Source organism: Paenibacillus sp. lzh-N1 (assembly GCF_002872435.1).
GTDB classification, from domain to species: Bacteria; Bacillota; Bacilli; order Paenibacillales; family Paenibacillaceae; genus Paenibacillus; species Paenibacillus polymyxa_C.
In genome coordinates, this window is sequence record NZ_CP025696.1 from 3,461,028 (window position 1) to 3,518,698 (window position 57,671).

Consider the following 57,671-nt stretch of genomic DNA (forward strand, 5'->3'; position numbering starts at 1 on the left):
TAGAGATCATCAAGGATATATCGCCAGATTCATTTGAACGGCTATGCATGAGGTTACTTAGAGAGTCTGGGTTCAGTCATGTTATTGTTACAGGAAAAAGTGGAGATGGAGGGATAGACGGTAAAGGAATAATAAAAATTGGTGGATTGCTATCTTTCCATGTTGTTTTTCAATGTAAAAGATACAAAGATACGGTTAGTTCTTCCTTGATAAGAGACTTTAGAGGAGCTATGCAAGGGAGAACTGAAAAAGGTCTTATTCTAACCACTGGGACTTTCACTAAAGATGCAAAGCAAGAAGCACAGAGAGATGGAGCACCTCAAATCGATTTGATAGATGGAGAATCTTTAGTTGAAAAACTAAAAGAGTTGAAATTAGGAATAGAAGTAAAGGAACGAATTGTAGAAGAAGTGAACATCAAGGAAGAGTGGTTCAATAATTTGTAGGTAGCACTAGATGTTTGTCACTTTCATATAACATAATATTCGCGCTGCGACAATTGTCCTTGATCCGGTAGGAGCCAGACACCTCAGCATTTGCTGGGGTCGTGAAATACAGGAACGTTATGTGAAATCACATAAGATTTTAAAGGATGGATGATTCAATTGGATAATTTAGCGCTAGAGAGCTGGATTGATACACATAAAATTATGGATAGGACCTTAGAAGGTTTTTGGGTAACATTCAATAACTACATGAAAGAATGTCCAGAAGAAATTAGTTTGTTTTTTGATGAATTGAATCTAGAAGATATTAAGCCTTCAATAGATACAATTGAGTATAAAACTATTTTTCATTCCGATTATCAGATTGTAGACAGTCACTATTCCCAGCAGGTTATATCTACGTTAGACATTTACTACAAAAAAAAGAGAATAGGTTATTATAGAATGTTCTTTTATACCGATGGCGAATGCTTTGACGATAGCCTAGTTACGGAATGGACAGGCTGGTATATAACATTGAAACTTGAAGCGTTAATTGAACTTCAACAAGAAATTAAAAATGAATTGGTAAAAAATAAGATCAAAGAAGATGAAATCGAAAAAATCTATAATTTAATAGATAAACAAATATCTAAAATCAAAGTTCAAATCCATAAATAATTGTAGGTAGAAAGTTCGAAGAAGATGTGGCATCACATAACATAATATTCAAGCAGCGGCTCCTTTGGAGCCTGGGTCTGTGAGAAGGGTGTCGGAGAAAAATTTTTGCAGACACCCCCTAACGGCTTCATAAATACAAGAACGTTATAGGAAATACTTGATAAAAGGAGAAAGCAAAATGTTTTAGAAATATCTGCGGTTGAAAGGGTATTAAAGATAGATGTTTCACCGAAAATGGCTTATGAATCCAAAGGAACATTTTATGAGTCCCATATTCAGAATTTAATGAAAAGTACCCACAAATTTATCATACAAACCTCTGTTGTAGTTTCAATGGAACAAATGGATATGGAATGTACATTGACGCAAGAGGTAGAAATCAATGAAAAGAAAAAAGGGGAGATTCTTGGTTTTGTTGGCTTGATACATTAGACGATGATTATGCAGTAATTAGTAAAAGGGCTGATAGAATTGTAAATGAAGATATAGCGGTTTACATGTCGCATTAGTCCGGCTGAAATGTCGCAAAAGTACATGGTAACGCGATGTGGAGATATATTATACTCGCCTTATATTTCGATAATGAAAATCATTATCATACATAAGGAGGATTCACCATGAATAAAGGAACAAAGAGGCAAGCTGCCGGAAGCATGGCACATGGTGACCATAAATCACGATTTTTAATGGGCTGGATGCTGGCCCTTGTTCTTGTGCTGACGGCTTGCGGTGCCGGAGCAGGTACAAATGGCGGCAATGAGTCTGCTACAACTCCAACGGACACGCCTTCGAATGGAGCGTCTCAGACTGCCGGAGCCTTCCCGGTTACGATCTCGCATATGAAGGGTCAGTATACGCTTAACGAGAAACCAAAGAAAATTGCTGTGCTTGATGTCAAATTTCTGGATCAATTGCTAGCCGTTGGCGAGCAGCCGGCAGGCAGTGTTATCGCTGAAGGCAATACCACATTTCCAGAATATTTAGGCGATAAGCCGGGTGACGTACAGGTTTTAGGTACAAGGGACAAGCCCAATCTGGAAGCGATTGTAGCATTGGACCCGGATCTTATTTTAATGACTGATTTTCAAGAGAAAGAGTATGAGAGAGTAAGCAAAATAGCGCCCACAATCGTACTTGACTTCTACGAGGACTGGCGAGATACGTTAGCTACGGTGGCTGCGATCACAGGTAAGCAGGCAGAGGCAGAAACTGTGCGTAAGGCTTATGAGGACAAAATTGCAGGACTGAAGGAGAAGCTGTCGGAGAAATTGGGAGAGGAAACGGTAGCACTTATTCGTCCGAGAAAAGAAGGCATTCGTGTTCATGGTCTTGAGCATCGAACAGGCGGCATTCTGTATGAGGATTTGGGCTTAAAAATGCCTGCATTAGTCCAGAAGATCAAAGATGATACCTCCGTTGAAATCTCGATGGAGAAAGTTCCTGAGATTGGTGCAGATCATTATTTTGTTCTGTCTGATGAGTTGTTTGCGGCAGAGGCAGAGGCTTTGGATAGCAGTTCAGTATGGAAATCCCTTGATGCAGTCAAAAATAACCGTGCATATGATGTTAATTCTACACTTTGGATCGCTTATTATGGCCCACTTGCAATTAATATTATTGTAGATCAGGCATCGGAAGCACTGTTGGGATCGAATTAAAATGGACCATTATCTATCGACTGACTTATGGCAGCAAACGGTGGAAGAACACTCGATTCGGCTTGGTGAGCCGTCTGAAGATAATGTCCGTATTATTGCTTTGAGTCAACTACATGAAGAAGCTGCATGCCGAGAGTATTTAAGCTGGCTTCAAGAGTATATTGGTGCGCCTGACATGAGGGTAGCTGCTTCGATGTTAGCTAAGCGAATCGGCTACCTGTGGATTGCTCCGTTGCTGACCGCGATGACCGTTCATCATCAGCATGTTTCTTTTCGGCTAGACAACAGCTTTCTCTATCATCCGACGCTCACAGCTAATGAGGGGGGGACGCATTTTCCTCTTCTAGCTATGAACGGGCTTCGGGCAGAAGCACTAACTGGAGACAGGGAAGTGTGGCGGGAAAAGGTGGTAAAGGAGATGTTTGCGTTACACCTTGCACCGCTGTTAAAGACGCTTGCTGCGATTGCTCCTCTTTCGATGAGTATCCTTTGGGAGAATATCATGATACGCATTGTCCCATTATATACTCCTGAAGTAGACAATGCTGAGCAAGAAAGTCAGCACATCCAGGCAGATTTTTCATATCTGACGCAAGAAGCGCCCGGGCATTTGTTCGGTGTAAAAAGAAATCCGTTCACCCGGTTCACAAAAAATAAGGACAGCATTCCAGCCGTGAAAAGCAAGCGTACCACCTGTTGTTTTTATTACCAGATGTCAGGGGAATATTGCAGAAAATGTCCGAAAATTGACAATGAGAATAAATCTCAATTAAAATGACAACAGCAACAATTTTACTTTGCTAACAGGCCTGGTTGTAGTTAATTGGTTAAGCCCAGTCATGCGAGTCACTCTAGCAAAGGATGCTATTGTCAGGAGATGAGAGAAATGCCGCTACAAGAACAGACAAGTCTATGGAGTGATACAACGATCAAGATGCTCGACGAGTATAGCGGTACTTTGCAGACAGGCAGTGTTCTTCGCGAAACGGAATTAACTTCGAATGTGTTGTTGCTGGCATATGGAGGGGAAGGGGAGCTTACAATGAATGGTGAGGTTTGCCACATTGGAGCTTCTTTTGCTGGTCATGTTGTTAAGGGGACATCCTTAACGCTGACGGCCAGATCAGACGACATTTATTATATCGTGATCATGTACAAGGCTTCTTCTATGGAGGGAGCCTCTCTTGTTTTGCCTTCATATCGCAAACACCCGTTACGCACTTCATTTGTGCAAAATTCGGTAACCCAAGCAGAATGGATCGAGAATGCAGAAAAAATCGTTGCCAAATGGCGTCGTGGCGAAGGGATGGAACGTTTTCATGCCAATGCGTTGCTTCAGGGTATGATCTACGAACTGATCATGGATTACGAACGTGGTCAGGGAGGAGAAGCGTCTGACATGGTGGATGTTGTCGCTTCATATATAGCGGCGCATTATCGCCGGAATCTGGAGCTTAAAGAGCTGGCAGCCCTTGCTGGATGCAGCTTAAGACAGCTGCAGCGACGATTTAAACAAGAGAAGCAGCTCGGACTGACTGAGTATGTCATTCAGTTGCGCATGGAGAGTGCATCGCGGATGCTGCGTCACACGGATGCTCCCATCGGTGAAATTGCTGACAGAATGGGCTATCGCGACATGTATTATTTCAGTAGGGCGTTTAAGAAATATTATGGCGTCCCTCCGCTGCGTTATAGGCTTGATGCCGCTTCGAAAACAGATATAGACTATGCCCATTCCTTGCAGCGGAACCGTACAGCTTCTTCATATGAGTCGGCCCAAGGCTCGGTGATATGCCATATGCGAGGGGAATACTATGTTATCGGATCTCCGAAGCGTATCGCTGTACTCGATGTGCAATATGCCGATCATTTGCTTGCGCTGGGGCTCTCTCCAGCAGGTAGTGTAGGACTAGGCAATGCAGTGTTACATTTCCCTCAAACGATCAGGGCAGGACTTCAGAATACTGAATTACTCGGAACATATGAGTACCCCGACCTGCTTGCAGTGGAACGACTGTCTCCGGATCTAATTATTTGCACCGAGGTGCATGAGCCGCACTATGAACAGTTAAGCCGGATCGCTCCAGTTCTCATGTTTAAGCGCAATGAAAACTGGCAGACTATTCTGACTCTGTTCGGTGAACTGACAGGCAAACGAGAAGAGGCAAAGCGTATTATAGCGGATTATCACCGACGAACCACATTGCTGTCCGAAGAACTTGCTCCCGTTCTGGCAGGCAAGAGCGTGGCACTGATCCGTCCGCTGGATTCTCTGGTTCGCGTGCATTCTGCCTCTCATCGTACAGGGGCTGTGCTGTACCATGATCTAGGTCTGCCTGTCCCGTCATTTGTGGCAGATACCTCCGACACGGCCTATCACATCTCAGTTGACAGACTACCGGCTGTACATGCTAGCCATTACTTCTTGCTTAGCCATGAACTCATGCAGGAGGGAATATCCGCAACAGAGCAACGTGTCTGGGGAATGCTTGATACCGTTGAGCGCCAGCACATACACTCGGTCGATGCCGCGACATGGATCGGCTGTTATGGACCCACAGGCATCAATGGCATTGTGGATCAGATCGCTCAGGCTTTGTTGGCTTGATGGGAGAAGAAGTTGCTACTTGTGCGCATAGAGATTTTAACACGAACTAAAGACAGTTCATCTTTGCCTTATGTCATAGAGGGAAAGTTGAACTGTTTTTTTATGGCCAATCCATCAGATAACATCATATCCACGCATCGGAGCCTGGCGGTTCCTCGGTCCGGCAAAGAGGATTGCCAGGGAGGGGCAGGCGGACACATACGCACGGCGGTCGCTCATTTCGTTCGCATAAGTCAGAGGGACATCGTGAACACAGAAGCGTTATATGCTAGAAATGATGGACAACAAATAGAATAAAAGAAAAATGCAAGAAAATAAATGAGAACGCTTGTTTGTGAAAGTGAACACAGGTAAAATATAGATACAATTGACTCTTGGGTGGGTATGGTTTTCCTTCGAAAAGTGAGACCATGGAAGTAAAAGATGCGATGACTCTAATGTTACTATTTTGGACATCTATTCTTGCATTTTTAACATGCATCAATAACGACAAGAGAAGGTAAAAAATCACCTAAAGGTTAAGAGCCGAAGGGGGGGATTACATGAGACTTAGAAGGGAATAAACCCTCCAAGCCAATTGTACTGACTAGATGTTGACCGTACTTGGTCTTTCATTAAGGGTGTACTAACAGATGAAAAAAGATGAATCAAAGAAAAAATTAGATAAGTGAAGTGAAAAGCAAGTTAGTAAGCAAACTCATATGCGAAATACTATGCAACAATTTTAAAAATCTATTAAAACAAAGATAAGAAAATGAGGGATATGCCCAATGACATTACAGGACTTATTTAATGAAAAACCAACTCAATTGTGGAACAAAAGAATGGTTGAATACGGAGATGACCTTTTTACGGAAGAGAGATTATTAATGTGTGATAAAGTCCTGGATAACTATCTAAACCAATTAATATTATTACAAGAAACTAAACATCCTGAAAGTATTATGAAGGCTGTAGAAGAAATTGTAATTACGTTTAATGAATTGAATGGAAAGAACGACTATTTTATTGAAACGATGGAGCGTGAAGAATTGGCTAAATTTATAGACAAGGCAGCAAGACTAGCTGGATTAGAAATTGAGGAAGATCAAGATATTACAGAAGAATGGAGAGAATGGTGATGGTGAATTATACAGGATTTCTAAGTAGATTCAATGAATTCATGGTACCTTTGTATAACATCACATCCAAGCATCGTCGCATTCGCTCCTCGGTTCGGCTGAAGGAATTCGGAAAAGGAGATAGCTGCAGGACACCTGAGCATTCGCTGGGATCGTGAATGTAGAATCGTTAGATGAAAGCCCCCGAATAAATAAAACCATCTAAAAAGGATGAAAAGGAAAAGTGATAAAATCTATTAGTATTGATGAATAGATTGGGACCACATTCAATGAAGAAATAGTTATGAATCCTACGTGGGCAGACACTTTAAGTTTTTTAAAAAAACTCGATGGAGATAAATTTACATTAGTTTTTTTGAGGTATCAGATACAGATTCAGCATTGGTTGGAGGCGGACCGGAATATTTTATAGTGTCTATTACAATTGATGGTAATATATATACTCTTATGAACGATAAACAGGGAAACGGTGAAATTCATCCGGTTGCTGGTGGCTAGTTAGGCAATTATTGCGATAACATTTGTATAGAATTAATTCCTATGCTTGAAGTAATAAAGTATTTTTATGAAACTGGAAAACTACTCGAAACACATAAATGGAAACGAGAATAATAATTACTTAACTCGAAAAAGGTCAACGTTATCTAACATAGCATTCAACTCATCTGGCCGAGACAAGCCCGACCCTTAGCCCCGGAAGATGCATCTCGGAGGAGCGAATTCACCGGACATATTCAACCGGTTAAGTGGAAGAGCCACCCGGCTACGTGCCTTATCCATTGACGAAAGTAGATTTTAGAAGTGAATCCGTCATATAACGTTAAATTCAAGCAGTGGCTCCTAACGGAGCCTTGGTCTGTTGGAGGATCTCGAAGGGGCGTGAAGATATTGAATTACATAAGAGAATTACGAGAGTTAGTAGGTACCCGACCTATAATTATGGCAGGAGCATGTGTGATTCTCATAGATGATGAGGGACGATTATTATTGCAGCAAAGAACTGACAATGGTCTATGGGGATTACCAGGAGGTTCAATGGAGCCTGGTGAGAATATGAAGGAGGTTGCAAGCCGGGAACTTTTTGAAGAGGTAGGCTTAAAAGCTGAAGAGTTAGAATTACTTGATATATTTTCAGGCCCGGAACTTTACTATCGATATCCGCATGGAGATGAAGTATATAACGTAGTTGCAGCTTATATATGTAAAGAATACAGTGGAATAATTAAAGGTGATGAAGCTGAAGTACAAGATATACGATTTTTTGATTTAAACAAGATACCCAATCAAATAAGTCCTCCCGACCTACCGATAATAACAAGATTTTTAAATGAAGTAAGATCATGAAAACATTTTTTAAGTAAATCGAGGATGTCCCCGACATCACCTAACAAAGGGCTGCTTGAACTTCAGGAATACCCAACGTTATGTGAAATCAACAAAATTATTTAAAAGGTAAAAGGTAAACATGGGTGTGACTGCTTGACGTTTCTTCTTACTTCACGAGCAAGTTACAATAAAAATGAACATGAAGTAGACGGAACTGAGTGTTTACTTCATGTTCGCCTAAATTTTTGAGAATTGAATTACAGATGGATCAATGGATCTTTGGAGGTTCAGAATTCATCGTATCGTTAAGCTGGGTCACAAAAACACCTTCGTTCGGGCCAGGGTTATTTCGGAACATTTTCGCTTCTTCCACCAGAACTTCGTCTGTATCCTTGCCAAGTATCTTTATTATTGCATCAATGAATGAATCAAGTGGCATCGCACGCGGTTCATCGTTGTTGCTTTGAACCCATGGAGGCACAATTTCTATTACTTTTACCGATGTGTCTTTAAGCATGTACCTTTGGGACAGCGTATAGGTGTGAAGTGCTGCCTTCGTCGCGGAGTATACAGCAGTTGTCGCTAACGGTACAAATCCAAGTATTGAAGTCGTGTTGATGACAACCGCTTCTTCTTTGGCCTTCAAATGCTCGATGAATGCAGAAGTCAACCGAATGGGGCCAAGCAAGTTTGTAGTGACAGTCGAAATCAAAACATCCTCATCGATCACGCCCGCCGCGTCATCGGACTGTATGATGCCGGCGTTGTTAATCAAGACATTAACATCCGGGTATTTTTCGATTAACTGCTTGGCGGTCGCCTTTATGCTGGCAGGATCTTGTACATTCAATTCCACTGCGGACATGCCGGGATTAGCTTTAATCGTCTCCTCCAGACGCTCTTTACGTCGACCGGAGATAATAACTTTATTTCCAAGATTGTGGAGAGCTTCTGCTAACGCACGTCCAATTCCCGAACCGCCGCCTGTAATAAAAATCGTGTTTCCTGTAAGTTTCAATTTTTAAACCTCCTAATTCAATATGATTTAAATCATTCAAAAGATTGTAAAACAATAGATTTCATGATTACAGCTCCTCCAGAATTGAACATATGTTGAATCATCAACATAAATTTTATAAAGTGAATGTATCAGAGCGGTATGTGGGGTTCAATGGTTAAAACAAGCGTGGTTGTTGATTTTTCAACAGAGGACTTCGAAATGTTCATTTTTTCGGATGGTACAAAGGGGAGAAGGATATGGACAGGCGTATTCAAAAATCGAGGCAAGCCATTATTGATGCTTTTATGAGGCTGATGTCAGAAAAGGAATTCGAGAGAATTACGATCAATCAAATTGCGGAGGAAGCGAATGTCAATCGCGGAACGGTTTATTTGCATTTCGCTGATAAGTACGATCTGCGCGATCAATGCATGGAAGCTCAAATTAAAGAGTTACTACGCAATTGTATGTCTGAAGATAACTTCTTTCATCTCCCTTCCAAAACCGCACTACTGCGTACGTTTGAATATTTGGAGCAGCATGCTTCATTCTACTCTATAATGCTGACGAACAAGGGAAGTACGGTTTTTCGAAACCAAATAGAGACAATGTTCCGGCAAAGTCTGTGCAAGCATCTGGATTCGATCAACCTCGATCAGGATATGAACAGGGACATTACGGTGCAATTTTTAATTTCAGCGGCAGTGGGGGTATTGGAATGGTGGATTACCCGTTCGGTGCCGTATCCGGCATCGGTCATAGTTGAACAATTTTGGAAATTGCTGAATTGTGGTGTCGAGGGAAACGAACCAACATCGTCCATTTGAGTCTCTAAATTTGAGGCTGGCACCCATAATGAAGAGAATTCAAGTTGCATCTCTAATGGAGCCTAGGTCTGCGAGTTGGGTTTCGAAGAGGGATTTCAGCAGACAGACCCTTTGGGTTCATGAATACAGAAACGCTATCAGAAATTCTTGAATTACTAAAAACATAATAATTAGATCTCAAAAGTACTAAAAACTATAGTATAAAGAACGCGAAAGATCTGAGGTCATTTTATGGATATACTCTTTGCCAATTATGGGATTAATATAATTCGAAGAGATGCATATGAACTAATAATCAAACTACAAAATGAAAAAAGACTATATAAGAAATTTCGCTAATAAAAAAATTGCAGATTGATTTTGAATGCATAGTGAAGAAGTTCGGTAACTTCTGATAACATAATATTCAAGCATAAGAATCCTCACGGAGCCTTGACCTGCTGGGATGGAGTTCGAGGAGGCGTTTCAACAGACAACCCTGGAAAAAATAAAAAGACAATGGAGGTATGTTGGGTGTTGACATTAGAAAAAGCTAGAAAAAATGATGCTCAAAAACTTGCTGAAATACAAAAGGCCAGTTTTGAGGATGAATCAAAGTATTTTAATATTAACGAAACCGTTGGGCCCATAGGGTATGACTCCATAAGTTGGCAAGAAGAGATGATGCAAAATTGCGAATACTTCAAGGTACTCTTTAATGGAGAAATAATCGGGGGAGCTATGATATTTGTAGAATGTAATCAAGTGCATAATCTAGGAAGGATCTTTATTGATCCAAATTTTAAAAAATCAAGGAATCGGAACGAAGATGATGGAGAAAATTGAAAGTGAATTTCCAGATAGCACTGAATGGTGGCTGGATACTCCTAGCTGGAGTGTGAAGAATCATCACTTCTATTCAAAGTGTGGGTTTACTAAAGTTAGAGAAGAAGGCGACTTATACATTTTTAAAAAGACTTTATAAACTTATGTACTGTACAACATTATGAGACATCAATGCTAAGTGTTACCAAGAAGATATTTAATGAAAAGCGTGAAAGGGAGGATTTACAATGCAGATTGATTTTGCAATTGAATCAGATTGCGAGTATATCTCGTTAAGAGACAAGCACATACATAAAACACTGATAAGACCAAAAATAAAAGAAAATGAAATCCTAATAATCAGAGAATCCAATCAAGAAATAGGTTGGATGAGATACGGTTTTTTTTGGGACAACACACCATTTATGAATATGATATGGATAGATGAGGAGTACAGAGGAACAGGTATTGGTAAAAAAGTTGTCCAGTATTGGGAAGAATTAATGAAACAAAAAGGATTTGAAATGGTTATGACCTCAACACAGTCGAATGAAGGAGCTCAACATTTTTATAGGAAGCTTGGATATAGAGATGCTGGATGCTTAATGCTTGAAAACGAGCCTCTGGAAATAATACTGACAAAGGAGTTGAACAAGAATTGACGTTGAGGAAATCAATGAAGGAAGTGACCTTTAAAATATAATATTCAAGCTGCGTCTCCAATAGAGCCTAGGTCTGCGAGTTGGGTTTCGAAGAGAGATTTCAGCAGACGACCCCTTGGGGTTCATGGATACAGAAATATTAGACGACACTATGCAAAATCAAAATTAAGAAATCAAGGTGAATATGATGAGCACCCCAAATCATGTTATAAAGCTACTAATTCCGCCCCATAATAACTTTTCGGCTGCAGATCTTGTGGAACACATAGGTAGTGTTATCTACGGAGAAGAGGCTGGCTCAATAAGAGACATGATTTATGAGGTACCCGAATCTGTGCGGACTATTATTTTGTTAATAGACTTTGATACAGAATTAACAATGAATGGGATTCTTGGGTTTCTGGAAAATTCCACTGGAAAGTACTTGAATGAAACCATTTCTGCTTTAAAGCTAATTAAAGCAGAAAAAGATTTGTCTATTCTGGAGGAGATAAAAGAGCTCATTGAAGGTATTAATTTTAATGGGCAAATAAAAATAGAACCATACCAAGTTACAACATTTGAAGAGAGACATGACCTTAATGAAAGGATACTTGAAAGAATTAAAGAGTTGGCCGACGGACTGTATGTATATTCAATAGATAGAGATATTTTTGACTACCTAACTGGTTATCTTTCTGACAACTGGATTGTATTGTTGAAAGAGCTCAAAGATGTTTGTAAATAACTCGCAGAAGTGCGTAGTTTCAGAAGATAATCCTATTGGAGTTCATAAATACAAGAACGTTATATGGATTATATGCAAAAATTAATTTTGTGAAATAATGAAAGGAAGCAAGAATGAAGAAATATATTGAATTTTATTTCTATTTACCATTTTTTGATTTGATAGATGATACAGATGGGGTGTTTAGTTTAGACGAATTAATGAGACAACTAAATATAAGTTTTAATGTTATGGAATTATATAACCAGTATTTATCATATGGAGAGGGTGTCTCCAGAGTAGGGAAGGGAGATGTTTTTGTGTTTTTCACGAAATACGATAAGAATAGTTTTATATTAATAGATTTGTTCAATGATTTTACTGATCAACATAACATGGTGAAATTAGGAGTTCGTTGTGAAATTAAACATGATAAGCGAATAAGGTATATCCTCAATAATATTCACTTAAGGGCAGAGACCAAAAGTAAAATGAATGAGAGTAATGATGATTTACTGAAGTTGGATATCAACAGTGAAGAATATCCAAAAGAAATTCGTTATGAGGATCATATATACATAAAGAATATCTATTATAACACCATATAGGCATTATGCCAGCAGTTAAAGATGACAGTTACATTATATTAACATAATATTCAAGTTGCGGCTCCCGAATGGAGCCTTGGTCTGCGAGATGGATTTCGAAGAGGAATTTCGCAGATAACCCCTTTGGGGTTCATGAATACAGAGGTGTTAAATCACCATATAAACCAAGTGTTGGAGGATAGTATGGCGAACACCATTTCATTACCAAAACAATTAAATGATGTAGTTGAACCCATAGGTATGTCAAATGGATTAACATCAGTCTTTATTGAAGTTCTAGCTATTAGTGGATCACTACTAGCTAAAACGAATCGAGAAAAAGAATTAATTATTTGGCTAGCACAAAGGGACCAGTCTGTAGTTGGAATAGGAACAGTTGGTTTTGATATTGATGAAATGCCTTGGACTATAGGCTCCTTTGAAAGCGAGAAAGATTTTATACTAGATACTATTTCAAATGCAGCAGATGGTTTAGGGTGGGAGAAATTAAGCTATAAACCACGCCAAGATTGGATTGTTAATTGTTTGAATCAATTTGGCTTAATGATTAAAGCATTCAATAAAGAAGATGTTGACATGAATAATTATACAGAATGGTCAGAAATTGAAGAGGGGGATGATAACCCTACAATTCCAAGAGGGTATCCCAAATGCGAAAAACATGATATCTATTTAAATTGTCATGGATGTATACTTTGCAATAATGGAAGCTGAATTAAGGACTGTAGGTATTTCATGAAGATGGTAACAATCATATAACATAATATTCATGCTTCGGGTCATGCAGAGCTCTTGGTTTGCCAGAGAGATTTTAAAGAAGCCAGAGCAGACAGCAACCCCTGAGGGAGTTCATGAATATAAGGAACATTAGGCGAAATATGGTGGTCATACAACAAATTCAGGGAGAAAACATGAAAACATGAAAACATTCTTAAATAAAGTAGATGAAAATAGACTTGATGTGCTGTCAGTAGATATGGAAATTGGCATAAGAAAAGAATACAAAAATATAACAAGACATTCTGGGCGAATGGTCCATGTTATTGATTGGAGGAAAGCTTTATATCTAAACGCAATTGCATTACTTGAGAATGCAGCATCCAATAAAGTTATTCAAAAAAATAATTTTAAGTTTGTAGGAGAGATAGAAATAGATGCTGAAAGATATAATCATTATCGAATTCATAAAAAAGATTTTCAGCAGACAACCCCTGTGGGGTTCATGCGTACAGAAACGTTATTCTAAATAGCTCAAATTTGAAAAGAGGGGTCTGAAACCATGAATGAGAAGTCGCAGTTACTAGAGGAGTTCAAGGAATGGATATGTTTTGTTTCTGAGATTCGTGAAATGGATTGGCAAATAAAGATTGCCGAAGATAAATGGTCAGTTCACGATATCGTAAGTCATATATTGCTGTGGGATAAATACTTTTATGAAGCAGCCATAAATCCGATATTAAACAATACGCCTTTGACATTAACGCATATTGATTTTGGTCAATTTAATCAGGATGCTGTTGAATATGGAAAAACAAAAACGAAGGAAGAATTAATTGAAATGACTATTCAGTACCGTAACATGATATTGCAGAGTATAGAGAGTTTTGAAGACGACAAGTTTACTAAAGAATATGCTGACGGGAAGTTTACTATACTATCATATTTAAGAGATTTTATCTGGCATGATCAACATCATATAAGACAGATTGATGAGCTTAAAAGAAGAGCTATGTGAGTATATAGGCAGGTGAATAATATGAGAGATTATTGGAACAAAAGGTTTGCTGAAGAAGGAATGATTTGGGGTTGTGAACCAAGTCAAACTGTAACCCAAGCTATAGATTTGTTCAAAAAGAATAATGCACATAATATTTTGGTTCCTGGGGCTGGGTATGGGAGAAATACCAAGATGTTCTCTTCTTATTTTGAGGTTGATGGAATTGAGATATCTAGTTCAGCTATAAATCTAGCAAAAGAATGGGATTTAAAAACGAATTTTATTCAAGAATCGGTGTTAGAGTTTCGTACAAGCAAAAGGTATGACGGCATATATTGTTATGATTTATTACATTTATTTTTGTTAGAAGACCGAAAAAAACTGATACAGAATTGTGTGATGCATTTGAAGGAACAGGGAGTGATGTATTTTACGTGTTTTTCTGATCGCGATTTTAATAATGGTGTGGGTAGGAACGTTGAGGAAGGAACATATGAATACAAGAAAGGGAAATATGCTCACTTCTTTACTGAAGAAAATTTAATAGAACATTTTAATGATTTGAATATATTAGAAATGGGTTCCATAAGAGAATGTCTGACACATGCAGAAAAACAACAAGAATATGAATTAAGATATGTAGTTGTTCAAAATATTGGATAGCTATTTCGGGAAAGCAATTCAACAGATACATCAACCGCTTAACTGCCGCAAGTAACAGACGGACTATTAGTCCTAAAGCGCTGGGACATCGTGAATACAGATCGTTATATGTAATTGGATGCGAAGGGAATAAAAAATGAGAATGCAAGACAAACCGATAGTAAGTGTTATAGGCTTGGGATTATTTAGTCTGTCACTAGTGGTGCACATTTGTTTTAAATCAATAAGAACAATGGATGATGTAGGGATGGGGATATTATTGTCTCTAGTAAATGCCATATTTCTAGTCATTCCATTGCTATGGGGAGTATTGGGTGCGGTAGAATTCTCAAGAATAATGAGCTGGAGTGAGAAAATAAAAAAAAGAGAAGTGAACGAAGAAGTAGATTTAGATAAATACAAGAAAAAAATTAAAATATATCTATGCATAAACGTAATTTGTTTATTGCTAGTTATATGTCAATTGGGTTATGTAATTTATAGATGGGATGAGGTGAACGTATAATAAATATAGCAATGTGATGGCTATTCTATAGATTTTCTGTAAATATATATACATAAACATTATGAGCAAAAACAATAAGGGGGGAGCTAACATGACAAATAGAGAGGAAATAAATCCTAAAGTTGATGCATATTTAGATAAAGTGAAAAAGTGGAAGGTAGAAATGGAGAAGTTGAGAGCGATCGTGCTTGACTGCCAGCTAACCGAAGAATTGAAGTGGGGTAAACCATGTTACACGTTTCAGAATAGCAACATAGCTATAATACAAGGATTTAAAGAACACTGTGCGCTTATGTTTTTCAAAGGTGCTTTGTTAAATGACCCCAATGGTATTCTAATCAAACCTGGGGAGGATACGCAGGCGGGGCGCCAGATTCGGTTCACTAATGTTAAAGAAATCATAGAGATGGAAGCCATTTTGAAGGTCTATATTAATGAAGCCATTGAAGTGGAAAAAGCCGGTTTAAAAGTGGATTTTAAAAAGAATACAGAACTCATTTTTCCTGAAGAATTTCAAGCTAAATTAGATGAAGATCCTGCCTTGAAAACTGCTTTTGCTGCATTGACGCCGGGACGACAAAGAGCATACATTATGCATTTTTCTGCACCCAAACAATCTAAAACTCGGGAATCAAGGATTGAAAAATGTATGCAAGACATTCTCTCTGGAAAGGGATTAAATGATCGATAAATTCGATGAGAGAAAAAACACACTGCCATGAGCTCAATCGCTTAAGGCAGTGTGTTTGTCTTTAGAACCTATATATCTATTAAAAATGGATTATTCCTGTCCAGTCGCCACCGGATTTTCCTCATAGCTGATCCAATCGCTCCAGCTCCCCGGATAGAGTCTTACATTACTAAATCCTGCCTCATTCAAAGCCAGAACATTCGGACAGGCGGATACGCCTGATCCGCAATATACGATGATCTCAGCGTTCTGATCAAGGTCTGAGAAATGCTGTTTTAACTGCTCTGCGTTTTTAAATGACCCCTTTTCATCCAAGACCTCTTTCCAGAAGAAATTCACTGCACCGGGAATATGCCCTGCTGCTTGATCTATGGGCTCTTCCAGCCCCAGGTAGCGCGGACGCTCTCTGGAGTCGATCAATATAGGTGAAAAACCGATATAGGAGCCAACAGGAACAGAAGTTTCGGATATACGTTGTACTTCTTTCATACTTGTGAGCATTTGTGGCTGAACATTTGGCACAAAGGTTGAGGGAATGCGAATCGGCTGGTCTGCCGTAACGGGGAACTTCGCTTCCTTCCAGGCACTGTAGCCTTCTTCCAGTACGTATACCTGTTCATGCCCGAGGTAGCGTAGAAGCCACCAGAAGCGGGAGGCCATCATGCCCCCTTGGTCATCATAAGCAACGATGCGTGAAGCTGCATTGATTCCGGCGCGGCTCAGACGTGCAGCAAGTGTATCCACGTCAGGTAATGGATGGCGACCACCATGCTCGCCTAGAGGAGCGGTAAGGTCTTCCTCCAAATCGAAGTGAACCGCCCGTGGGATATGGTCTTCATTAAATTCGTTCCGTCCAGCCCCGGCTTGTCCGAGCAGGGAACGGCAGTCGGCAATGATTATATCAGGTTCGTACAATCGGGCCAGCAACCAGCGTTTGGATACGATGGATTTCATAGAGGATTCCGCCTTCCTTTTTTTAATAGTAAATTTAATCCATTGAGTATGGTTTATGAAAATGGGGTAATAAGCTAAGAGCTAGCCTTCAGGGGGGCTCAGTGCCGGGCAACTCACTTTGGTGGACAACTTGCTTTTTAAAATCCGCTCCGTATCGGATAAAAGCCCATACCCCGAACAGGATAAAAAAGCCTGCACCAAATTGCAAAGTAGACAACCTCTCCCCGAGCAGCACCCAAGCCAGCAGGGAAGAAATAACGGGCTCACCGAGTACCGCCATCGACACCGCGGTGGCGTTAATGTATTTGAGCAGCCAGTTAAACAGATAATGTCCGAACAGCGTAGGCACAATGGCAAGCAGCAGGAACAGCCCCCATTCCTGTGGAGCGTATCCCGTAAAAGGTATGGCATTGACCACATTATACAGCGCAAGCGATGTGGCTGCGATGATAAAAACCCAAAAATTATAGACAAAAGCGCTCAAATGCTCGCGTAGATGCTTGCCCATCAGCATATGGATGGACACGGCTACCATACCCAAGAAGGACAGCGCATCTCCGAGCAGGGCTTGTCCTGAGACATGAAAATCCCCTGCGCCAATGGCCAGTGAGCCGACAAAGGCCATGCCCATTCCAAAGAGCATAGCGCGATTTGTGCCTGTCCGGAAAAACAAAAAAGAACCGAGCATGACAAGGATCGGTTCCAATGTCATAATAACAGTAGAGCTTGCAACGGTGGTCAGTCGCAGCGAGCCCATCCACAGCAAGAAATGCAGCCCTAGCGCGATACCGGACCAGAGGATCAGCGTCCACTGCTTGCGAGTGAGGCTGAATAGCTCGGTGCGATATTTCCAGACCAATGGCAGCATCAGCAGATTGGTCAAGTACAAACGGTACATAGCGATGACGGACACCTCGGCTTCAGACCACCTGACGAAGATCGAGGAGAACGAAATAGCAATAATACCTATGATGTACAATAATTCAAAGGAAAACGACGGTTTGTGTGCTTGATTCATGTGGCAGCTCCATCCGTATGAAAGAAATGAAATACGTTCATATTCCTTCTAACGGTATCTCGAAAATGAGGTTTAATGTAGCCTATTATACCGTACCTGGCATCCCCATGGTATTAGGATTTTGCAAAATCCTGAGAATATAATCAACGGGAGCGAGAGGAAGGATTTTAAGTGAGATGCTGCATAGAACTTTTGCTGCATAAGCTTGTATAACATCGTGGAGGTGGATTTTATGAAAAAACATAACACATTTTCAATCATACTACTGACTGTCGTGGCAGTGCTGGCTCTATCAGCCTGTGGTACGAAACCGCAAACCAATAACAATGCACCTCAAGGGGCAGACCAACCGCAAACGCAACAGCCGCAAGCCACTCCGGAGCCGGTCGCTGAGCCGCAGGTTAAAAAAGGCACAGGTGTATACAACGGAGCTGCTGACCCGCATACGGTAGAGATTGAAACCAATGGCGAAGCCCAATCCTTCCAGCTAGGAGAAGGACTAGACACGGTAATAGCTGGGCTTAAAGAAGGTGATCCAGTAGCGTTTGAATATACCGAAAAAGCAGTAGAGGGCGACGCGACAGCGAAGCAACTGACTTTAACGAAAATACAAAAGACAGAGGCTTCAACAGATAGCAATCAAAACGGAAGCTCTGGTCAACAAGTAGGCGGGGATCGCGCGAAAACTCAAACTTTTGAGCTTAACCTTGAAGGGAAAAAGGAAAAGCAGACAGCAACTTTGGCAAAGGGAGAGGGCTATTCGTTGTATGTGTTTGATCCGATGTCCCTGTTTCCCGATCAAAACCGTGTCGCTTTAGCGGTAGATGATAACTACTACGCCGAAATTACGAAGCTGCCCTCCAACTTTAATTTAGATGAGCTTCAAAAAGATGGCGAGAAGGACCTGGCTTCCATAGGCAAGGTACAAAAGCTGGACAAAGCAGCCGTGCCTCAAGCGCTGACCAGCAGCCGTCTGTTCTTGCAAGCGAACGGTTCGAAGATCACCCAACAATATATTGTTGTGGAAAATACTACGGGCGCTTTCAGCGTGAAAGTGAACATTCCACATGGTGAACCTGCTGAAGGATTCGAATCCTTCATTTATACATCGCTGGAGAGCCTGCAAGCTAATAAATAATCCTGTTTAAAATTAAGGTGGTCGCTGGCTTATAATCATGAATTTAAGGCAGTCAAACTGCTGAAATTTGTTGTTTTACGTACTGGATTAGCGATTCGAAGGTCTAATCTGTAATTGCGAGACCTGCACTTTTGTGCTATAAAGGATGAGAGAATAAGATCATTCCGGCTTGCGAAGTCGTATGAAGCGATGAAGGAGTTGTTAGATTTAATATGTCCATCGAAATGAATACACAAGAAGTCATCAACGTGATTAAAAACAGCAAGAAAAAGACGCCTGTTAAAGTATATGTAAAAGGAGCTTTGGCTTCCGCATCTTTTGGCGAGAATGTTCAAGCTTTTATTTCTGGAGACAGCGGTGTGGTATTTGGTGATTGGGCCGATATCAAGCCTGTACTGGATAGCGCAAACGCTAAAGAAGAAGATTACGTGGTGGAAAATGACCGCCGTAACTCTGCTGTTCCAATGTTGGATCTGAAAGGCATTAATGCACGCATTGAGCCAGGCGCCTATATCCGCGATATGGTGGGCATTGGTAACAACGCAGTCATTATGATGGGCGCAGTGATTAACATTGGCGTTACGATTGGTGAAGGCACCATGATTGATATGAATGCTGTACTGGGCGGTCGTGTTAAAGTCGGCAACATGTGCCACATCGGTGCAGGCGTTGTCCTTGCAGGTGTCATTGAGCCACCGTCCGCACAGCCTGTTATCGTAGAAGACGAAGTATTGATCGGTGCGAACTCGGTTGTACTGGAAGGCGTACGCATTGGTAAAGGTGCAGTTGTTGCAGCCGGAGCGGTTGTAACTGAAGATGTGCCTCCATACTCCGTAGTAGCTGGTACACCTGCACGTGTAATCAAACAGGTCGATGACAAGACCAAATCCAAAACTGAGATTTTGAAAGAACTGCGCGTTCTGTAAGAAGGCAACGTTTTTTAGGTACCAAAGGTGAACGATTCCTTGTCAGGAGCATAATACACTGACAGCATAACATAGGGACGAAGCACAACGGACAAGGCTCGGCGGCTGCGCCGGGCTTTTGTCCTTTTATTCTTTTGCCCGATAAGAGCTGATGAGCTATAAAAAGGAGGCGTAGCAGCAAAATGAGCACAGCCGATGATCGTTCTTTTGTTCAAATACGAAGGGATCTGCATCAAATTCCCGAGCCAGGGTTTGAGGAATATAAAACACAACGATACTTGCTGAACTACTTGGAAACGCTCCCTCAGGAGCGGCTGGACATTCGTACATGGCGTACGGGCGTGTTAGTACTTATTCATGGAACGGCTCCTGAGCACCGCTATGGATATCGTTGTGATATGGATGGTTTACCGATTGAGGAAGAGACGGGTTACGATTTCCGTTCGACCCATCCCGGCTACATGCATGCTTGTGGACACGACTTACATATGACGATTGGATTAGGAATTGTTACACACTTTGCGAGTCATCCGATTAAGGATGATCTGGTCGTGTTGTTTCAACCAGCTGAGGAAGGACCTGGTGGAGCCTTGCCTATGCGGGACAGCACGGAGCTGGCCGACTGGATGCCGGATGAAATTGTCGCATTGCATGTTGCACCAGAATATCCTGTAGGCACCATAGCCACTCGCCCGGGCATCCTATTTGCCAATACATCGGAACTTTTCATCGATCTCAAGGGTACGGGGGGGCATGCGGCGTATCCACACAAGGCGAATGATATGGTAGTGGCTGCTTGTCAGCTGGTGGGACAATTACAAACGGTGGTAGCCCGTAATGTGAATCCACTGGATGCAGCGGTCATTACGGTTGGTAAGGTTAGCGGAGGCACGAAGCAGAATATTATCGCGGAAACCGCTCGTTTGGAAGGTACGATCCGAACGTTGTCTGCCGATACGATGACGCTGGTTAAATCGCGGATTGAGGCGCTGGTGCGCGGTGTGGAAGCTGGATTTGAATGCCAAGCGAAGATTCATTATGGCTCCAATTATTTGCAAGTATACAATGAAGCCAAGGTGACTGAGGAATTCATGAAATGGGTTAGTAATCGGCAGGATGTGCAGCTTGTTGAATGCGGAGAAGCGATGACCGGAGAGGACTTCGGGTATTTTCTGGAACGAATTCCTGGCCTGATGTTCTGGCTTGGCGTGGATACGCCTTATGGCTTGCACCATGCCAAGCTGGAGCCTGCAGAGGAAGCCATCGAGGTAGCTATCCGTGTGTTGACAGACTATTTTACATGGAAGTCACAAGGGTGAATGATACGGTCTGAATAATTATGTTTAATGAAGAGAATGTGGTGGAATGAAGTCGAATTTTTTGAAGGAGGGTGTTATGGGAGAGCAAACCATCATCCGATTCGAACGGGTGACCAAACAATATGACAACGATCCCCCAGTGCTGGCGGATGTCAGCTTTGAGATTGAGCGTGGCAAATTTTATACACTGCTGGGTCCTTCCGGCTGTGGTAAAACGACGATTCTGCGTATGATTGCAGGTTTTGCAGAGCCGACAGAGGGCTCTATTTATTTGAATGGAAAACTCATTAATCGTGTTCCAGCCAACGAGCGGCAGGTCAATACGGTTTTTCAGGATTATGCGCTATTTCCACATCTGAATGTGTTTGAAAATGTCGCTTTTGGTCTGCGGATTAAAAAGATGAACAAAAAGGACATTCAGGAGAAGGTGACACAGGCGTTGTCCTTTGTCAATCTGGAAGGCTACGGCGAACGGGAAATTTCTGAAATGTCCGGGGGACAGCGTCAGCGTGTAGCTATTGCACGGGCTATCGTCAATGAGCCTGATGTTCTCTTGCTGGATGAACCATTGTCGGCACTGGATTTAAAGCTGCGGACAGAAATGCAGTATATTTTGCGTGAAATGCAGCAGCGACTTGGAATCACTTTTATATTTGTTACGCATGATCAGGAGGAAGCACTGGCCATGTCAGACGAAATTTTTGTCATGAACAAGGGCAAGATCGAGCAGAGTGGGACGCCAAATGATATCTATGATGAGCCGATTAATCGGTTTGTTGCTGATTTTATCGGCGAATCTAATATTGTTCCTGGACGTATGATCGCGGATTACCAAGTGGAATTCAACGGCCGACAGTTTGAATGTGTCGACGGAGGATTGCGTCCGAACGAACCTATTGAAATTGTAATTCGGCCAGAGGACTTGGAGATTACCAGTGTTGCTGAAGGCAAGTTGCGTGTTCAGGTGGATACCCAATTGTTCCGTGGAGTTCACTATGAAATAAGCTGCTATGATGATTCAGGACAGGAATGGCTGGTGCATTCTACCAAAAAGGCGGAGCTGGGCAGTGAAATCGGTCTGCGATTCGACCCGGAAGCCATTCATGTCATGCGGTTCGGGGAAACAGAGGAAGAATTCGATCGGCGTCTGGAAGCCTATGAAGAGGTGGATCAGCATGTCCGGTAATACAAGAGCAGCGTATCTGCTGCCTTACTATTTATGGATTGTGCTGTTCGTGGCAGCTCCAGTTGTACTTGTATTTTACTATTCACTGTTTGATGTGGATGGTCATCTCACATTCAGCAACTACGCTCAGTTTCTGACACCTGTTTATTTAAGCATGACGCTTAGCTCGTTTTGGTATGCATTTCTGATCACTGTATTTTCACTGCTCGTGGCGTATCCGGCGGCATATTTGCTTACTCGCACCAAGCATAAGCAACTGTGGCTGTTGCTCATTATTTTGCCGACCTGGATTAACCTGTTGCTCAAAACGTATGCTTTTATCGGGATTTTCGGGACTTATGGTCCGGTAAATGCGGTATTAGGCATGGTTGGGTTGGGCGGTCAGCAAATATTGTTTACCAGCTCCAGTTTTGTGTTTGTATCTGTTTATATTTTTGTGCCTTTTATGATTTTGCCCATCTATAATGCGTTGGAAGGTTTGAATCCTTCACTGCTGGACGCAGCCCGTGATTTGGGCGCATCCAAATGGACCGCGTTTCGCAGGGTTATTTTCCCGTTAACACTTTCGGGTGTGCGGTCTGGTTGTATGGCTGTGTTTATTCCAGCGTTGTCGCTGTTTATGATTACCCGTCTGATTGCAGGTAACCGTGTAATTACGCTGGGGACGGCGATAGAGCAGCATTTTCTAGTTACTCAGGACTGGGGTATGGGCTCAACAGTGGCTGTGTTCCTGATTTTGGCGATGGCGATCATTATGCTGCTCACCTCGCGAACGAAACGGAGGGTGCGGCATGGTAAATAAAAACCGATTCGGGAATATATATTTGGTGATTGTTTTTCTCGTGTTGTATGCGCCTATCTTGTATTTGATGTACTATTCCTTCAACAGCGGCGGGACCATGCACGAGTTTGAAGGCTTTACACTTCAATATTACAAAGAGGTGTTTGCAGACACCCGCTTGATCATTATTGTTATTAACACCTTAGTAATCGCTTTGCTGTCGTCTGCGTTGGCTACGATTATTGGTATCATGGGTGCGCTGGCTATTCATCAGATGCAGAACCGTCGAGTCAAAAATACGTTGTTGTCGCTCAACAATGTACTGATCGTGAACCCGGACGTCATTATTGGCGCTTCCTTCCTCATTTTGTTCACGATGGTTGGCATTAAGCTGGGTTTTTACTCTGTTTTGTTATCCCATATTGCGTTTAGTGTGCCGATTGCGGTCATTATGATTTTGCCGCGGCTTCAGGAAATGAGCCCATCCCTGGTGGACGCTGCGCGTGATTTGGGTGCCAGCCGGCTGGATGTGCTAACCAAGGTGATTTTGCCCTTTATCAAGCCAGGGATTTATGCAGGCTTTTTTATGGCGTTAACGTACTCGCTGGATGATTTTGCGGTGACCTTTTTTGTGACAGGCAGTGGCTATTCGACCTTATCGGTGGAAATATACTCACGGGCCCGTCAAGGGGTTTCCTTGTCCATCAATGCACTGTCCACGCTCATATTCCTGTTTACTGTGCTGCTGGTGGTGGGCTATTACTTTATTATGCGCAAGGCGAATCGTAATGGTAAAAAAGAGCCTGCGGCGGAAATGGGGGTGCCTAGATGAAGTCGCTTGTGCGCGTGTTTCTGTCCATTTTCATCATCTCGTTTGGTCTGATGGGCGTGGCAGCCTGGTTGAACTCCAGTCAAGGCTACTCCGGTGGTAACACACTGACGGTGTACAACTGGGGAGACTACATTGATCCTGAGCTGCTGGAACGGTTTCAGAAGGAGACGGGGATTACCGTCATTTATCAGACATTTGATTCCAATGAGGCGATGCTGACGAAAATCGAGCAGGGAGGAACTTCGTTTGATGTAGCGGTTCCCTCGGAATACGCTTTGGCTAAAATGAAGCAGGAGCACTTGTTGCTCCCGTTGGACCATAGCAAGCTACCGAATTTGAAGCATGTAGATTCTCATTATCTAAACCTTTCGTTTGACCCAAATAACCAATATTCGGTTCCGTATTTTTGGGGTACAGTCGGGATTGTGTTTAACCCGGAGCTGACCAAAGGCATTGATTTTCATAGCTGGGATGGCCTGTGGGACCCGAAGCTGCGTAATAACCTGTTGCTGGTTGATGGAGCTAGGGAGATTATGGGCATGTCGCTGAACAGTCTCCACTATTCCTTGAATGATACAAACAAGGCGCATTTGCAGCAAGCTTTGACGAAGCTGGAAAAGCTAGCACCTAACGTCAAGGCTGTGGTTGGCGACGAGATTAAAATGCTGCTAGCCAACGAGGAAGCTGCTGCTGGAGTTGTATGGTCCGGTGATGCGTCCGAAATCATGGATCAGAACGATAAGCTGGATTACGTCGTGCCAGATGAAGGGTCCAACCTGTGGTTTGATAATATAGTTATTCCAAAAACGGCTACCCATGTGGATGCGGCTCATAAATTTATCAATTTTATGATGCAGCCCGATGTAGCCGCTCAAAATGCTGAATTTGTGGGTTATTCCACACCAAACAAGGATGCAAAGAAATTGCTGCCTGAAGATATTTCTGGCGATGAGCGGTTCTATCCTCCATCTGAAATTACAGATAAGCTTGAAGTATACGATAACCTAGGCAAGCGAATGCTCGCTCATTATAACGAATTGTTCCTGCAATTCAAAATGCATTTAAAGTAGGAGAGTGGCGTGTGGATACGGGGTGGTGCTTTAAAGGCCGCTGCGGAGGCGGATGGTGCTTACCATCGCTGTTAAATTCCGATTTTTATGATTACCGCATAAAGGTGAAAATCGGAATTTAAAGGCGACCGCTTCGCTTGTCCAGTACCATTCCGCCCCCTTCGCTGCGCCGTGCTTAAAGCAACGTACCCATGAATCCCACGCCGACGGTGAGGGAGTAGGGAGAGCAAACAGGCCCTTGAACCACCCGTGTAGGTGATTCAAGGGCCTGTTTTTTTTACCCACCGCGTGGGGCGGGTGAGTAATGTTTTTAGCCCTACCACTCCACACACGTTAGATAATTGTGGGACTTTAAGGCGGGCAGTGAGCGAAGCGGGCCAATTGAATCTGGAGAAGCGGCAGCGTTCGCCTTTGCTGTGGGATTCTTACCTATAAGTGTTTTATCCATTCAAGAATCCCACCGCGACGGCGATCGGAAGATCAAATGGACTGCGTAGCGCCTCTCCCATCTTAACTCCTCACAATTCCCCTAACAAACTTCTCTATTTTATCCAACCCTTGCTCCAGTACATCCTGTCCGTAAGCGTAAGATAAGCGAATATAACCTTCGCCATAGGAAGAAAAAGCATCTCCCGGCACGACGGCTACTCCTTGCTCTTCCAGCAGCTTCAAGGTGAAGTCCATTGAGCTTAATCCAAAATGGGCGATGGAAGGGAAAAGATAGAAGGCTCCCTCGGGCTTCTCCAGCGGAATCCCCATATCTGTCAGTCTTCCGTGTACATAGTCACGGCGTTTGCGGTACTCTTCGCGCATCGGAAGTGCATCATCCACCCCAACGGTCAGGGCTTCCAGTGCTGCATATTGGCTAATTGAGCTAGCACAGGTCACGTTGTACTGATGTACTTTGACCATGTGCTGTGTAATCTCGGCGGGTGCAAGTGTAAAACCAATGCGCCATCCTGTCATGGAATGTGATTTGGAGAGACCGTTAATGACGATGGTACGATCCCGCATACCTGGAAGAGTTGCAATAGATACGTGCGGTGTATCGTAAATAAGTTCGCTGTATATTTCATCTGAAATGATAAACAGATCGCGTTCTTTGAGTAAATCCGCGACTGCTTCCAGTTCTTGGTGACTCATCACCCGTCCGGTCGGATTCGAAGGATAGCCGAGAATGACTGCTTTTGTCCGCTCAGTCAGATAAGGCTCCAGTACCTCTGCCGTTAGCTTGAATCCGCTGTTGCGGGTGTCAGCCAACACTGGAATGCCACCTGACAAACGGATCAATGGCTCATATCCTGGGTAAATCGGCACAGGTAGAACAACTTCGTCTCCGGGTGACAAAATTGTGCGCAGGGTAATATCCAGCGCTTCACTGGCTCCGTTCGTCACGATAACCTCATCCAGTCCACGGTAATTCAGACCGTATTTACGGGCTACAAACGCTGCTGCAGCTTCTCGTAATTCCGGCAGTCCCGGATTAGGTGTATAAGTGGTCCGACCTTCATCAATTGCCCGATGGGCAGCTTCCATAATATGCGTAGGGGTAGGGAAATCCGGCTGTCCAATCGTTAATGACAGAGTTCCGGGTAATGCGGCAACTTTGTTGGCGATTTTGCGGATGCCGCTGATTTGAATATTTTTGACCTGGTCGTTAAGCAAATGCTCCATAGCGTGTGTGCCACCTTTTTCTGTATTAGAACAAGTTTACAATAATATGATCTGATTATGCTACGGCAAGAAGAATTCATTTTACATATTTAAGGTACTAAATTGGCTAATTTGTGGTATCTTAAATATAGGATATGTTTGTAAGCGTAATCATAGAAAAAATGAAGAGAGGAGAGCTTCTATATTTAAGAGTTGGATGATCAAGTGGATCAGGATGAAAAAACATCTGAAGCCATTTTGATGTACTAGCCTAGTCATGGTGTAAAGCTAGGAGATAAGGTAAGCATTGGTAGTTCGGTGAAAAACACACGGAAAGAGCGTAGGCAAGCAAGCTAATTGACTTATCGACCATAGAACTATATAAATGTCAGATTGATTGACTTTGTGAGATAGTTAAGTTATCTTTTGTGGAGAAGTCGTATGATAAAGTAGAAGGAAGAGGTGAAGCGTCGTGGGAGTAACAGCTAAACAAATCTTTGTGAATTTACCAGTTAAAAACCTGCAACACTCCATTGATTTTTTCACTACCATCGGATTTGAATTCAACGCTCAGTTCACGGATGAACATGCAACCTGCATGGTTGTTAGTGAACATATTTTTGTCATGCTATTGGTTGAAGAACGTTTTAAAGCGTTCACTACAAAGGAAATTTCAGATGCCACGAAAAGCACAGAAGCGATTGTTGCTCTTTCGGTGGAGAGCCGAGAAAAGGTAGACGAGATCGTCCGCAAAGCTTTGGAAGCAGGCGGCAAACCCTCAAATGAGCCTCAAGATCATGGTTTTATGTATGGATGGAGCTTTCAGGATTTGGATGGTCATCTGTGGGAGTTCTTTTATATGGCAGAGCAGTAATAGAAGTAAGGGTGATTAAGTAAACGAAGTATGATGGGAAGTAATCTGTCCTAAAAAGATAGTTTACTTTCTTTCTTGCATGTTATCGAACTCATCAGGAGGAATTACAATGTCTAACGAAGTGAGAATATACCCTGTTCAAGTGCTCAGCGAAACATTGTCAGATTCACTAAGCCGGCTATTGATTGACGTGGTTGCTGATGGTGCATCTATAGGTTTCTTACCACCCCTAGGGTATCAGGAGGCAGCAGCTTATTGGAACAGTGTGCTTGAGGACGGTGTAGTACTGTGGATTGCCGAGAAGGACGGAGTACCTGTTGGGACGGTTCAGCTTCAGTTAGCCCAAAAAGCAAACGCTACACATCGTGCGGAAATTGCAAAGCTCATGGTGCATCCGTCTGGACGCAGGCTTGGGATCGCACGACAGTTAATGAAGGCAGCCGAAGAAGAGGCAGTGCGTCAGAATAGAACTCTACTGGTACTGGATACGCGAGTGGGAGATCCTTCTAATAGATTATACGAGTCGATCGGGTTTGTGGAAGCTGGTGTTATTCCGAACTATGCTCAATCAGCCGATGGTCAGCTGCACGCCACTCGATATTATTATAAGCCTTTAAATCTGTATTCCAGTTATAGCTGAGCATTTGCCGAATAACCGTGGTATTTACGGGTAATCATAACTTGTCATAGGATTACATACCTTTTTTCCGCGTTTATTCGACTGGTAAAGCACGGGAATTGGAACGTATAATGAAGAGGAGATCCGAAAAGGTCTTTTTTGTCATTTGACTGTACTGAATTGAAGAACGTAGCAAACACAGCGGAGGAATCAAAGAATATGAGGCTGGAGCATGATTTTTTAGGAACCAAGGAAGTGCCGTCAGATGCTTATTACGGTGTACAAACTCTAAGAGCAAAAGAAAATTTTCCAATTACAGGCCAACGATTGCATCCTGAGTTGATTAAAGCCATGGCGATTGTAAAAAAGGGAGCAGCGACGGTAAACATGGAACTAACCCGTCTACATCGCTCCAAAGCAGAGGCCATTATTCAGGCTGCTGACGAGATTATTCAAGGACAGTTGCATGATCATTTTATCGTCGATCCGATTCAGGGCGGCGCAGGCACGTCCATTAATATGAATACAAATGAAGTGATTGCGAACCGCGCGCTGGAGCTGATTGGCAAGCAGCGAGGAGACTATCAGGAGATCAGTCCTAATAATCACGTTAATATGGCGCAATCGACAAACGATGCTTTTCCTACGGCCGTACATTTGGCTGTATTAAGTATGATTGATAAGCTGTTAGTCACCATGAGTGAGCTTCAGGAAGCATTTTCCCGCAAGGCCAATGAGTTTGATAGTGTGATCAAAATGGGTAGAACTCACTTGCAGGATGCAGTACCGATCCGATTAGGGCAGGAGTTTCAGGCTTATGCGCGTGTACTGGGCCGTGATATCGGACGTGTCCGTGCGACCAAGGAGCACCTGCTAACGATTAATATGGGTGCAACAGCGGTGGGTACTGGCTTGAACGCAGACCGCCGATATATACAGCGTGTCGCTGAGGTACTGGCTGAGGTCAGTGGCTTTCCTGTGGAAGCAGATGAACATCTCGTAGATGCCACACAAAATACGGATGCCTATACCGAAGTGTCTGCTGCCTTAAAGATTTGTATGATGAATATGTCCAAGGTGGCTAATGACATCCGCTTGATGGCTTCTGGACCTCGTGCTGGTCTGGGAGAATTGAGTCTGCCTGCTCGTCAGCCAGGATCATCCATTATGCCGGGCAAGGTAAATCCAGTGATGTGTGAGGTCATTAACCAAATTGCTTTTCAGGTCATTGGTAATGATCATACAATTTGCTTGGCTTCGGAGGCGGGCCAACTGGAGCTGAACGTGATGGAGCCTGTACTTGTCTATAATTTGCTGCAATCGCTGGAAATTATGAAGCAGGGCTTCCACGTTTTCCGTGTTCATTGTGTGGAAGGAATTGAAGCAAATGTGGAGCGGTGTCGTGAATATGTAGAGAACAGCGTAGGTATTATTACAGCGCTCAATCCGCACCTCGGATATGAGGTAGTATCACGCATTGCCCGCGAAGCAATTACGACTGGCAAATCGGTACGTGAATTGTGTCTGCTGTATAATGTACTAACTGAGGAAGAATTGGACATTATATTGGACCCGTACCAGATGACTCAGCCTGGTATTGCAGGAGAATCTTTGCTGAATCGTGAATAATATTGCGGAGTTTAGAATGTAGGCAACTTTGAGATAAAATGAAGGCAGCCCCGTCGAATTCGGCGGGGTTGCTTTTGTGTAAAACTGTGTCAGTGTGATAGGTGGTAACGGTAAGCCTACTAAGGAATATACCGCTTGCATACCTGCTGTAGAAAAGGGGAAGAGGAATGCTGCTGGAGCAATTATCGGCATATAAGGAATTAGGAATAGGACTTATTGTATTACTATTACTGCTTGTGCTCACCATCAGGGGGATGATACGTGGTCGTCGGAATCGGATTTTACGTGATCTGGACCCGCGTAAAATTGGAATTCAGGATATAGATCGTATGGAGGATGGCTCGGAATTTGAGCTTTATTTGCAGCGGCTATTATCCGCACTTGGCTATAAGGACATTTATAAAACAACCAGCAGCCGCGATTTTGGAGCAGATCTGGTATTTACAGACCGTGAAGGCGCCAGAGTCGTAATTCAGGCCAAGCGTTATGCTGTACAACATCCGGTCGGCTTGGGGGCTGTACAGGAAATTTATACTTCCATGCGTTATTATGCGGCCGATAAGTCTGTTATCATCACCTCCGGACGTTACACGGAATCCTGTAAAACACTTGCTGCTGTCAACGGGGTTAAATTATTGGACCGCAATGATTTGGTGGATATGATTGACCTGTTCAAAGCCAAACGTCGTGAGGAGGTCATGGAACGTATAGAAAGTAAAACCGACGTGGTTGCCTCCAAATGGTGGAGCAAGAGCAAATCATAAAAGGGACTGAACTACTAGCCAACGAGATCGATGCCTGGTAGTCAGTCCCTTTTATTTTTAACATGATGGATCTTTATATACCGTTATCATCAGATGCCTGTCCAGACATCCTTGGCATAGCGTTTTTCCTGTTGGAGATGATCCAACCATTGCTGCGCTTCTTCTTTACTTGTATGGTGTATATCCGCGTAGGCCGCACAGAGCGTGTCTTCAACGTCGGGGGCCATCCGGCTACCATCACCGCATACATACAGATGCGCTCCTTCATCAAGCAAGTGAATCAGAGTGTCTGCATCTTCATTCATAACGTGCTGTACATACCTTTTAGGTTGACCAGGCAGACGTGAAAAGGCTGTATGAACCGTAACGATTCCTTCCTGCTCCCAGGCTTGCAACTCTTGCTTGTATAGATAATCGAGCTTTGGATCACGGCAGCCATAGTATAAATGAGCCTCGCCGAGCTGTTCTCCTCTCTCCTTAAGCACATGGCGTGTTTGGAGAAATCCGCGGAATGGGGCAACACCAGTACCCGGACCGACCATGATGACAGGCACGGTCGGGTCTTCCGGCAAACGGAAGCCAGACTGAGGCTTTCGCACAAAAATGACAACCGGATCACCTGGCTGGAGCTGTGCCAAATAATTGGAGGCAATACCAAGGTATTCGCCCTTTCCACTACGGGCTGGTCCACGCACAACGCTCACAGTTATACTCGCCGAATTCTCCGATTCAAGCGGAGAACTGGAGATGGAGTAGTATCTAGGCTTGAGTGGTGGTAACAGCGAGATGAAGTTTTCAAATGGCAGCTCACAGGCTGGATACTTCTCCAGAATATCTAGCATCGTGACACGCTTCTTTCGTATCTCTTGATCAAAGGTGGTATCCTCTAGCAAAGCTTCGATTTCTTTCTTGTGCGGGGGACACACTGTAAAGGATGCCAGTTGCCGTAGCTGGGCTCTGGTTGCCGATTCTTGCAGTTCCACACTGAGAGTGAGCAAATCTCCTACACTGACAGGCCGATCTAAGGGGAGATGCGCTGCATCCCGGTCACTGCCTCTCAATACGATGTAGTCTTGATCCTGTAACTTAAAGCGTTGCATTACCCTATTCACCAGCGAAGCAGGATTACGCGGCAAAACACCCAGATGATCACCCTCGCGGTAGGACAATCCGGTTGGTAATTGGATCTCCAGATGCCGTGTACTGCGTTCACTTTCAGCAGCGTGCAATTCACGATTCACGGTAACAATGGCAGTAGCTGCCTCATAGTTGGCCGCCAGAGGAGCGCTAAGTACGTCGCTTACAAACTCTATGCTCAGACTGCTGGTATCCTGTGGTTCTGTACCACTGTGCTCTATCCCGAAAGTATTCAGCAATTCCGGCCATAAGCCGTGGTTCCAGGCTTCCCAATCCTTCTCGAAGTCACCACTAGCGTCGCCCTCGCCGCGATCATACAGTCGTTTTGCCCCTTTGGCAGCCAGCAGTTCATCGATCATCCTTGGAATGCGCTGATACGTGCTGGCCCAATTCCGGTCACCGCAACCAAAGACAGCGTACCTTATACCTGCCAATTGTCCCTCATCTACCTCCTTCAACCATTCTACGAAGGCGTCCGCATTATCCGGCGGATGCCCGTTATAAGATGCGGTCGTAATAAGTACCACGCCTTCTTTAGGCAAATGGTCCACATGATCATTCAGAGTTGCTATGCTGCTGTTGAAACCCCAATTCCGACCTAAATCGGCTAGTTCACCTGCAAGTCCCTCAGCTGTACCTAGATTCGAGCCGTATAAAGACAACAAAGAAGTATCATGCTTTTCGGCATGGGGGGTTGCAACTTTTTGTTCCTCCTTTTCATGAAGTTCTTGAGCGGCACCTGGCAGCATGATGGTAGTCTGTGTGCTGCGCGGACGTACTTGAATGGTGAAGCCTTCAGGCTTGAGTGTGAGCGTCTCTTTGACTTTCAACTCATAATGAGTATGATCAATCAGCTCAAAATGTTTCAGTACCATCCCCAGCACAAGGGTGGCCTCCTGTAAGGCAAACTGTTGTCCAATACAAGCACGTTGACCGTTGCCAAACGGCTTATAAGCATCTTGTGGGATGACGGATGGGTCCTCAAAGCGTTCCGGTCTAAATTCCTCAACATCTTCACCCCAAGCCTCAGTATCACGGTGCAGTTTCGGGATGAGTACATTGACACTGTCGCCTTTTTTAAGCGGATAGGTTCCGTCGAGCAGTGTATCTTCTTTGGCAAAGAGAGAGAAGGCGGGCGCTGTCGGCCATAGTCGCAGAGCTTCATTCAGTATCATCCTTATGTACTTGAGCTCACGCACCTGAGTATAGGAAGGCAGCGAATCGGTGAGCACGCGATCTACTTCTTCATAGGCTTTAGTTAGCGTTCGTGGATTTTTAAGCAAATAGTAAATGGCAAAGGATAAAAGCCCACTGGTCGTTTCATGACCGGCGATGAGAAAGGTGATGATCTGATAACGGATATTTTCATCATCCAGCGTTTCACCTGTTTCCGGGTCCTTGCCTTCCAGCATACGTGCCAGTAAATCCTCTTCACCTTGGTTGCCCACGGTTTTGCGTTCTTGAATAATGCTGTCCACTAGAGAGAACATCGTTTCGATGTCGTGTTTAAACTGTTTTTTCTTCGATAACATCAGCTTGTTTTGCAAATTGAGGCGTTGCAACTGACCCATTGCTTCATCCAGTGCGCGTGTCATACTGGTCACGAACGGATGGGGCTGGTCGCGGTAAAAGCTGTTAAAACGATAATTAAAGCCGCATAATCCGATGGTATCCAAAGTCAGCCGGGTCATATCTTCCGGTACCTCTACACTTTCATCTGGATTGAGCCGAGACCATTTCTGTACCAGCTGAACAGCAAGATCAAGCATCATATTGTGGTAACCCTTCATAGCCCGCTGACTGAAGCTTGGTAGCAATATTTGGTGGGCCTTGCGCCAGTTCGGTTCCTCAGTCCAGCTTGTGAATAGTCCGTCTCCGGCAAAAGCTCGTACTTTTTGTAAAGGAGCCCACACCTGTTTGTCGAAACGGGATTCATCACAAGCATCTGCGACCAGCTTATGACCGGAAATATAAATGTTCGTTCCTTCAGGCAGATCCATGCGAAAGATGGGACCGTGCTCATTAGCAAGCTTAACCAGAGACTGGACAGGGGCATGTGTATCGATCAAGGGCAGATTTCCTAAGGGACCATATGTTTTAGGCTGCGGAATTGAATTTGTTGAAGTCATTCTAAATGTAGCTCCTTTCAGTTTCAACATAGAGTGATGGTTTCAGTTTCAAAATACCTAGGTTTTTCAATGGAAATTACACTTTAATCTTTCGAGATAAACGGAAATAAATGAATTTAGACAGTTCGTATAATAAAAACAATGCAAAATATACATTTTTTACATAATAAACAAAGACATCACACTTCTATTAACAATGAATTTACAGAAACTCTTATGAAAAAATATGCTTTTATAACCGATATAAAGATGTTGGGGATTTACATTTTATGTTGAGGTGATATGTCATGAAGAAACGAGCTCTATTATTAACTTTTAGGTGGATTCCCATTGTCACGATTTTTGCATTATTGGTAAGTGCATGTGGGCAATCAGACGTACAAACCAAGGCCGAACCCATTAAGGTGGGAATCGTACTGTCAGATATTGGTCTGGGTGACCAATCTTACAGCGACGCGGCTTTTCGAGGTTTAGTCAAGGCACGGGATGAGGGGAAGATTGTTTTTGAATACCGGGAAATAACTGAGACCAAGACGTATGATGCTGCTTTTAATCAGCTTGTTCAAGAAAAAGCAGATTTAATCATTGGGTTGGGTTATATGGTGAAGGACAGTTTGGAGGCCGTTGCCAAAAAGAATCCAGACCGTAAATTTTTAATCGTGGATGAAACATCGGAATTGCCGAATGTGGCCTCCATTACGTTCAAAGCAGAAGAGGGCAGTTTTATGGCCGGAGTTGTTGCCGGTTTGACGAGTCGTACGGAACAGGTGGGTTTTCTTGGAGGTGCGGAATCTCCTCTGCTGAAAAAGTTTGAAATTGGGTATCGTGCAGGGGTGCAATCAGTCAAACCTAATGCGAAAGTTACGGCAACGTATGCAGGAGATTTTGGCAAGCCGGAGCTGGGTACGAAAATTGCAGATGACATGATCAACCAGAATCAGATTGATGTCATTTTTGCAGCAGCAGGGCTAACCGGTGTAGGTGCATTACAGGAAGCGCAGAAGCAGCATAAATTCGCCATCGGGGTCGATAGCGACCAGTTTTTTATTGCGGAAAAAGCGGTAGTGACCTCAATGATTAAAAATGTAGACACTGCAATTTATACAGTAGTCAAAGGCTTTGCAGATCATCAAAGAAAATTTACGGAGAAGGATATGGTGTTTGGACTTGCGGAAGAAGGTATAGGTTTGGCGCCTATTCGTGTCGTGACACTGAATCCGGATCAGCAAAAGGTGATGGATGATTTAATGGAAAAAATCAAATCCGGCACACTTACTGTACCCACCCAATAAATTTTCGCAAACGGAGGATGAATGCTGATGAAACTGCAAGGTAAACTGGTGCTTAACGCGATGATTTCCCTGATCGCTTGCCTGGCTTTAGTAGCTTATATCATTTTTGAATTGTTACGTATTAACGCTCAAAGCAGTAATCTTGTTCCAGCTATGTTGAATGTACAGCAACTTAATGCCTATTTGATTCAGTCGGGGCAGGCGCTGCAAAATTATTCTACTTCCATGACGGAGAGCAACAAAGCCGATGTGCAAAATCAGCTAACTCAGTCTGAAAAAACGATTACTTTGCTTTCACAGGGCATGATGCAGACCGAAGCACAGCAAAAGCGACTGGATACGATTAAAACAAAATTCAGCCAATTGAAAGCAGCAACGGAAAAAGCGATGAGTGCTCAGAACAGCCCAGAATCCAAACGAGAGGCCATGCGTGCCCAGGGGATTCAGAACGATGTATTTATGCTGGATCTACTGACCAAGGCGCGTTACGAACAATACACAGAAGAGTTGACCAAGAGTATTCGTTTTACTTGGCAATTAGCCTTGACAGGCGCAGTTCTACTTCTGGTGGCGGTCGGGCTATATAATACATATACCTCCAGGCAGCTTGCCCTTAGAACCCGCAAGTTAACGGATGCAGCGAAGCAAATTGCCGAGGGGAATTTAACCATTCAACTTCCTCAAACAAAGGGCCGAGATGAACTAGACGAGCTCAATGAATCTTTCCGTGTTATGATCGGGAACTTGCGCAGCATTGTACTCTCCATTGATCAGGCGGGGAATCGTGTCGATCTGATGGCTCGGGATATTGATCAGCACAATGAGGCCATGAAGGAAATTGTGACACAAGTCAGCACATCAACAGAGGAACTTGCGATAGGCAGTCAGAAAATTGCTGAGGACCTGTCATCGACGGTTGGCGTGGTGGATGATATGCAGCAGAAGTTTGAATCAAATCTGCTGGAGACCACGCAATCCACCGCGTATAGTGAGGATGCTTTGCGTGTCATTGAGCAGGGTGCGCGTGTCATGAGTGATCAAATGCGAATCGTTGCGGAGAATCGTTCAGCAATGTCCGAAGTGGAGCAAACAGTCAGAGAGCTGGAGTCTAATGCAGCCGAGATCACAACTATGACCGGTTATGTATCTGAAATTGCCAGCCAGACGTCGCTCTTATCCTTGAATGCGTCGATTGAGGCTGCACGTGCGGGTGAAGCGGGAAAAGGCTTTGCTGTTGTTGCCAATGAAGTGAAAAAACTGGCGAGTCAATCTGAATCTGCTGTAAAGAAAATTTATACCGCTGTTGAGGGGATCACGCAGGCTATGGATAAGGTGAAGGCTTCTGTGGAGCAAAGTCAGGAGCTGTTCCGCGAGCAGGAGAAGGCAACCTCCTCCACCGGAGAATCGTTTAGAGAGATTAGTGGCAAAGTGCAGCAAATTGCCGGCCAAGTCAGCAAGTTATCCATAGACATGAATGTATCGCGAGAACTGAGTGTACAGGTGCAGCAAGCTATTGAGAATATTAGCGCAATCACTCAGCAGTCCGCCGCAGGCAGTGAAGAGATTACGGCTTCCACGGTGGAGCAGAAGCGTTCCTTCGAGGAATCGGCTGAGAAGGTAAAGGAGCTTCGCCAGATTCGCGAGGAGATGCAGCGGGAACTGAATCGTTTTCAGGTGGAAAAGACGAGCTAAACACTGTAATACGAATACCTATGCTGCTGACCAATGAAGGCAGGCAGCACGTAAGAAGAAGTTCTACCTTGTACAGGGAGACTTCTTCTTTTTATTTTTAATGATGTGACTTCTGTTAAGTTTGATTTGTAAAAGCAGGAAATTCCACTTCATGCGTCAAATAGATGTAGAGGTAATATGTCATCTAATATAGAGTAAGAGGAAGATGGACAACGTAGTCCGGAAGGATGAAGTTACAGGAATGTTGCGACTTAAGCTTCGTTTGATACTGAAAAATAAGCAGACAAGACTGATCCTGCTGCTCACGCTGTGCGTGTCGCTCGTGATAAGCGTAATCGGCTTGCTATCGTATTCAAGATACCGTGAAGGTTTGGATACCGAGCTGAACACACCTAATATAGAATTGTTGCAAATCAATCTGGATGTGACCAATCAGGCTTTTCGTGAGTCGGATAACAAGGCGCTGGATGCGGCTTATCATCCGGATGTAGAGTCTTTTATACGTATTCATACGGACGGAAAGTCGGTATCCAACAAAGCTTCCGTTATAGATCGGCTTCAGAAATATTTGAAAACCCTTTCTTCGAGCGAAGAAATTTATTCGGTTGAAGTCATTTCTTTGGAGAATCATGCTCTCATCTCCAGCAATTATGGTTATTTGCCCGATTGGAACCAGGCACCGGATACAACCTGGGTTCCCTGGATTCAGAACATCCAAAAAAAGCCGCTACTGATTAAGCGAAGATGGTATGGCACGGATCAACAGCATGGCACGATAGAACTGCTCTCGCTGGCTAGGCCTATAGTCGAGAATGGACAGGTCATGGGTGCAGTGTTAATCAATCTGGATTACGACCGTTTTTTCTCCAAACTGTATATTCATTTATCCAACTCGCAATACGTCTATGATCTGGAGGGCGAGCTGATCTATCCCAAGCTGAGATCGTCCTTACCCTTAAATGAGATGGGCAGGGTTTTGAAAGAGCTGGATGTGAATCCTTACGCTTATGTAGGAATTGGAGATATGGAATATATGGCGAACCAGACATTCTCCGATGTCACAGGGTGGCGTCTAGTATCACTCGTGCCGATGGACAAGCTGCTGAAAAATGTAAAGTTGGCGCGCAATATGATGCTGTGGCTGGCTTTGATCTCTATCCTGGCTGGGTGCTCAGCGGTTTACTATTACAGTTATGCCGCTTTTCGCCCCATGAAAAAAATTAATAGCCTCTTGAATTCAGGCAATAAGGGAACGCGCCAGGGAGGATTGTATGATCTGGAACCTGTGATTAGCAAGTTGGTTGGAGAATTTCAACGCAAATCATTGGTGGTAGAGCGAAGCTTGCCGGAGCTGCGTTCCAAATATATAGAAGATGTCATCCAGCGTAGAATGGGTGTACAGGAAATGCGTACGAAATGGGAGCAGTATTTTTCTGATTGGGACCGTACTTCTTTGGTTGTTATGGTCGTGTCGATTGATCGGTATTCTATATGGACCGCAAGCTTTCCAGAAGAGGACAAAATGCTGCTCAAATATGCGCTGAACAATATTTTGCTGGAGATGCTTGAGCCTCAGTGGAAAGCAGTCAGTGCGCCAGAGGAGGAAAATGGTCTGGTTGTCCTGCTGCAGCTCAGGGAGAGTGTATATGAAGTTGGAGCAGAGGGAGCAGCCAAAGAGAGAACATGGCTTCGTAAGAGCGTTGACAGGCTAATTCAGGTTGTTGGGGAGTATCTTCCCATGACTATTTCGGTAGGGATCGGCCATAAGGTCACAGATATTCAAGAGGTACGGGCGTCTTTTATACAAGGAAAAGAGGCGCTTAATTTACGTTTATACGAGGGGTATGGACGTTCACATATGAATATGAGCAGCAACATAAATGTGAAATGGGATTGCATAGTGGATGTGCATTCACAGGATCAGGCTCAGGATGCAAGATTACTGGACCATCGGCGTGTGGATCTGATTCGTGCTGTGGAGTCACAGAAGCCTGGTGCAAGTGCAAAGCTAGTCAGCCAATGGGTAGAAGAACTTCGACACTATAGGACATCTCCAAACCAGGTCTACCTATTTGTTCATGAACTGCTGGAAGATTTGCTAAAATGGTGTACCACTCAGAGTGTGACACCGCCAGATCAGCTCGCTGATTATCATTGGAATCAGATTGTGACACTAGACCTTCAAGACATTGAGCTTTTGCTGGCCATTATGTTGACTGATATTGAAGAAAAATGGCATGGACGCCAACAGTCCAAAGATTTTGTACGCGTACAAGAGATGATCGACTATATGGAAAACTATCTGCATTTGAACATCGGGCTTCAGGAAATTGCGGATCATGTTCACATGAGCGTGTCCTCGGTGAGCAGTATGTTCAAGGAGGAAACGGGGAGTACCGTTTACGATTATTTGACTGGATTACGTGTCAAAAAGGCATGCATATTGCTATGTGAAACGCATTTGAAAATTGGTGAAATTGCAGAACAGGTCGGGTACCGAAATGAGAACAGCTTTATTCGTGTATTCCGCAAGTATAAACAAGTGACCCCAGGGAAATTCAGACAAATCAACAAATCTTCTAATGAATATGCAGATCGGTCAAAAGATCGGCGCTTTGGTGAAATCGAAGATAAATACGAGGATTAGGCGATAGATGTGGACCTCCACGGTGCGGTACATTGACTTCATGTAAGCGTGAACAATATGTCCGTAAAGGTTGGAGGTGACAACGGGTGCAAGATGGGCCCAGTTCATTTTTGGAGAAGAGGAAGCGTAATGAAGAAAAAGCCATGGCAAAAATATGTGCTGGTTGCGGCAGGAGTGGCTATGCTTTCTGCCTTGAGTATCAGTGAATATGTGGATCACCGTACCCTGCAGGATCACAGTCGTATATTTCCTGCGAAGCCAGTAACGCTTGTCGTTCCATATGCGGCGGGGGGCGGTACAGATATTACCGCAAGAGCGTTGGCTAAAGCCGCCGAAAAGCATCTCGGGCAGCCGATCATCGTCGTTAATCGAACAGGAGGCGGCGGTTCTGTCGGGCTGATGGAGGGAGCTGAGGCGCAGGCGGACGGTTATACCGTAACGTATCTGGTCGCTGAACTGACTACATTACCACATTTGGGACTGCTACCAATCACCTACGAGCGTTTTAAGCCGCTGCTTCAAACCAATATGGACCCTTCTGCCATTACGGTTCGGGCGGATGCGCCTTGGAAGACAGCGGAGGCATTTCTGGAGGATGCTAGGGTCCATCCAGGCAAGCTGAAAATGGGTAATGCAGGCACAGGAAGCATCTGGCACCTCGCTGCCGCGATGCTGGAGCAGAAAAGCGGAGTCCGCTTTACCCATATTCCTTATGAGGGAGCAGGCCCAGCAGTTTCTGCTTTAATGAGTGGATTCGTGGATGCTGTACCCGTCAGCCCCGCAGAAGTAAAGAAATACGTGGACGATGGGAAGCTTCGCATACTGGCGATCCAAGCAGACACTGTTTCGGAAGCGTTTCCAAAAGTGCCGACACTTCAGCAGGCGACTGGGCTACGTGTCCATTTTATCGGCACTTGGAGAGGGCTGGCTGTACCCAAGGATACACCGAATGAGGTGGCTCAAACGTTAGCGGATGCACTGATCAAGGGGACGAAAGATGAGGAATTCAGGGAGGAAATGCGGAAGCATGGGTTAGGGTTGCGTGTCCATGATGCAGAGGCATTCGCACGTCAACTGAAGGATAGTCATGATACTTTCGCCAAATTAATTCCTGAACTCGGCTTAAGCCGCAAGTAAAACGGCCTTGTTTTTGCATTGGCAAAAACGAAAGGGTTGAATGAAGTTATGAAAATCAAACAAAATATCGATAAAATTCCTGGGGGCATTATGCTGGTGCCGCTGTTTATTGGCGCACTTTTTCATACGTTTACTCCATGGGCAGGCGACTATTTTGGATCTTTTACCAAGGGATTGATGACCGGTACGGTGCCCATTTTGGCAGTGTGGTTTTTTTGTATGGGTGCTTCCATAGATGTGCGAGCGACAGGCACTGTATTGCGTAAATCGGGAACGCTCGTATTGACTAAAATCGCGGTCGCCTGGGTCGTGGCGATCATAGCGTCCAGATTGCTGCCTGTTGGCGGCGTAGAAAGTGGGCTATTTGCAGGTTTGTCGGTGCTGGCGCTGATCTCGGCTATGGATATGACGAACGGCGGGCTCTATGCCTCCATTATGCAGCAGTATGGCTCCAAGGAAGAGGCAGGAGCATTTGTGCTGATGTCACTGGAATCGGGCCCGCTGGTGACCATGCTTATTCTAGGTAGTACCGGACTGGCCGTTTTTGAACCGCAAACATTTGTCGGTGCCGTATTACCATTTTTGGTCGGCTTTATGTTGGGCAATCTGGATCATGATTTCCGTAAATATTTTGGAAACGCGACACAGGCTCTGATTCCATTTTTCGGTTTTGCACTGGGGTGTTCCATTGACCTGAGTGTTATTGTTCAGACAGGCGTACTAGGTATTTTGTTGGGTATTTTTGTCATTATCATTACAGGTATTCCGCTGATTCTGGCGGACAAATATATTGGTGGTGGCAATGGTACGGCAGGAATTGCAGCCTCCAGCACAGCAGGTGCAGCGGTAGCCAATCCAGTCATTGTTGCCAATATCAAACCTGAATTTTTGCCTGTTGCACAATCTGCAACAGCATTAGTAGCCGCTTCGGTCATAGTGACCTCTATTTTGGTGCCAATTCTGACGGCATACTGGGCCAATTATATGAAGCGCAAGGGGGAGTCCAAAGGAGCGGGACCTGTAACTCCAGGGGCGAATGTACCTAAATAAAGTTTGAATAATGAGGGCTCAATTCATCGACGTTACCATTACCCGGGAAATGTTGTGTCAGTTACAGTTACACCTTATATCCTGACATGATAAAACTTGTCCTAAAACGCTTCTGCCAACATACATATGTAAGCAGAGGAGCGTGATGGAATTGGAAAACAAGGTGCGTCGCTATTACCAGTTAAAGCAAAAGCAAAAAGAAATTGAAGGCGAACTGGCTGATTTGCGTAATGACATTACCGCTCATTGTGCAGAGCAGGAAGTATCCGATTGGGAAATTGGCAACTACAGAGTCAGGATTGTACAGCAGCACCGCAAGGAATACGATCATGCGAAATTGTATGATGCATTGCCCGATCCTCAACTATGGCGCTTGTTTTCAAAACCAGATTCTTCAAAAATTGCCAGCTTGCTAAAGCTTAAGGTCATCGCAGACGAGCAAATAAAAGATGCCGTTTCTCATAAAACGGTGACGTTGTTGCAAGTGGATAAAAAGTAAATAAAAAGAGCTGTCCCCGTTTACGGAGCCAGCTCTTTTTATTGAATGTGGTTAGTAGTCTTCCAACTATTCATCTATTAAGCTATTGATCAGACAAACCTTTTCCCATGCCTTTGAGAAAATGAATACCGAACCCCATTGCCCGGTTTACATCCGGGTCATTCATGGCCTTCATAAGATCACGCAGCCGCGTCTTTTTATTCTGCTTTAGATGCTCTTCGGCTTCATTCAAACCTGTAGTGACGCTGTTTGCCAGTTTTTTCATCAGCCCGGGGTCTACCTCGGACAGCATCCCTGCTGCACCCATCAGATTATTGATCATGTTCGTCACAGGCTTGCGCGTCGCTTGTCCTACAGCGATTTTGGCGATGGTTTCTTTGGCTTTTAGCATAGACTGGGCTGCTTCGAGAAGACCGCTGTCGTGCAGCTCCCGTACAATTTCAAGTGTCTTCTGCAATGCTGCCCCATTGTCCGCAAGATCGGCAGTCAGTTGATCCAGGGATTGTTTTTGCCGTTCTTCTGCTGTCAAAATACGTTTTCTCACAATTGAAATAGGCTTAGCCATGGTTTGACCTCCTTATTTTTGATCTACCAAATCGACGTAACCGGGACGATTCCACTTACGGTTCACTTCAACCCCATTTTGCGGATGCCGCTTTTTATAACGTGGATTGATACGAGGCAGTGGATTCTGACCATCGATCTCCAAAATTTGCATCCGTACTTTGGTTTGTTTATAGGCTGGTGTACGGGTGATGACATCAAATGCTCCACCAGTTAATAGATTGACAGCACCCTCATGGCTGGTAGAGTGCATTGGCACATAAATTTCAGTTCCCTGTACCCGGTCCGTCACCAGAACACGTAGCTTGACCGCACCATAGGGAGATTCCAGCCGAACCAGCGATCCGTCTGTAACTCCACGCTCCTCAGCCAACTCAGGGGAAACTTCCACAAATACTTTTGGAAGTTTGAGCTGAAGGCCTGTTGACTTTGTCGTCATATTTCCTTCATGAAATTGTTCGAGCAGTCGACCATTATTTAAGGTCAGATCGAATTCAGCGGGGTACTCTTTTGGTGGTACATATTCGAAAAGTCCCAAGCGTGCTTTTTTATCTGGAAAGTTAAAGCCGTTGGTATGCAGAAGCGGTGTGTTGCTACCATCCGGCGATCCCCAATGGAAGCTGTTCCAGCCTTCCAATACGTCATAATTACATTGGGAGAAAAATGGAGTGAGCGCCGCCATTTCCTCAAAAATTTCACTCGGATGACTGTAATCCCAATCAAATCCCATGTGCTTGGCAAATTGGCTGAAAATCCACCAATCCGGTTTGCTGTCTCCTACAGGGCGGAGCGCCTCGTATAAACGCTGTACGCGACGTTCGGTGTTTGTGAAGGTTCCGTCTTTTTCGAGTGAAGGTACGGCTGGCAAAATGACATCAGCGAATTCAGCTGTCTTGCTCAGAAATACATCCTGAACGACAAGGAAATCCAAATTCGCCAGCATTTCTTGGGTATGGTTGGAGTCCGCATCCACCCATGCCATTTCTTCTCCAGCGATATACATACCTTTGAGCTTACCCGTCTCAATGGCTTCCAGCATTTGAATGTTGTCCAGTCCGCGTTGGCTTGGAATTTGTACGCCGTAGGCCGCTTCGAACTTGGAACGAATGGCATCGTTCGTTACGGGCTGATAGCCAGGGAAAATATCTGGCATCGTACCCATATCGGCAGCGCCCTGCACATTGTTATGACCACGAAGCGGATATGCGCCTGCACCCGGACGCATAAAGTTGCCAGTCACCAGCAGCAGGTTGGCAATTGCAATCGAAGTGTAGGAGCCTGCGATGTTTTGTGTCACGCCCATACCCCAGCAAATGGCCGTGCCATCCGCTTCGTGAATCATGGTTGCTACCTGAATCAGCGTCTCTTTGGAAATGCCAGTTTCCTGTTCGGCGAATTCCAAGGTGAAGTTCTCCAGCAATTTCAAATATTCAGGATAGAAATTTACATGTTCCTCAATGAATTTAGCATCATGCCAGTTTTGCTCAATGATGTATTTGGCTACAGCGGATAACCATACATAATCCGTACCTTGCTTCGGACGCATGAACAGATCTGCGCGTTCTGCCATTTCATGTTTGCGCAGGTCCACCGAGATCAGCTTTTGACCATGCAGCTTATGCGCACGTTTGATGCGGGTAGCCAGCACAGGATGTCCTTCTCCCGGCGCACAGCCGACCAGTATGACCAAACCTGCTGAGGCAATGTCTTTAATCGTACCGCTGTCTCCGCCGATGCCTCCGGTGTATTGTAGACCCCATGATGCAGGAGATTGGCAATACCGTGAGCAGTTATCAACGTTATTCGTTTGGAACACCTGACGAGCCAGCTTTTGCATCAGATAATTTTCTTCATTGGTAAATTTGGACGAAGAAATAAAGCCGAGTGCCTCGCCGCCGTAGGTTTCTTTGATCGCTCCCATTTTGCTGGCCATCAGGCTCAAGGCTTCTTCCCAGGTTGCTTCCACGAATTCGTCTCCTTGACGAATTAAAGGCGAGGTCAAACGCTGATCGCTATTCACAAAATCCCAACCGAATTTCCCTTTGACGCATGTCGAAATGCCGTTAACAGGCCCCTCAGAGGTAGGTTGTACCTTCAAAATTTTGCGGCCTTTGGTCCAAACTTCAAAGCTGCAACCTACACCACAAAACGTGCAGACGGTTTTTGTTTTTTTCGTACGTGTTTCACGCATCGCTGCTTCAGCTTCCGAAATTGCAAAAATACCGCTGTAGCCTGGCTCCACTTCCTTAATTAGATCAACCATTGGATTTAATAAATCCTTATTTATGCCGCTCATGAAGCCGGCCTCTCCCAGCATGGACTTTTCCATCAAGGCGTTACATGGGCAGACCGTTACACACTGACCGCAGCTGACGCAGGAGGAATCGTTAATTGCAACTCCTTCATCCCAGATCACGCGAGGGCGTTCAGCCTCCCAGTCGAGGGACAGTGTTTCATTGACCTGAAGGTTCTGACATACCTCTACGCATTGGCCGCATGCAATACATTGATTGGGATCATAACGGTAAAAAGGGTGGGACATATCCACTTCTGTGGGATCAACCTTCGGTCGATATGGATATTTTTGATGTTCAATTTCCATAAGCTCTGCGGTGTTATGCAGTTTACAATTACCGTTGTTGTTATCGCACACTGTACAGTAGAGGAGGTGATTTTCCAGCAAACGATCCATAGCCTCGGTTTGAGCTGCTTTTGCGCGATCTGAATGTAGATGAATATTCATTCCATTCGTAGCAAGTGTTGAACAGGAGCGTACAAGCTTTCCGTCTACTTCCACGATACATGTGTCACAGGTGCGGATCGGATCCACTTCGGGAACGTAACACAGTTGGGGATGGGCAATATTGTTTTCGTTGATTACTTCAAGAATGGTTGCACTGCTATTCGTTTTCAGTTCCTGTCCGTTTAATGTAATTTTGATCGTACTATCCGTCACGGTTCAGGCTCCTTTCAGATTTTGAATTTTAAAATTGGGAACAAAAAAACTCCACCATAAACACAAGTGCTCGTGTTTAAGCACTTGTGTTTATGGTGGAGTAGTGACCAAGCTCTAGGTCCTGGAGGCCAATCCGCCATAGGAGTATGTATTAATACCAGACAGTACGCACCGTCTGTATATCAATAAATTGAATATGTCATTTTCTGCATGTCATCTGGTGTAACTATAGCGTAAAATTTAAGATAGTTCAACGGTGATTTATTAAAATTTTTAATCGATAATGATTATCAATTGAGAAAGCGAAAAATCATTGACAAACGTTCCAGGATTGCTAACAATAGGAATGTATCTATTTGAGAGCATTCGTGAATGGAGTGTACGTGAGAATCGCGTATATTTTATTTGGCGCAGCGCTTGTTAGTTTGATTTTTCTATATCACATGATGTGAGGATTCGTAAAATCCTGATGTAGATAAATTAACCGGCATTTAGCAGATTCTTCGGTATTCATAAGCGAAGAAGTTGTTGTGATGCCGGTTTTTTGGTTCAGTTTAGAGTTTAAAGAGGTTTATTAATGAAGACGGATTGAGGTGAACGGGATGGCGAACCGCAGCGACGATCAATGGAATCGTCCGTTACGGGACTTGAGAATATCCGTCATAGACCGATGTAATTTTCGGTGCCGATATTGTATGCCTGAAGAAATATTTGGCCATGACTATCCGTTTTTGCCAAAAGAAAAAATATTGACCTTTGCGGAAATTACCCGCCTTTCTCGTATCTTTGTCTCGCTGGGTGTTACAAAGCTGCGCATTACTGGGGGTGAGCCGTTGCTGAGGAAAGATTTGTCCTCGCTCATTCATTCGCTAACTCAACTCGATGGGGTCGAAGATATTGCCATGACGACAAACGGTGTCTTTTTGCCTAAATATGCAGCGTCACTACGGGAGGCGGGGCTGAAGAGAGTGACAGTTAGTCTGGATTCGCTTGATGATGATCGATTCCGCCGAATGAACGGGGGGAGAAGCAGTGTAAAGGCGGTGCTGGAAGGTATTGAGGCTGCAGCTCAAGCGGGAATGCAGGTGAAAATAAATATGGTCGTGCAAAAGGGCTTTAACGATCAGGATATCGTGCCCATGGCCGACTATTTTCAAAAGAAAAAGCATATTTTGCGCTTTGTTGAATTTATGGATGTAGGCAACACCAATGGCTGGAAATTGGATCAGGTTGTTTCCAAGCAACAGATCATCGAAACGATCCACGAGCACATGCCGTTAGAACCTGTTCCACCCCAATACAAAGGTGAGGTAGCGACGCGCTATAGGTATCTGGACAGAGACGGGGAAATCGGCATTATTTCATCCGTTACGGACGCTTTCTGCTCCACATGTACACGGGCGAGAATTTCTGCTGAGGGCTCCTTGTACACATGCCTGTTTGCGTCTAAAGGGTACAAGCTTCGCACGATGCTGCGGTCCGAGCAATCCGATGATGAGATTAGATCTTACATTGAGCGTGTATGGAGAGGACGTACCGACCGCTATTCAGAGGAACGGTTGACTCATACAAAGCAAGCATCGTCCAAAATTGAAATGTCACATATCGGCGGGTGAACCAAAGAGCCAGCCTGTCAGAAACAAGGGAGTTGAGCACATGGAAAAGCCGGCTGAGGTAAAACGCGAGATCCTACGTTACCGGGACGGTCAAATCAAGCGTTTTGAAGACACAGTGGTGACGGAGTATCCGGTGACCATTAAAATCAATCAGCAGGAATTTGCCACCATGGTTTGTACACCAGAGTATGTAGAGGATATGGCAGTAGGCTTTTTGGCCTCTGAAGGCGTCATTCAACGGTATGATGATATCGAAGATATTTGGGTTCAGGAAAAAGAAGGATTTGTTCATATTAAAACCCGTCGGATGAATGAGTTTTATCAAAACTTTCATTCCAAACGATACATTACCTCCTGCTGCGGAAAAAGTAGACAGGGATTTTACTTTATAAATGATGCCAAAGTGGCAAAAAGAATGAATGATGCTCATGTTACGGTATCTTTCGATGACTGTTTTCGGCTGATGAATTTGATGCAAACCTCGGCACATACGTTTCAGGAGACTGGTGGCGTTCACAATGCTGCGCTGTGTGATAAAGACGGAATAATCCTGTCCAGAATGGATATCGGCCGACACAATGCGCTCGATAAAATCTATGGGTACTGCCTAAAGCATGATATTATATTACAAGATAAAATCATCGTATTCAGTGGGCGCATCTCGTCTGAAATTTTGTTGAAGGTTGCGAAAATTGGTTGTGAGGTTGTTTTGTCCAAGTCAGCTCCCACAGAGCTTGCACTTGAATTGGCAGAGGATCTCGGGATTACTACCGTAGGTTTTATACGAAGTCGTTCTTTGAACGTGTACACGCACACGGAGCGGATTGATGAACTGGTAGAATCTAAAATATAATATAAAAAATAATCAATGTAGACCATCATCGTTAACCAGCATGGAATAAAACCTTTCGAGGTATTAGTTCATGTTGGTTTTTCTTGGTGTATATGCGATGGTCATTCTTGTACTGAAAGGGGGGAACCTACTTAATGAACTATCATATTCAAGTATTTGCCGGACTTGCAGAACTGATGGGAAAGCCTATGATCACGGTGTCTGCTGATCAGGAAACGATGACCGTCAGCGAATTAAAAGACTTGCTGTCCAAATATTTTCCTGAAGCAGCGGCCCAGTTGCAGGGGGCTTTTGTTGCCAGAAATCAGGCCTACGCCGCTCCTGAGGATCTGGTTAGTATACATGATGAGATTGCGATTATTCCTCCGGTTTCAGGAGGATGAGTTTCAATAACAGATTAGGTGAATTCGATAGATAGGGTGTATTAAAGGGGGGCGGGTGCATAATGCAATATCATATTCAATTATTCGCAGGTATGGCGGAACAATTTGGTGACGTGATCACTATGGAACTTTCACAGGAAACGGTGACCATTGCAGACATTCGAACAAGGCTGAATGAGCTGTACCCGGAGATAGCTTCACAACTGTCAGGTTCTTTTTTTACCCATCATAAGAAGTTGGCTTCTCCAGATGAACTTGTGCTTCCATCAGACGCAATTGCTCTTCATCAGTCAGCACCCGGAATGGAGACGGTCGTTTCAAAATGTGGCTTATACGCTATTACCTACGATCTGATTGATGCCGATGAGGTAACCTCCAAGGTACACGACCCTTCACATGGGGCTTCATTGACCTTTAATGGTACGACTCGGGAATTTACACAAGGTCAGCGAACGGTGCTGCTTGAATATGAAGCATATGTGCCGATGGCCATGAACACGATGAAGCAGATAGGTGACGAAATTGCAGATCGTTGGCCGTCAACGCGCACTGCTATTACACATCGGCTTGGTACGGTAAGGATTGGAGAGACCAGTGTCGTGATTGCTGTTTCTGCTGCGCACCGTGATGCTTGCTACGAGGCCAGTCGCCATGCCATTGAACGCTTGAAGCAAATCGTACCGATTTGGAAAAAGGAAGTGTGGGAGGATGGCTCGGAGTGGAAGGGGCACCAGCTAGGTGGCTGGAATCCTCATAACACCCCATAACTTCGAGTTAGGCGGGACATCTGGACTTTTATCTTGTCTGATCAACTTGCAGCAATTAATGGATAAGAAGTATGGGGGCGTAAATTAACATGTCTGAAATGAAAAAGGACCCAATAAAGGATGCTGATGCAAAAGCACACACGCAGGCGTCTCACGCTCGATATTCAAGACAAGAATTATTCGGAAAAATCGGGCCGACAGGACAAAAAAATATCCGCAGCAAGCATGTATTAATGGTAGGTGCTGGAGCACTGGGAACTGCGAACGCGGACATGCTGGTGCGAGCGGGCATCGGACGGTTGACGTTGGTAGACCGAGATTATGTAGACTGGAGCAACCTGCAACGCCAGCAGCTCTACGACGAAGCGGATGCCCATGAACAGATACCCAAGGCAGTGGCCGCCCAGAGGCGATTGCAGCAAATCAATTCGGACGTGGACATCCGTGCACTAGTTCAAGATGTATCACTGGAGGAAATCGGCGATATTGCGATAGGGGTGGACCTCATCGTAGATGCCACTGATAATTTCGATACACGTCTGCTTTTGAACGATTACGCTGTAAAGCACCAAATCCCCTGGATTTATGGAGCGTGTGTTGGTAGCTACGGGACAACCTTTACGATCGTTCCAGGACAGACACCCTGTCTGCATTGTCTGCTCGGAACTGTACCGCTCGGCGGTGCCACCTGTGATACGGTCGGTATCATTAGTCCAGCTGTACAAATGGTGGCAGCTTACCAAAGTGCCGAAGCATTGAAGCTGCTGACTGGGGACAATTCAGCCTTACAAGGCAAGCTGATTTCCTTCGATCTATGGAATAATCAACATCAGGCGATCCAGATCAGCGCCATGAAAAAAATAGATTGTCCGACATGTGGTGAGCATCCAGTGTATCCATTTCTACAATCGGAGCATCAGGCTAAAACGGCTGTACTGTGCGGACGTGATACGGTTCAGATCCGACCAGTCACGCGTGCTGTACGTGATCTGAACGAAGCGGCACGCCTGCTATCCCGCCAAGGGGGCAAAGTGGAGCATAATCCATATCTAGTATCCGTTGTCATTGGAGCGCATCGGTTGGTTCTTTTTCAGGATGGACGTGTTCTGATCCATGGCACCAAGGATATCGCCGAGGCAAGATCTATTTATCACAAATATTTGGGTTGACCCAATAGATTTGGACCGTTATGAGATTGCATTGTCAACTCATTTCGGAATTTAGAGGACAGGGGAAAAACAAATTGAAAAAGAGATTCGGGTACATATTCATGTTTGTTGGATTGTTGGCATGGGTTCTGGCTGGGTGTTCGTCTCCGGCTGCTGTACAGTCGACACCGTCCGCACCCAAAACAGAGTTGATTGTATCTGCCGCTGCGAGTCTTCAAGATAGTCTGAATACGCTCAAGGATCAATATGAAAAGCAGCACCCAGATATCAAGCTTACCTTTAACTATGCTTCATCCGGTACTTTACAAAAACAAATTGAGCAGGGTGCACCCGCTGACGTATTTATATCGGCAGGCATGAAGCAAATGAAGGCTTTAACCGATGCTTCATTAGTGGAAAAAGATAGCGTACTGCTTCAAAATAAACTGGTTGTGGTTGTTCCGCAAGATAAGGCGAACAGCACGTATAACAAAAGTATTACACTCAATGATCTGACAAATCCTTCTTTCCTAAAGCTTGCTGTTGGGGAGCCTACTACCGTTCCAGCCGGACAATATTCCAAAGAATCGCTGACAAAGGCCGGATTGTGGGACAAGCTGGAACCGAAGATGGTATTCGCCAAAGACGTAAGACAGGTATTAAACTATGTTGAAACAGGCAATGCCGATGCTGGACTCGTTTATTTGACAGATGCCAAATCATCCGATAAAACAGTCGTAGCACTAGAAGTACCTGAGGAATTGCATGCACCTATCCTGTATCCAGAAGGTATTGTAAAAGCAACCAAACATAGCAAGGAAGCAGGCGAGTTTGTCGATTTTCTGCGTACAGATGAAGCCATGAGCGTATTCAGTAAAGATGGATTTTCAGCTCCAACAGAAAAGAAATAGAATTCACAGATAAAGGAGGGGGTCCCGTTGGATTGGTCGGCTTTTCTTCCTCCGGTTATCGTATCTGTCAAAGTCGCTGTCGTTTCCAGCATTATTGTCTTTTTATTAGCTACTGTGGTAGCTTGGATGATGGCGAACTGCTCGCTGCGGAGAGGAACCAGCGTGATTGAGACCGTCCTACTTCTTCCGCTCGTTTTGCCGCCCACTGTTGTCGGCTTTATATTGCTCATCTTGCTGGGAAGGAAAAGCTGGATTGGCACTGCCTTTGAAAGTCTGTTCCAGCAGACCATTGTATTTACGTGGGGAGCCGCAGTGGTGGCGGCCGTAGTTGTTGCTTTTCCACTGGCTTATCGGACGATCAAAGCAGGCTTTGAAGCTGTAGATCCCGAGGTAGAGCAGGCTGCACGTGCGCAAGGTGCCAATGAATGGCAAGTGTTTCGACATATTACGATGCCCCTTGCCTACCGACCGCTCATTTCAGGATACATTCTCGGATTTGCCCGAGGGTTAGGGGAGTTTGGAGCTACACTGATGCTTGCGGGTAATATTCCTGAACAGACTCAAACCCTGCCTACGGCGATTTACACCGTGTCCGAGGTCGGAAATATGACACTCTCCTGGAGTTGGGTAGCCGTCATTATTTTATTCTCTTTTATCATGTTGATGCTGTCGAATCGATTGGTGAAAGATTAGTCTGTTTGGATTCAGTAATATACGCAGTCTGTCCGATCGGACGGGCTGTGTTTTCTTTTCTATGCGTCCAATGGTAAGCATGTTCCAAGAATCACTTTCGCTTCATCTCTGTTTTATATGATAGGAATCGGTTATGATGGAAATAGTAACAAGGATTTTAGTAGATTTAGGAGAGCGGTGCGATATGAGAAAGGAAACGGGTTTTAACGAAATTATTCGAAAAGTACGTAAAGAGCTATTTGGAAAAGGCCCGGAACGCATACATACAACCTTTGTAGATAATATGGCCATCACAATGCTATACGGCAATTTAACTCCATCCGAAAAATTTCTTGCACAAGAGGTTGCAGGAAGAGAGATGGTGCATGCAGCTCGAACCAAAATGGTACAAAAAATCTATCCTGTACAGTTCAATAAAGAACTGGAGGAGTATATGGATTCCCGCTTACTGCATCTTTTTTCAGATATTAAAGTGGAGGAGGATATAGCCATCTCCGTTTTTGTGTTCGAGGATAATATTGCTGTGAAATAAAAAGAAATTGGAACCCACAATATCCATATTGTTGGAGAGTTCGACTGCACCTTTGATTGATTTCGATGTTTGGATGCAATGAAAAGTGAAGGAGCTACATAGTTTATGAAAAAAGATGATTTTGGAAATAGAATGAAGGAATATGAAAATGCTTATAGATTAAGTCTGCCCCGCCGTTTACCCGTAATTATCAGAATCGATGGTGCTCATTTTCATACTTTTACACGTGGGATGACGAAACCTTTTGATGAAAAGTTAATCTTTGCATTATGGGAGACGTGCAAATATCTGGCTTATAATATTATGGGCTGTAAACTGGTGTACCATCAGAGTGATGAAATCTCTCTGCTTCTTACGAATTATGACAAATTAACGACACAATCATGGTTTGAAAATAATCTTCAAAAGATGGTGTCTATATCTGCCTCTTTGGCTACTGCCAAATTTAATGAGGAAATCCAGAAAGTTTATCCGGATAAGCCTCTAGCCACTTTTGATGCAAGAGCATGGGTTTTGCCTCACGATGAGGTTGCCAACTACTTTCTATGGAGACAACAAGATGCTACTAAAAACAGCATTTCTATGGTAGCTCAAGCTCATTTTAAGCATTCAGAACTACAAGGATTGAACGGAAGTCAGCTCCAAGACAAGCTTTTTGTGGAAAAAGGACTGAACTGGAACGACCTTCCGGTCTGGCAAAAGCGGGGAATCTGTATTACCAAACAACAGTATAACAAAGGAGAAGCCGTCAGAAGCAAGTGGGATGTTGATCATGACACGCCAATCTTTTCACAAAATAGAGATTATATTAACCAATATGTATACCTGAACAAGGATGTGTGAGGTTTGGAGTGTGTCATTTTTATAGGAATTCAGGCTTCGGGCAAATCGACTTTTTATAAAGAACGATTCTTCAAAACACATATGCGAATAAATCTTGATATGCTTAAAACACGAAATAGGGAAAATATGTACCTTCAGACCTCCATCGAAACGATGCAGCGTTTTGTAGTGGACAATACAAATCCCACAGTCGAAGAACGAAAGAAATATATAGATGCTTGTAAAAACAAGGGATTTAAAATCATTGGCTACTACTTTGAACCTGATTATGCTGAATCTATTAAGCGTAATGAGCAGCGCACAGGCAAAGAGTATATTCCTGAAATCGGTATTAAAAGTGTAATGAGTAAACTAGAGGTCCCAAGTTACGAAGAAGGATTTGATGAAATTTACAGCGTGATTTCGAGTGAGGGGACGTTTCGGATCGAAAAGCAACCATAGAACCGTATAATTTAGGAGGAGCATCCATGAACATACCTGAGAGGTTTATCAAACGTTTTCCAGCATACGAGGACGTATTTGCCAGCGATCTTGAACATCACCGCAAGCACTTTCTGCCAATTTGCTCGATTAATCTCCAGTTCTTATTTCCAGAGCAGGACGAGTGGCTTCATTTTGTTTCCGTAAAAGAAATCCACGAAGGCTGTGTGGGTGAAAATACTCAGCAATTTCATACCTTATATACCAAGGAAGATATGCTGGGATTCGATGTAATTGACGGCAAATACAAATTCGAAGCAGACTGGAATTATTTTAGTCTTCATCAGAAAGCGCAGCTGGAAGCTACCTATGAAGCGCTGAAATCTACCGGGGATAAAGCGTACCTACGTATGAAGAGAGAAGTCATGGCGTTGGACGGACTGGAGCAGGTGTACACAGCTAATGAACAAGATTACGAAGCTCGCAAAGCATTTTTCTTAGAAAATAATAAAATCTATCCTTATTCCTCCTTTGGAGAGGCCAAAAAGTCTGTGGAAGAGCTCACCCACGATTTTGAGGAAAAGCAATCCAGTGGTTGGGGGCTAAGCTTTCCCGAAGTCAACGGTATTCTGGATGATATTGCATTTCAGTCTGATGAGGCTCAAAGCTACATCAAGGAATATGACGAATCCTTGGAAGAGATGCTTAAGTTCGAGCAAACTAACTTGCTTCATGTGCCTAAACGTACCAATGGTGAGACATTTACATATATCGGTTCTTTCACCGGGTATTATTTTCAAGCGTTTGGAGCTGATACGGTTTACTTATTTTATGATCGAGAATTAAAGAAAGCGGTAATTTGCTTCGAGTATTCCTAGGAAATAGAAAAAGCTCCCCAGACGGGAGCTTTAAAATTTATTTCTTATTGATCTTCACGTCGTGCTCTTTGGCAAGTGTGTTAACCTGTTCACCAAAATCTCTGAATAGCTTTTTACCCTCGCTTAGCTTGGTATTACCCTCATTAATTAAGTTCAGATCCCCTTTTTCCAACGCATCGACCATCGTAATGAGTGCTTCCTTTTGAGTGCTAACTGCCTTGATGTAGGTTTCGTGGACAGCTCGTACCTCAGGAGTTTCCGTCTTTACTGCTTCAACCTTATCCAGGTATTTGGTGTATTCTGGGATAATATCATCTCGTAACGTATTATATAGTATTTCATCATCTGTGAAGTTATCCCCTGTCACGGATTCATATTTTTCAGTTACTGCTTTTTCATCTTGTGCTAACGGAAGCATTCCGTCATTCACATAGGTAATTAAATCTTTTTTTACTGGATCGGTAGAGCAAGCTGACAAAATTGAAAAGCAACACAATACTAGCATAAATACGGTGAGTTTTTTCATCTGTATTCCCCTTTTTTATGTATGTTTATGGGTAATTCGACGCTGATATAGGCTAAAAGTACTACCCATATCTATTTATTATAACGTATAAACAAGAGATTGGTAGGGTTTTTATGGTAAAATAGTGTCTAAAATAAGTTTATTGTCCCAGAATTATCATATAATCTATTGACTCTAGGGGTTTCTATTTTAGGGAATGAAGACTAAAAAATATTTACTCAATATATTCCATTAGAACCAAGAATGTTTTATGATAGAGACAACAGCCTAGAATTGCCCTGGTTCTCCAGGGAATAGCGGGAATTCCTTAAACCATTTGAGAGGGGATTTCAGTATGAAGAGGTTCAGAAAGGCTATTTCAGTTATGCTAAGCTTGATGCTCCTGTTTGCTTTTGGGATGACTGCAAACGCGAGTCAAGGCACAGAGATGAACAAGGAAAAACAAGCTGTTGAAGCTGATTCCAGTTTTCAGCTAACAACGAATAAGGAAGATGTTATTGAGCATCTAACCAGGGTGGACAAGCCTGAAGGTATTACATCCTCCGTTTATAACATGCAGGAAAATATCAATTTCAAAGCACCAGAGACATTCTCTTTGAAAAAGGAGACCCTTCCTTCCCTGAAAGCAAGTCCAACGGTAGCTACAGCTTCCTCTGCTACGTACTCCGGTACGATTACAGAAGAGGGAGGCACGCAGTTTTTATATCCGATTTATGTGAAGCCAGGTGAATTGTTGCAGGCACAGTTGGATGGTCCATTTTCAGAACAACTTGACTATGACTTATACTTGTACGAATTTGATATGACGACAGGGGATATCAACCCCAATGCTATTGATGCCTCCACCTATGGAACCTATTTTAACAAGTATGAACATGGGTCTGCATCACTTTCTGAAAACATAGGAAGCCGCAATGCTACCGGATCTGAAAAAGCTTATGCAATTGCAGTCCATTCCAAAAAGGGATCAAGCATAAATGATCCTTTCTATTTAACCGTGGATGTAAACTCCCAATATGATGCCTATGAACCAGATGAGAGTGCTTTTCATGCCTATAACTTTACATTTAGTACAGGGGGATCTACCCTTAATTCACGCTCCATTCATTCAGGAATTGACAACGATTGGTATCAAGTCACAGTTCCTGCGAATCGCAATTATGATGCTCTGAATGTCAAATTAGACAGCACTTCGGAAAGCTACGGTTACAAAGCGGAAGTTTACGGGGCTCTTAGTGGCAACCAAATGGTACTTTTACCGCAAACCAATCATAATGTTACCTTGAATACGGGAACCTACTATGTGCGAGTGTACACCACAAATCAGTTTTCAGCTGATCACTTATATGCACTGACACTTAAACCAGTACTTCGGGCTGGTAAAATTGTAATTAACGGATACGACTCTAAAAACGGTCCGAATGACTATCCATCCTACTCTTACGGTCGCCATTATCGGGTTAATGGAAATACCAACCTGACTGTAAAGGGTGTCGTTACTACAACGGATAATTATCCAGTAGCAAATGCGCCAGTTAATGTGACATGGTTGAACCAGAACTGGACTGAAAGCAGCGGGAATCGAACTCGTACAGGCACTGGCTATACGGATCAAAATGGAGCCTTTAGTGTGACCCTTTCTCTACCGCATTCTACGGGAAGTATTGCGGAATACTTGTCTGGCCCCATAAGCTTTACACATTACTATGATCTTTCAGGTGTAGCTGCCCAGGTGTCAGGTACTTCGCTTACAGCCACAGATATTGTATATCACTTTGCTTATAGCATTTATGGCGGTTGATGTACTGTTCTATTAAGCAGTGACAGCGTCAGCTTGTTTGTTTAACAATTCACATTCAGAGTCAGGAGCTTGCTTCAAAAATTGTTCATTTTTAGGACAAAGCATATATTCATTCCATATATGCTTTGTCCGATATATATAGCGACAGGGTTACATAGATTGTACATACGCCTTAGATTGCCTGTTACAAACATGACAGGAGGAAATAGGATGAATTTTGAACCTCTTAGAGCACAACAAGCGGTTCTTAGCTCTGGTAGCTTACGGATAGACCCGGCAAGCAAGCAAGTTCTATCCCCCCAGCTACATGAAGAAAAACTCTCCAGGTTCGTCGTTCAGGACACTGTGGAGATTAGTGAAGCAGGCAGAAAGCTGGCTGAAGGGGATATCGTGTCGCATGCTGCCAAGTATTTTGGCACAACACAGATCAAT

General features: G+C 43.8%; 55 protein-coding genes and 1 pseudogene (2 of these 56 cut by a window edge). 48 read left to right on the forward strand and 8 right to left on the reverse strand.

Annotated elements, in window-relative coordinates:
• From C0638_RS15775 to C0638_RS15815, 7 genes are all read left to right on the forward strand, one after another.
• A protein-coding gene (locus C0638_RS15775; RefSeq protein ID WP_058712642.1) for a restriction endonuclease crosses the window boundary here: on the forward strand, positions 1 to 446 show its 3' portion. Its footprint begins 412 nt before the window's first position; only the last 446 of its 858 coding nucleotides appear in the window; its start codon lies off the left edge, out of view; it ends in the stop codon at positions 444 to 446.
• A gap of 150 nt (positions 447 to 596) precedes the next feature.
• Positions 597 to 1,106, forward strand: coding sequence for a hypothetical protein (locus tag C0638_RS15780; RefSeq protein ID WP_230493880.1), 510 nt, complete (start codon positions 597 to 599; stop codon positions 1,104 to 1,106).
• Between the two features lie 617 nt (positions 1,107 to 1,723).
• Positions 1,724 to 2,764, forward strand: coding sequence for an ABC transporter substrate-binding protein (locus C0638_RS15790; protein ID WP_058711393.1), 1,041 nt, complete (start codon positions 1,724 to 1,726; stop codon positions 2,762 to 2,764).
• Between the two features lies 1 nt (position 2,765).
• Entirely contained in the window at positions 2,766 to 3,542 is a 777-nt protein-coding gene (locus tag C0638_RS15795; RefSeq protein ID WP_040103234.1) for a (2Fe-2S)-binding protein, read from the forward strand.
• 108 nt (positions 3,543 to 3,650) lie between these two features.
• The gene (locus C0638_RS15800; RefSeq protein ID WP_058711392.1) at positions 3,651 to 5,372 is read left to right on the forward strand and encodes an AraC family transcriptional regulator; all 1,722 of its coding nucleotides are present in this window, start codon (positions 3,651 to 3,653) and stop codon (positions 5,370 to 5,372) included.
• Between the two features lie 770 nt (positions 5,373 to 6,142).
• On the forward strand, positions 6,143 to 6,493 hold the full coding sequence (locus C0638_RS15810; protein ID WP_058711390.1) for a hypothetical protein: 351 nt from the start codon (positions 6,143 to 6,145) through the stop codon (positions 6,491 to 6,493).
• An 888-nt stretch (positions 6,494 to 7,381) separates the two neighbouring features.
• Positions 7,382 to 7,837: an NUDIX hydrolase gene (locus tag C0638_RS15815; protein WP_016324597.1), complete on the forward strand. Its 456-nt coding sequence runs from the start codon at positions 7,382 to 7,384 to the stop codon at positions 7,835 to 7,837.
• A 250-nt stretch (positions 7,838 to 8,087) separates the two neighbouring features.
• On the opposite strand, the gene C0638_RS15820 is transcribed toward C0638_RS15815, so the two are convergent.
• Entirely contained in the window at positions 8,088 to 8,837 is a 750-nt protein-coding gene (locus tag C0638_RS15820; protein WP_058711389.1) for an SDR family oxidoreductase, read from the reverse strand.
• 239 nt (positions 8,838 to 9,076) lie between these two features.
• On the opposite strand from C0638_RS15820, the gene C0638_RS15825 reads away from it, so the two are divergent.
• The 11 genes and pseudogenes from C0638_RS15825 to C0638_RS15875 all read left to right on the forward strand — a co-directional run bounded on the left by C0638_RS15825 (position 9,077) and on the right by C0638_RS15875 (position 16,002).
• Entirely contained in the window at positions 9,077 to 9,646 is a 570-nt protein-coding gene (locus C0638_RS15825; protein WP_016324596.1) for a TetR/AcrR family transcriptional regulator, read from the forward strand.
• A gap of 513 nt (positions 9,647 to 10,159) precedes the next feature.
• A pseudogene (locus tag C0638_RS15830) lies at positions 10,160 to 10,610 on the forward strand (GNAT family N-acetyltransferase).
• Between the two features lie 88 nt (positions 10,611 to 10,698).
• Positions 10,699 to 11,112 (forward strand): GNAT family N-acetyltransferase, encoded by a 414-nt coding sequence (locus tag C0638_RS15835; RefSeq protein ID WP_040103240.1) that lies wholly within the window; start codon positions 10,699 to 10,701, stop codon positions 11,110 to 11,112.
• 187 nt (positions 11,113 to 11,299) lie between these two features.
• Entirely contained in the window at positions 11,300 to 11,839 is a 540-nt protein-coding gene (locus tag C0638_RS15840; RefSeq protein WP_016324594.1) for a DMP19 family protein, read from the forward strand.
• Positions 11,840 to 11,952: 113 nt separating this feature from the next.
• Positions 11,953 to 12,426, forward strand: coding sequence for a hypothetical protein (locus C0638_RS15845; RefSeq protein ID WP_040103241.1), 474 nt, complete (start codon positions 11,953 to 11,955; stop codon positions 12,424 to 12,426).
• A 183-nt stretch (positions 12,427 to 12,609) separates the two neighbouring features.
• Positions 12,610 to 13,140, forward strand: coding sequence for a hypothetical protein (locus C0638_RS15850; protein ID WP_040103242.1), 531 nt, complete (start codon positions 12,610 to 12,612; stop codon positions 13,138 to 13,140).
• A gap of 205 nt (positions 13,141 to 13,345) precedes the next feature.
• Positions 13,346 to 13,672, forward strand: a complete 327-nt coding sequence (locus C0638_RS25760; protein ID WP_102163624.1) for a hypothetical protein — start codon at positions 13,346 to 13,348, stop codon at positions 13,670 to 13,672.
• 33 nt (positions 13,673 to 13,705) lie between these two features.
• The gene (locus C0638_RS15860) at positions 13,706 to 14,161 is read left to right on the forward strand and encodes a DinB family protein (protein ID WP_040103243.1); all 456 of its coding nucleotides are present in this window, start codon (positions 13,706 to 13,708) and stop codon (positions 14,159 to 14,161) included.
• A gap of 21 nt (positions 14,162 to 14,182) precedes the next feature.
• Entirely contained in the window at positions 14,183 to 14,806 is a 624-nt protein-coding gene (locus tag C0638_RS15865; RefSeq protein WP_040103244.1) for a class I SAM-dependent methyltransferase, read from the forward strand.
• A gap of 136 nt (positions 14,807 to 14,942) precedes the next feature.
• Entirely contained in the window at positions 14,943 to 15,311 is a 369-nt protein-coding gene (locus C0638_RS15870) for a hypothetical protein (protein WP_058712014.1), read from the forward strand.
• Between the two features lie 91 nt (positions 15,312 to 15,402).
• On the forward strand, positions 15,403 to 16,002 hold the full coding sequence (locus tag C0638_RS15875) for a YdeI/OmpD-associated family protein (RefSeq protein ID WP_040103246.1): 600 nt from the start codon (positions 15,403 to 15,405) through the stop codon (positions 16,000 to 16,002).
• Between the two features lie 90 nt (positions 16,003 to 16,092).
• Here the strand turns inward: C0638_RS15875 and C0638_RS15880 are convergent, their stop codons facing one another.
• Both C0638_RS15880 and C0638_RS15885 read right to left on the reverse strand, forming a co-directional pair.
• Positions 16,093 to 16,956, reverse strand: a complete 864-nt coding sequence (locus C0638_RS15880; RefSeq protein ID WP_040103247.1) for a sulfurtransferase — start codon at positions 16,954 to 16,956, stop codon at positions 16,093 to 16,095.
• 88 nt (positions 16,957 to 17,044) lie between these two features.
• Entirely contained in the window at positions 17,045 to 17,974 is a 930-nt protein-coding gene (locus C0638_RS15885; protein WP_040103248.1) for a DMT family transporter, read from the reverse strand.
• 232 nt (positions 17,975 to 18,206) lie between these two features.
• Between C0638_RS15885 and C0638_RS15890 the strand changes: the two genes are divergently transcribed.
• The 7 genes from C0638_RS15890 to C0638_RS15920 all read left to right on the forward strand — a co-directional run bounded on the left by C0638_RS15890 (position 18,207) and on the right by C0638_RS15920 (position 25,226).
• Entirely contained in the window at positions 18,207 to 19,112 is a 906-nt protein-coding gene (locus C0638_RS15890) for a hypothetical protein (RefSeq protein WP_040103249.1), read from the forward strand.
• A gap of 212 nt (positions 19,113 to 19,324) precedes the next feature.
• Positions 19,325 to 20,038 (forward strand): 2,3,4,5-tetrahydropyridine-2,6-dicarboxylate N-acetyltransferase, encoded by a 714-nt coding sequence (dapD, locus tag C0638_RS15895; protein WP_013372273.1) that lies wholly within the window; start codon positions 19,325 to 19,327, stop codon positions 20,036 to 20,038.
• Between the two features lie 182 nt (positions 20,039 to 20,220).
• Complete coding sequence (locus C0638_RS15900) at positions 20,221 to 21,357, forward strand: N-acetyldiaminopimelate deacetylase (RefSeq protein ID WP_040103250.1); 1,137 nt, start codon at positions 20,221 to 20,223, stop codon at positions 21,355 to 21,357.
• A 76-nt stretch (positions 21,358 to 21,433) separates the two neighbouring features.
• A complete protein-coding gene (locus C0638_RS15905; RefSeq protein ID WP_013372271.1) occupies positions 21,434 to 22,543 on the forward strand; it encodes an ABC transporter ATP-binding protein in 1,110 nt (369 codons plus the stop codon).
• Complete coding sequence (locus tag C0638_RS15910) at positions 22,533 to 23,345, forward strand: ABC transporter permease (protein ID WP_013372270.1); 813 nt, start codon at positions 22,533 to 22,535, stop codon at positions 23,343 to 23,345. The genes C0638_RS15905 and C0638_RS15910 overlap by 11 nt, the downstream gene beginning before the upstream one ends.
• Positions 23,335 to 24,156: an ABC transporter permease gene (locus C0638_RS15915; RefSeq protein ID WP_013372269.1), complete on the forward strand. Its 822-nt coding sequence runs from the start codon at positions 23,335 to 23,337 to the stop codon at positions 24,154 to 24,156. The genes C0638_RS15910 and C0638_RS15915 overlap by 11 nt, the downstream gene beginning before the upstream one ends.
• Complete coding sequence (locus tag C0638_RS15920) at positions 24,153 to 25,226, forward strand: ABC transporter substrate-binding protein (protein ID WP_013372268.1); 1,074 nt, start codon at positions 24,153 to 24,155, stop codon at positions 25,224 to 25,226. The genes C0638_RS15915 and C0638_RS15920 overlap by 4 nt, the downstream gene beginning before the upstream one ends.
• Positions 25,227 to 25,736: 510 nt before the next feature.
• On the opposite strand, the gene C0638_RS15925 is transcribed toward C0638_RS15920, so the two are convergent.
• Complete coding sequence (locus C0638_RS15925) at positions 25,737 to 26,900, reverse strand: aminotransferase A (RefSeq protein ID WP_040103253.1); 1,164 nt, start codon at positions 26,898 to 26,900, stop codon at positions 25,737 to 25,739.
• A gap of 451 nt (positions 26,901 to 27,351) precedes the next feature.
• Between C0638_RS15925 and C0638_RS15930 the strand changes: the two genes are divergently transcribed.
• The 4 genes from C0638_RS15930 to C0638_RS15945 all read left to right on the forward strand — a co-directional run bounded on the left by C0638_RS15930 (position 27,352) and on the right by C0638_RS15945 (position 30,765).
• Positions 27,352 to 27,753 carry a VOC family protein gene (locus C0638_RS15930; RefSeq protein ID WP_040103254.1) on the forward strand — a complete coding sequence of 134 codons (402 nt, stop codon included), beginning with the start codon at positions 27,352 to 27,354 and terminating at the stop codon, positions 27,751 to 27,753.
• A 109-nt stretch (positions 27,754 to 27,862) separates the two neighbouring features.
• Complete coding sequence (locus C0638_RS15935; RefSeq protein ID WP_013372265.1) at positions 27,863 to 28,393, forward strand: GNAT family N-acetyltransferase; 531 nt, start codon at positions 27,863 to 27,865, stop codon at positions 28,391 to 28,393.
• Between the two features lie 198 nt (positions 28,394 to 28,591).
• Positions 28,592 to 30,001 carry an aspartate ammonia-lyase gene (aspA, locus tag C0638_RS15940; RefSeq protein ID WP_013372264.1) on the forward strand — a complete coding sequence of 470 codons (1,410 nt, stop codon included), beginning with the start codon at positions 28,592 to 28,594 and terminating at the stop codon, positions 29,999 to 30,001.
• A gap of 167 nt (positions 30,002 to 30,168) precedes the next feature.
• Positions 30,169 to 30,765: a restriction endonuclease gene (locus C0638_RS15945; protein ID WP_025675907.1), complete on the forward strand. Its 597-nt coding sequence runs from the start codon at positions 30,169 to 30,171 to the stop codon at positions 30,763 to 30,765.
• A gap of 89 nt (positions 30,766 to 30,854) precedes the next feature.
• On the opposite strand, the gene C0638_RS15950 is transcribed toward C0638_RS15945, so the two are convergent.
• Positions 30,855 to 34,031, reverse strand: coding sequence for a bifunctional cytochrome P450/NADPH--P450 reductase (locus C0638_RS15950; RefSeq protein ID WP_058712013.1), 3,177 nt, complete (start codon positions 34,029 to 34,031; stop codon positions 30,855 to 30,857).
• A gap of 287 nt (positions 34,032 to 34,318) precedes the next feature.
• Between C0638_RS15950 and C0638_RS15955 the strand changes: the two genes are divergently transcribed.
• The 6 genes from C0638_RS15955 to C0638_RS15980 all read left to right on the forward strand — a co-directional run bounded on the left by C0638_RS15955 (position 34,319) and on the right by C0638_RS15980 (position 42,348).
• Entirely contained in the window at positions 34,319 to 35,323 is a 1,005-nt protein-coding gene (locus tag C0638_RS15955) for a BMP family lipoprotein (protein ID WP_040103256.1), read from the forward strand.
• Positions 35,324 to 35,350: 27 nt separating this feature from the next.
• Positions 35,351 to 37,015, forward strand: a complete 1,665-nt coding sequence (locus tag C0638_RS15960) for a methyl-accepting chemotaxis protein (RefSeq protein ID WP_040103257.1) — start codon at positions 35,351 to 35,353, stop codon at positions 37,013 to 37,015.
• Positions 37,016 to 37,220: 205 nt separating this feature from the next.
• Positions 37,221 to 39,662, forward strand: a complete 2,442-nt coding sequence (locus C0638_RS15965) for an AraC family transcriptional regulator (RefSeq protein ID WP_082689673.1) — start codon at positions 37,221 to 37,223, stop codon at positions 39,660 to 39,662.
• 129 nt (positions 39,663 to 39,791) lie between these two features.
• Entirely contained in the window at positions 39,792 to 40,799 is a 1,008-nt protein-coding gene (locus tag C0638_RS15970) for a tripartite tricarboxylate transporter substrate binding protein (RefSeq protein WP_058712012.1), read from the forward strand.
• 48 nt (positions 40,800 to 40,847) lie between these two features.
• On the forward strand, positions 40,848 to 41,849 hold the full coding sequence (gene kdgT / locus C0638_RS15975) for a 2-keto-3-deoxygluconate transporter (protein ID WP_013372256.1): 1,002 nt from the start codon (positions 40,848 to 40,850) through the stop codon (positions 41,847 to 41,849).
• Between the two features lie 145 nt (positions 41,850 to 41,994).
• Entirely contained in the window at positions 41,995 to 42,348 is a 354-nt protein-coding gene (locus C0638_RS15980) for a hypothetical protein (protein ID WP_013372255.1), read from the forward strand.
• 82 nt (positions 42,349 to 42,430) lie between these two features.
• Here C0638_RS15980 and C0638_RS15985 read toward each other — a convergent pair whose 3' ends face one another.
• Together C0638_RS15985 and fdhF are read right to left on the reverse strand one after the other, a co-directional pair.
• Positions 42,431 to 42,913 (reverse strand): helical membrane plugin domain-containing protein, encoded by a 483-nt coding sequence (locus tag C0638_RS15985; protein ID WP_013372254.1) that lies wholly within the window; start codon positions 42,911 to 42,913, stop codon positions 42,431 to 42,433.
• A 12-nt stretch (positions 42,914 to 42,925) separates the two neighbouring features.
• A complete protein-coding gene (gene fdhF / locus C0638_RS15990; protein ID WP_040103258.1) occupies positions 42,926 to 45,868 on the reverse strand; it encodes a formate dehydrogenase subunit alpha in 2,943 nt (980 codons plus the stop codon).
• A gap of 602 nt (positions 45,869 to 46,470) precedes the next feature.
• Between fdhF and moaA the strand changes: the two genes are divergently transcribed.
• The 11 genes from moaA to C0638_RS16045 all read left to right on the forward strand — a co-directional run bounded on the left by moaA (position 46,471) and on the right by C0638_RS16045 (position 54,912).
• The gene (gene moaA / locus C0638_RS15995) at positions 46,471 to 47,484 is read left to right on the forward strand and encodes a GTP 3',8-cyclase MoaA (protein WP_016324579.1); all 1,014 of its coding nucleotides are present in this window, start codon (positions 46,471 to 46,473) and stop codon (positions 47,482 to 47,484) included.
• 40 nt (positions 47,485 to 47,524) lie between these two features.
• Complete coding sequence (gene fdhD / locus C0638_RS16000) at positions 47,525 to 48,337, forward strand: formate dehydrogenase accessory sulfurtransferase FdhD (RefSeq protein WP_013372251.1); 813 nt, start codon at positions 47,525 to 47,527, stop codon at positions 48,335 to 48,337.
• 134 nt (positions 48,338 to 48,471) lie between these two features.
• The gene (gene moaD, locus C0638_RS16005) at positions 48,472 to 48,720 is read left to right on the forward strand and encodes a molybdopterin converting factor subunit 1 (protein ID WP_013372250.1); all 249 of its coding nucleotides are present in this window, start codon (positions 48,472 to 48,474) and stop codon (positions 48,718 to 48,720) included.
• 62 nt (positions 48,721 to 48,782) lie between these two features.
• The gene (locus C0638_RS16010; protein ID WP_025675145.1) at positions 48,783 to 49,487 is read left to right on the forward strand and encodes a molybdenum cofactor biosynthesis protein; all 705 of its coding nucleotides are present in this window, start codon (positions 48,783 to 48,785) and stop codon (positions 49,485 to 49,487) included.
• A gap of 89 nt (positions 49,488 to 49,576) precedes the next feature.
• Positions 49,577 to 50,656, forward strand: a complete 1,080-nt coding sequence (locus C0638_RS16015; RefSeq protein WP_040103259.1) for a thiazole biosynthesis adenylyltransferase ThiF — start codon at positions 49,577 to 49,579, stop codon at positions 50,654 to 50,656.
• 74 nt (positions 50,657 to 50,730) lie between these two features.
• Positions 50,731 to 51,546 carry a molybdate ABC transporter substrate-binding protein gene (gene modA, locus C0638_RS16020; RefSeq protein WP_040103260.1) on the forward strand — a complete coding sequence of 272 codons (816 nt, stop codon included), beginning with the start codon at positions 50,731 to 50,733 and terminating at the stop codon, positions 51,544 to 51,546.
• Between the two features lie 27 nt (positions 51,547 to 51,573).
• Positions 51,574 to 52,239 carry a molybdate ABC transporter permease subunit gene (modB, locus tag C0638_RS16025; RefSeq protein WP_040103261.1) on the forward strand — a complete coding sequence of 222 codons (666 nt, stop codon included), beginning with the start codon at positions 51,574 to 51,576 and terminating at the stop codon, positions 52,237 to 52,239.
• A gap of 184 nt (positions 52,240 to 52,423) precedes the next feature.
• Entirely contained in the window at positions 52,424 to 52,771 is a 348-nt protein-coding gene (locus C0638_RS16030; protein ID WP_013372245.1) for a Na-translocating system protein MpsC family protein, read from the forward strand.
• Between the two features lie 105 nt (positions 52,772 to 52,876).
• On the forward strand, positions 52,877 to 53,614 hold the full coding sequence (locus C0638_RS16035) for a tRNA(His) guanylyltransferase Thg1 family protein (RefSeq protein ID WP_058712445.1): 738 nt from the start codon (positions 52,877 to 52,879) through the stop codon (positions 53,612 to 53,614).
• Between the two features lie 3 nt (positions 53,615 to 53,617).
• Positions 53,618 to 54,055, forward strand: coding sequence for an AAA family ATPase (locus tag C0638_RS16040; RefSeq protein ID WP_013372243.1), 438 nt, complete (start codon positions 53,618 to 53,620; stop codon positions 54,053 to 54,055).
• A 26-nt stretch (positions 54,056 to 54,081) separates the two neighbouring features.
• Positions 54,082 to 54,912 carry a hypothetical protein gene (locus C0638_RS16045; protein ID WP_013372242.1) on the forward strand — a complete coding sequence of 277 codons (831 nt, stop codon included), beginning with the start codon at positions 54,082 to 54,084 and terminating at the stop codon, positions 54,910 to 54,912.
• 37 nt (positions 54,913 to 54,949) lie between these two features.
• Here the strand turns inward: C0638_RS16045 and C0638_RS16050 are convergent, their stop codons facing one another.
• Positions 54,950 to 55,438 carry a hypothetical protein gene (locus C0638_RS16050; protein ID WP_058712444.1) on the reverse strand — a complete coding sequence of 163 codons (489 nt, stop codon included), beginning with the start codon at positions 55,436 to 55,438 and terminating at the stop codon, positions 54,950 to 54,952.
• Positions 55,439 to 55,772: 334 nt separating this feature from the next.
• On the opposite strand from C0638_RS16050, the gene C0638_RS16055 reads away from it, so the two are divergent.
• On the forward strand, positions 55,773 to 57,239 hold the full coding sequence (locus tag C0638_RS16055) for an Ig-like domain-containing protein (RefSeq protein WP_058710255.1): 1,467 nt from the start codon (positions 55,773 to 55,775) through the stop codon (positions 57,237 to 57,239).
• Between the two features lie 210 nt (positions 57,240 to 57,449).
• Positions 57,450 to 57,671, forward strand: partial view of a hypothetical protein gene (locus C0638_RS16060; protein WP_058710254.1) — the 5' portion only. Its footprint extends 657 nt past the window's final position; 222 of the gene's 879 nt are visible here — the first part of the coding sequence; the start codon lies at positions 57,450 to 57,452; the stop codon falls past the right edge of the window.

Bases quoted from the DNA above. Each gene is read 5' to 3' on its own strand.
- C0638_RS15780 (WP_230493880.1), top strand. From the start codon at position 597: ATGATTCAATTGGATAATTTAGCGCTAGAGAGCTGGATTGATACACAT.
- C0638_RS15790 (WP_058711393.1), top strand. From the start codon at position 1,724: ATGAATAAAGGAACAAAGAGGCAAGCTGCCGGAAGCATGGCACATGGT.
- C0638_RS15795 (WP_040103234.1), top strand. From the start codon at position 2,766: ATGGACCATTATCTATCGACTGACTTATGGCAGCAAACGGTGGAAGAA.
- C0638_RS15800 (WP_058711392.1), top strand. From the start codon at position 3,651: ATGCCGCTACAAGAACAGACAAGTCTATGGAGTGATACAACGATCAAG.
- C0638_RS15810 (WP_058711390.1), top strand. From the start codon at position 6,143: ATGACATTACAGGACTTATTTAATGAAAAACCAACTCAATTGTGGAAC.
- C0638_RS15825 (WP_016324596.1), top strand. From the start codon at position 9,077: ATGGACAGGCGTATTCAAAAATCGAGGCAAGCCATTATTGATGCTTTT.
- C0638_RS15835 (WP_040103240.1), top strand. From the start codon at position 10,699: ATGCAGATTGATTTTGCAATTGAATCAGATTGCGAGTATATCTCGTTA.
- C0638_RS15840 (WP_016324594.1), top strand. From the start codon at position 11,300: ATGAGCACCCCAAATCATGTTATAAAGCTACTAATTCCGCCCCATAAT.
- C0638_RS15845 (WP_040103241.1), top strand. From the start codon at position 11,953: ATGAAGAAATATATTGAATTTTATTTCTATTTACCATTTTTTGATTTG.
- C0638_RS15850 (WP_040103242.1), top strand. From the start codon at position 12,610: ATGGCGAACACCATTTCATTACCAAAACAATTAAATGATGTAGTTGAA.
- C0638_RS25760 (WP_102163624.1), top strand. From the start codon at position 13,346: ATGAAAACATTCTTAAATAAAGTAGATGAAAATAGACTTGATGTGCTG.
- C0638_RS15860 (WP_040103243.1), top strand. From the start codon at position 13,706: ATGAATGAGAAGTCGCAGTTACTAGAGGAGTTCAAGGAATGGATATGT.
- C0638_RS15865 (WP_040103244.1), top strand. From the start codon at position 14,183: ATGAGAGATTATTGGAACAAAAGGTTTGCTGAAGAAGGAATGATTTGG.
- C0638_RS15870 (WP_058712014.1), top strand. From the start codon at position 14,943: ATGAGAATGCAAGACAAACCGATAGTAAGTGTTATAGGCTTGGGATTA.
- C0638_RS15875 (WP_040103246.1), top strand. From the start codon at position 15,403: ATGACAAATAGAGAGGAAATAAATCCTAAAGTTGATGCATATTTAGAT.
- C0638_RS15880 (WP_040103247.1), bottom strand. From the start codon at position 16,956: ATGAAATCCATCGTATCCAAACGCTGGTTGCTGGCCCGATTGTACGAA.
- C0638_RS15885 (WP_040103248.1), bottom strand. From the start codon at position 17,974: ATGAATCAAGCACACAAACCGTCGTTTTCCTTTGAATTATTGTACATC.
- C0638_RS15890 (WP_040103249.1), top strand. From the start codon at position 18,207: ATGAAAAAACATAACACATTTTCAATCATACTACTGACTGTCGTGGCA.
- dapD (WP_013372273.1), top strand. From the start codon at position 19,325: ATGTCCATCGAAATGAATACACAAGAAGTCATCAACGTGATTAAAAAC.
- C0638_RS15900 (WP_040103250.1), top strand. From the start codon at position 20,221: ATGAGCACAGCCGATGATCGTTCTTTTGTTCAAATACGAAGGGATCTG.
- C0638_RS15905 (WP_013372271.1), top strand. From the start codon at position 21,434: ATGGGAGAGCAAACCATCATCCGATTCGAACGGGTGACCAAACAATAT.
- C0638_RS15910 (WP_013372270.1), top strand. From the start codon at position 22,533: ATGTCCGGTAATACAAGAGCAGCGTATCTGCTGCCTTACTATTTATGG.
- C0638_RS15915 (WP_013372269.1), top strand. From the start codon at position 23,335: ATGGTAAATAAAAACCGATTCGGGAATATATATTTGGTGATTGTTTTT.
- C0638_RS15920 (WP_013372268.1), top strand. From the start codon at position 24,153: ATGAAGTCGCTTGTGCGCGTGTTTCTGTCCATTTTCATCATCTCGTTT.
- C0638_RS15925 (WP_040103253.1), bottom strand. From the start codon at position 26,900: ATGGAGCATTTGCTTAACGACCAGGTCAAAAATATTCAAATCAGCGGC.
- C0638_RS15935 (WP_013372265.1), top strand. From the start codon at position 27,863: ATGTCTAACGAAGTGAGAATATACCCTGTTCAAGTGCTCAGCGAAACA.
- aspA (WP_013372264.1), top strand. From the start codon at position 28,592: ATGAGGCTGGAGCATGATTTTTTAGGAACCAAGGAAGTGCCGTCAGAT.
- C0638_RS15945 (WP_025675907.1), top strand. From the start codon at position 30,169: ATGCTGCTGGAGCAATTATCGGCATATAAGGAATTAGGAATAGGACTT.
- C0638_RS15950 (WP_058712013.1), bottom strand. From the start codon at position 34,031: ATGACTTCAACAAATTCAATTCCGCAGCCTAAAACATATGGTCCCTTA.
- C0638_RS15955 (WP_040103256.1), top strand. From the start codon at position 34,319: ATGAAGAAACGAGCTCTATTATTAACTTTTAGGTGGATTCCCATTGTC.
- C0638_RS15960 (WP_040103257.1), top strand. From the start codon at position 35,351: ATGAAACTGCAAGGTAAACTGGTGCTTAACGCGATGATTTCCCTGATC.
- C0638_RS15965 (WP_082689673.1), top strand. From the start codon at position 37,221: ATGGACAACGTAGTCCGGAAGGATGAAGTTACAGGAATGTTGCGACTT.
- C0638_RS15970 (WP_058712012.1), top strand. From the start codon at position 39,792: ATGAAGAAAAAGCCATGGCAAAAATATGTGCTGGTTGCGGCAGGAGTG.
- kdgT (WP_013372256.1), top strand. From the start codon at position 40,848: ATGAAAATCAAACAAAATATCGATAAAATTCCTGGGGGCATTATGCTG.
- C0638_RS15980 (WP_013372255.1), top strand. From the start codon at position 41,995: ATGGAATTGGAAAACAAGGTGCGTCGCTATTACCAGTTAAAGCAAAAG.
- C0638_RS15985 (WP_013372254.1), bottom strand. From the start codon at position 42,913: ATGGCTAAGCCTATTTCAATTGTGAGAAAACGTATTTTGACAGCAGAA.
- moaA (WP_016324579.1), top strand. From the start codon at position 46,471: ATGGCGAACCGCAGCGACGATCAATGGAATCGTCCGTTACGGGACTTG.
- fdhD (WP_013372251.1), top strand. From the start codon at position 47,525: ATGGAAAAGCCGGCTGAGGTAAAACGCGAGATCCTACGTTACCGGGAC.
- moaD (WP_013372250.1), top strand. From the start codon at position 48,472: ATGAACTATCATATTCAAGTATTTGCCGGACTTGCAGAACTGATGGGA.
- C0638_RS16010 (WP_025675145.1), top strand. From the start codon at position 48,783: ATGCAATATCATATTCAATTATTCGCAGGTATGGCGGAACAATTTGGT.
- C0638_RS16015 (WP_040103259.1), top strand. From the start codon at position 49,577: ATGTCTGAAATGAAAAAGGACCCAATAAAGGATGCTGATGCAAAAGCA.
- C0638_RS16030 (WP_013372245.1), top strand. From the start codon at position 52,424: ATGAGAAAGGAAACGGGTTTTAACGAAATTATTCGAAAAGTACGTAAA.
- C0638_RS16035 (WP_058712445.1), top strand. From the start codon at position 52,877: ATGAAAAAAGATGATTTTGGAAATAGAATGAAGGAATATGAAAATGCT.
- C0638_RS16045 (WP_013372242.1), top strand. From the start codon at position 54,082: ATGAACATACCTGAGAGGTTTATCAAACGTTTTCCAGCATACGAGGAC.
- C0638_RS16050 (WP_058712444.1), bottom strand. From the start codon at position 55,438: ATGAAAAAACTCACCGTATTTATGCTAGTATTGTGTTGCTTTTCAATT.
- C0638_RS16055 (WP_058710255.1), top strand. From the start codon at position 55,773: ATGAAGAGGTTCAGAAAGGCTATTTCAGTTATGCTAAGCTTGATGCTC.